The organism is Leclercia sp. 1548, assembly GCF_050435045.1.
In the GTDB taxonomy this organism is placed as follows: domain Bacteria; phylum Pseudomonadota; class Gammaproteobacteria; order Enterobacterales; family Enterobacteriaceae; genus Enterobacter; species Enterobacter adecarboxylatus.
The window spans coordinates 57672-113785 of record NZ_JBNDJP010000001.1; the positions used below are offsets into that span (position 1 = coordinate 57672).

At 56.5% G+C, this 56114-nt stretch carries 60 protein-coding genes and 1 pseudogene (2 of these 61 cut by a window edge); 18 read left to right on the forward strand and 43 right to left on the reverse strand.

Features of this window, described 5'->3' with window-relative positions:
• Positions 1–1329, forward strand: the 3' portion of a protein-coding gene (locus ABIE02_RS00245) for a PLP-dependent aminotransferase family protein (RefSeq protein ID WP_336994618.1). 141 nt of this gene lie to the left of the window's left edge; only the last 1329 of its 1470 coding nucleotides appear in the window; its start codon lies off the left edge, out of view; the stop codon is at positions 1327–1329.
• A gap of 204 nt (positions 1330–1533) precedes the next feature.
• Here the strand turns inward: ABIE02_RS00245 and dapF are convergent, their stop codons facing one another.
• From dapF to ABIE02_RS00285, 8 genes are all read right to left on the reverse strand, one after another.
• Positions 1534–2394, reverse strand: coding sequence for a diaminopimelate epimerase (gene dapF / locus ABIE02_RS00250; RefSeq protein ID WP_117386537.1), 861 nt, complete (start codon positions 2392–2394; stop codon positions 1534–1536).
• A 175-nt stretch (positions 2395–2569) separates the two neighbouring features.
• Entirely contained in the window at positions 2570–3205 is a 636-nt protein-coding gene (gene grxB, locus ABIE02_RS00255) for a glutaredoxin 2 (RefSeq protein ID WP_117386538.1), read from the reverse strand.
• A 102-nt stretch (positions 3206–3307) separates the two neighbouring features.
• Entirely contained in the window at positions 3308–3718 is a 411-nt protein-coding gene (locus ABIE02_RS00260) for a DUF6691 family protein (RefSeq protein WP_144837883.1), read from the reverse strand.
• Between the two features lie 9 nt (positions 3719–3727).
• Positions 3728–4159, reverse strand: a complete 432-nt coding sequence (locus tag ABIE02_RS00265) for a YeeE/YedE family protein (RefSeq protein WP_164540335.1) — start codon at positions 4157–4159, stop codon at positions 3728–3730.
• Positions 4149–4487, reverse strand: a complete 339-nt coding sequence (locus ABIE02_RS00270) for an ArsR/SmtB family transcription factor (protein ID WP_077227549.1) — start codon at positions 4485–4487, stop codon at positions 4149–4151. Before ABIE02_RS00270 ends, ABIE02_RS00265 begins: the two co-directional genes overlap by 11 nt.
• Positions 4488–4610: 123 nt before the next feature.
• Entirely contained in the window at positions 4611–4877 is a 267-nt protein-coding gene (locus tag ABIE02_RS00275) for a hypothetical protein (protein WP_117386541.1), read from the reverse strand.
• Positions 4878–4907: 30 nt separating this feature from the next.
• Complete coding sequence (locus tag ABIE02_RS00280) at positions 4908–5243, reverse strand: hypothetical protein (RefSeq protein WP_059307953.1); 336 nt, start codon at positions 5241–5243, stop codon at positions 4908–4910.
• 86 nt (positions 5244–5329) lie between these two features.
• Complete coding sequence (locus ABIE02_RS00285) at positions 5330–6085, reverse strand: DeoR/GlpR family DNA-binding transcription regulator (RefSeq protein WP_103792394.1); 756 nt, start codon at positions 6083–6085, stop codon at positions 5330–5332.
• 87 nt (positions 6086–6172) lie between these two features.
• Between ABIE02_RS00285 and ABIE02_RS00290 the strand changes: the two genes are divergently transcribed.
• Positions 6173–6757, forward strand: a complete 585-nt coding sequence (locus tag ABIE02_RS00290; RefSeq protein WP_144837882.1) for an NUDIX domain-containing protein — start codon at positions 6173–6175, stop codon at positions 6755–6757.
• Between the two features lie 87 nt (positions 6758–6844).
• The gene (tam, locus tag ABIE02_RS00295; protein ID WP_148569123.1) at positions 6845–7603 is read left to right on the forward strand and encodes a trans-aconitate 2-methyltransferase; all 759 of its coding nucleotides are present in this window, start codon (positions 6845–6847) and stop codon (positions 7601–7603) included.
• Here the strand turns inward: tam and ABIE02_RS00300 are convergent, their stop codons facing one another.
• From ABIE02_RS00300 to sad, 13 genes are all read right to left on the reverse strand, one after another.
• Complete coding sequence (locus ABIE02_RS00300) at positions 7604–8794, reverse strand: cytochrome c biogenesis protein/redoxin (RefSeq protein WP_032618077.1); 1191 nt, start codon at positions 8792–8794, stop codon at positions 7604–7606.
• A 198-nt stretch (positions 8795–8992) separates the two neighbouring features.
• Positions 8993–10294, reverse strand: coding sequence for an ATP-binding protein (locus ABIE02_RS00305; protein ID WP_336994619.1), 1302 nt, complete (start codon positions 10292–10294; stop codon positions 8993–8995).
• Positions 10291–11031 carry a response regulator gene (locus tag ABIE02_RS00310; RefSeq protein ID WP_032618075.1) on the reverse strand — a complete coding sequence of 247 codons (741 nt, stop codon included), beginning with the start codon at positions 11029–11031 and terminating at the stop codon, positions 10291–10293. Before ABIE02_RS00310 ends, ABIE02_RS00305 begins: the two co-directional genes overlap by 4 nt.
• 47 nt (positions 11032–11078) lie before the next feature.
• Positions 11079–12074, reverse strand: a complete 996-nt coding sequence (locus ABIE02_RS00315) for an alpha/beta hydrolase (RefSeq protein ID WP_270736039.1) — start codon at positions 12072–12074, stop codon at positions 11079–11081.
• A 286-nt stretch (positions 12075–12360) separates the two neighbouring features.
• Positions 12361–13275, reverse strand: coding sequence for a bestrophin family protein (locus tag ABIE02_RS00320; RefSeq protein ID WP_230431472.1), 915 nt, complete (start codon positions 13273–13275; stop codon positions 12361–12363).
• A gap of 239 nt (positions 13276–13514) precedes the next feature.
• On the reverse strand, positions 13515–14966 hold the full coding sequence (locus ABIE02_RS00325; RefSeq protein WP_130588878.1) for a tagaturonate reductase: 1452 nt from the start codon (positions 14964–14966) through the stop codon (positions 13515–13517).
• Between the two features lie 118 nt (positions 14967–15084).
• Complete coding sequence (locus ABIE02_RS00330) at positions 15085–15609, reverse strand: GNAT family N-acetyltransferase (protein ID WP_336994620.1); 525 nt, start codon at positions 15607–15609, stop codon at positions 15085–15087.
• A gap of 66 nt (positions 15610–15675) precedes the next feature.
• Positions 15676–16659 (reverse strand): sensor domain-containing diguanylate cyclase, encoded by a 984-nt coding sequence (locus ABIE02_RS00335; protein ID WP_032618070.1) that lies wholly within the window; start codon positions 16657–16659, stop codon positions 15676–15678.
• A gap of 52 nt (positions 16660–16711) precedes the next feature.
• The gene (locus ABIE02_RS00340) at positions 16712–17704 is read right to left on the reverse strand and encodes a sensor domain-containing diguanylate cyclase (protein ID WP_103792403.1); all 993 of its coding nucleotides are present in this window, start codon (positions 17702–17704) and stop codon (positions 16712–16714) included.
• A 181-nt stretch (positions 17705–17885) separates the two neighbouring features.
• Positions 17886–19337 (reverse strand): GGDEF domain-containing protein, encoded by a 1452-nt coding sequence (locus ABIE02_RS00345; RefSeq protein ID WP_164540324.1) that lies wholly within the window; start codon positions 19335–19337, stop codon positions 17886–17888.
• Positions 19338–19500: 163 nt separating this feature from the next.
• Entirely contained in the window at positions 19501–20427 is a 927-nt protein-coding gene (gene glsB / locus ABIE02_RS00350; RefSeq protein WP_059307964.1) for a glutaminase B, read from the reverse strand.
• A 63-nt stretch (positions 20428–20490) separates the two neighbouring features.
• Positions 20491–22068 carry a methyl-accepting chemotaxis protein gene (locus ABIE02_RS00355; RefSeq protein ID WP_032618130.1) on the reverse strand — a complete coding sequence of 526 codons (1578 nt, stop codon included), beginning with the start codon at positions 22066–22068 and terminating at the stop codon, positions 20491–20493.
• A gap of 165 nt (positions 22069–22233) precedes the next feature.
• Entirely contained in the window at positions 22234–23616 is a 1383-nt protein-coding gene (sad, locus tag ABIE02_RS00360; RefSeq protein WP_032618065.1) for a succinate-semialdehyde dehydrogenase, read from the reverse strand.
• 99 nt (positions 23617–23715) lie between these two features.
• On the opposite strand from sad, the gene ptrR reads away from it, so the two are divergent.
• Positions 23716–24594, forward strand: coding sequence for a putrescine utilization regulator PtrR (gene ptrR / locus ABIE02_RS00365; protein WP_032618064.1), 879 nt, complete (start codon positions 23716–23718; stop codon positions 24592–24594).
• Here ptrR and ABIE02_RS00370 read toward each other — a convergent pair.
• Positions 24548–25030 carry a GNAT family N-acetyltransferase gene (locus ABIE02_RS00370; RefSeq protein ID WP_032618063.1) on the reverse strand — a complete coding sequence of 161 codons (483 nt, stop codon included), beginning with the start codon at positions 25028–25030 and terminating at the stop codon, positions 24548–24550. The two genes, ptrR and ABIE02_RS00370, sit on opposite strands and share 47 nt — an antisense overlap.
• 150 nt (positions 25031–25180) lie before the next feature.
• Here ABIE02_RS00370 and ABIE02_RS00375 point away from each other — a divergent pair.
• A pseudogene (locus tag ABIE02_RS00375) lies at positions 25181–26125 on the forward strand (L-lactate dehydrogenase).
• 3 nt (positions 26126–26128) lie between these two features.
• On the opposite strand, the gene ABIE02_RS00380 reads toward ABIE02_RS00375, so the two are convergent.
• The 3 genes from ABIE02_RS00380 to dtnK are packed head-to-tail and all read right to left on the reverse strand — an operon-like array spanning position 26129 to position 29091.
• Positions 26129–26890: a DeoR/GlpR family DNA-binding transcription regulator gene (locus ABIE02_RS00380; protein WP_077227534.1), complete on the reverse strand. Its 762-nt coding sequence runs from the start codon at positions 26888–26890 to the stop codon at positions 26129–26131.
• A gap of 1 nt (position 26891) precedes the next feature.
• Positions 26892–27878 carry a D-threonate 4-phosphate dehydrogenase gene (locus ABIE02_RS00385; RefSeq protein ID WP_151584469.1) on the reverse strand — a complete coding sequence of 329 codons (987 nt, stop codon included), beginning with the start codon at positions 27876–27878 and terminating at the stop codon, positions 26892–26894.
• Positions 27871–29091 carry a D-threonate kinase gene (dtnK, locus tag ABIE02_RS00390; protein WP_336994621.1) on the reverse strand — a complete coding sequence of 407 codons (1221 nt, stop codon included), beginning with the start codon at positions 29089–29091 and terminating at the stop codon, positions 27871–27873. The genes ABIE02_RS00385 and dtnK overlap by 8 nt, the downstream gene beginning before the upstream one ends.
• A 172-nt stretch (positions 29092–29263) precedes the next feature.
• Here dtnK and ABIE02_RS00395 point away from each other — a divergent pair, with 172 nt between their 5' ends.
• The 7 genes from ABIE02_RS00395 to ABIE02_RS00425 all read left to right on the forward strand — a co-directional run bounded on the left by ABIE02_RS00395 (position 29264) and on the right by ABIE02_RS00425 (position 35773).
• Positions 29264–30409 carry an iron-containing alcohol dehydrogenase gene (locus ABIE02_RS00395; RefSeq protein WP_279869511.1) on the forward strand — a complete coding sequence of 382 codons (1146 nt, stop codon included), beginning with the start codon at positions 29264–29266 and terminating at the stop codon, positions 30407–30409.
• A 17-nt stretch (positions 30410–30426) separates the two neighbouring features.
• Entirely contained in the window at positions 30427–31311 is an 885-nt protein-coding gene (locus ABIE02_RS00400; RefSeq protein ID WP_144837856.1) for a dihydrodipicolinate synthase family protein, read from the forward strand.
• 78 nt (positions 31312–31389) lie between these two features.
• The gene (locus ABIE02_RS00405) at positions 31390–32802 is read left to right on the forward strand and encodes a sodium:solute symporter family protein (protein ID WP_032618054.1); all 1413 of its coding nucleotides are present in this window, start codon (positions 31390–31392) and stop codon (positions 32800–32802) included.
• A gap of 1 nt (position 32803) precedes the next feature.
• Positions 32804–33973, forward strand: coding sequence for a sialidase family protein (locus ABIE02_RS00410; RefSeq protein WP_336994622.1), 1170 nt, complete (start codon positions 32804–32806; stop codon positions 33971–33973).
• Positions 33970–34440 carry a YhcH/YjgK/YiaL family protein gene (locus ABIE02_RS00415; RefSeq protein WP_336994623.1) on the forward strand — a complete coding sequence of 157 codons (471 nt, stop codon included), beginning with the start codon at positions 33970–33972 and terminating at the stop codon, positions 34438–34440. Before ABIE02_RS00410 ends, ABIE02_RS00415 begins: the two co-directional genes overlap by 4 nt.
• 1 nt (position 34441) lies before the next feature.
• Positions 34442–35119: an SDR family NAD(P)-dependent oxidoreductase gene (locus ABIE02_RS00420; protein ID WP_336994624.1), complete on the forward strand. Its 678-nt coding sequence runs from the start codon at positions 34442–34444 to the stop codon at positions 35117–35119.
• A 117-nt stretch (positions 35120–35236) separates the two neighbouring features.
• Positions 35237–35773 (forward strand): DUF924 family protein, encoded by a 537-nt coding sequence (locus ABIE02_RS00425; protein WP_336994625.1) that lies wholly within the window; start codon positions 35237–35239, stop codon positions 35771–35773.
• Here the strand turns inward: ABIE02_RS00425 and ABIE02_RS00430 are convergent.
• Both ABIE02_RS00430 and ABIE02_RS00435 read right to left on the reverse strand, forming a co-directional pair.
• The gene (locus ABIE02_RS00430; RefSeq protein WP_336994626.1) at positions 35770–36567 is read right to left on the reverse strand and encodes a PhzF family phenazine biosynthesis protein; all 798 of its coding nucleotides are present in this window, start codon (positions 36565–36567) and stop codon (positions 35770–35772) included. The genes ABIE02_RS00425 and ABIE02_RS00430 overlap by 4 nt on opposite strands.
• Before the next feature lie 17 nt (positions 36568–36584).
• Entirely contained in the window at positions 36585–37373 is a 789-nt protein-coding gene (locus tag ABIE02_RS00435) for a PhzF family phenazine biosynthesis protein (RefSeq protein WP_077227526.1), read from the reverse strand.
• Between the two features lie 177 nt (positions 37374–37550).
• On the opposite strand from ABIE02_RS00435, the gene ABIE02_RS00440 reads away from it, so the two are divergent.
• Positions 37551–38747, forward strand: coding sequence for a sugar transporter (locus ABIE02_RS00440; protein WP_032618047.1), 1197 nt, complete (start codon positions 37551–37553; stop codon positions 38745–38747).
• 39 nt (positions 38748–38786) lie between these two features.
• Here the strand turns inward: ABIE02_RS00440 and ABIE02_RS00445 are convergent, their stop codons facing one another.
• A complete protein-coding gene (locus tag ABIE02_RS00445; RefSeq protein WP_059307979.1) occupies positions 38787–39452 on the reverse strand; it encodes a MarC family NAAT transporter in 666 nt (221 codons plus the stop codon).
• Positions 39453–39708: 256 nt separating this feature from the next.
• Here ABIE02_RS00445 and marR point away from each other — a divergent pair, with 256 nt between their 5' ends.
• The 3 genes from marR to marB all read left to right on the forward strand — a co-directional run bounded on the left by marR (position 39709) and on the right by marB (position 40900).
• The gene (gene marR / locus ABIE02_RS00450) at positions 39709–40143 is read left to right on the forward strand and encodes a multiple antibiotic resistance transcriptional regulator MarR (protein WP_032618045.1); all 435 of its coding nucleotides are present in this window, start codon (positions 39709–39711) and stop codon (positions 40141–40143) included.
• Between the two features lie 18 nt (positions 40144–40161).
• A complete protein-coding gene (gene marA, locus ABIE02_RS00455) occupies positions 40162–40545 on the forward strand; it encodes an MDR efflux pump AcrAB transcriptional activator MarA (protein ID WP_072250842.1) in 384 nt (127 codons plus the stop codon).
• A 139-nt stretch (positions 40546–40684) separates the two neighbouring features.
• Complete coding sequence (gene marB, locus ABIE02_RS00460) at positions 40685–40900, forward strand: multiple antibiotic resistance protein MarB (RefSeq protein WP_059307980.1); 216 nt, start codon at positions 40685–40687, stop codon at positions 40898–40900.
• Between the two features lie 32 nt (positions 40901–40932).
• Here marB and eamA read toward each other — a convergent pair whose 3' ends face one another.
• Positions 40933–41832, reverse strand: coding sequence for an O-acetylserine/cysteine exporter (gene eamA, locus ABIE02_RS00465; RefSeq protein WP_059307981.1), 900 nt, complete (start codon positions 41830–41832; stop codon positions 40933–40935).
• Between the two features lie 193 nt (positions 41833–42025).
• Between eamA and ydeE the strand changes: the two genes are divergently transcribed.
• Positions 42026–43219: an efflux MFS transporter YdeE gene (gene ydeE / locus ABIE02_RS00470; protein WP_032618040.1), complete on the forward strand. Its 1194-nt coding sequence runs from the start codon at positions 42026–42028 to the stop codon at positions 43217–43219.
• A 69-nt stretch (positions 43220–43288) separates the two neighbouring features.
• Here the strand turns inward: ydeE and ABIE02_RS00475 are convergent, their stop codons facing one another.
• From ABIE02_RS00475 to ABIE02_RS00530, 12 genes are all read right to left on the reverse strand, one after another.
• Positions 43289–43768, reverse strand: coding sequence for an Hcp family type VI secretion system effector (locus ABIE02_RS00475; protein ID WP_059307982.1), 480 nt, complete (start codon positions 43766–43768; stop codon positions 43289–43291).
• A gap of 16 nt (positions 43769–43784) precedes the next feature.
• Entirely contained in the window at positions 43785–43979 is a 195-nt protein-coding gene (locus ABIE02_RS00480; protein WP_077227555.1) for a hypothetical protein, read from the reverse strand.
• Positions 43980–43982: 3 nt separating this feature from the next.
• Positions 43983–44699, reverse strand: coding sequence for a hypothetical protein (locus tag ABIE02_RS00485; protein WP_130588892.1), 717 nt, complete (start codon positions 44697–44699; stop codon positions 43983–43985).
• Between the two features lie 145 nt (positions 44700–44844).
• Entirely contained in the window at positions 44845–45486 is a 642-nt protein-coding gene (zinT, locus tag ABIE02_RS00490) for a metal-binding protein ZinT (RefSeq protein WP_032618128.1), read from the reverse strand.
• A 68-nt stretch (positions 45487–45554) separates the two neighbouring features.
• Positions 45555–46253 carry an urea ABC transporter ATP-binding subunit UrtE gene (urtE, locus tag ABIE02_RS00495; RefSeq protein ID WP_077227523.1) on the reverse strand — a complete coding sequence of 233 codons (699 nt, stop codon included), beginning with the start codon at positions 46251–46253 and terminating at the stop codon, positions 45555–45557.
• A gap of 9 nt (positions 46254–46262) precedes the next feature.
• Positions 46263–47054, reverse strand: a complete 792-nt coding sequence (urtD, locus tag ABIE02_RS00500; RefSeq protein WP_077227522.1) for an urea ABC transporter ATP-binding protein UrtD — start codon at positions 47052–47054, stop codon at positions 46263–46265.
• Entirely contained in the window at positions 47054–48127 is a 1074-nt protein-coding gene (gene urtC, locus ABIE02_RS00505) for an urea ABC transporter permease subunit UrtC (protein WP_077227521.1), read from the reverse strand. Before urtC ends, urtD begins: the two co-directional genes overlap by 1 nt.
• Complete coding sequence (gene urtB / locus ABIE02_RS00510) at positions 48127–49701, reverse strand: urea ABC transporter permease subunit UrtB (protein WP_059307986.1); 1575 nt, start codon at positions 49699–49701, stop codon at positions 48127–48129. The genes urtC and urtB overlap by 1 nt, the downstream gene beginning before the upstream one ends.
• A gap of 24 nt (positions 49702–49725) precedes the next feature.
• Positions 49726–50997, reverse strand: a complete 1272-nt coding sequence (gene urtA, locus ABIE02_RS00515; protein ID WP_077227520.1) for an urea ABC transporter substrate-binding protein — start codon at positions 50995–50997, stop codon at positions 49726–49728.
• A gap of 202 nt (positions 50998–51199) precedes the next feature.
• Positions 51200–52303, reverse strand: a complete 1104-nt coding sequence (locus ABIE02_RS00520; RefSeq protein WP_163603368.1) for a cobalamin-independent methionine synthase II family protein — start codon at positions 52301–52303, stop codon at positions 51200–51202.
• 298 nt (positions 52304–52601) lie between these two features.
• Positions 52602–52922 carry a hypothetical protein gene (locus ABIE02_RS00525; RefSeq protein ID WP_336994627.1) on the reverse strand — a complete coding sequence of 107 codons (321 nt, stop codon included), beginning with the start codon at positions 52920–52922 and terminating at the stop codon, positions 52602–52604.
• A gap of 63 nt (positions 52923–52985) precedes the next feature.
• The gene (locus tag ABIE02_RS00530) at positions 52986–53432 is read right to left on the reverse strand and encodes a GNAT family N-acetyltransferase (protein WP_336994628.1); all 447 of its coding nucleotides are present in this window, start codon (positions 53430–53432) and stop codon (positions 52986–52988) included.
• 241 nt (positions 53433–53673) lie between these two features.
• On the opposite strand from ABIE02_RS00530, the gene ABIE02_RS00535 reads away from it, so the two are divergent.
• The gene (locus ABIE02_RS00535; RefSeq protein ID WP_032618031.1) at positions 53674–53964 is read left to right on the forward strand and encodes a Bor family protein; all 291 of its coding nucleotides are present in this window, start codon (positions 53674–53676) and stop codon (positions 53962–53964) included.
• A 1389-nt stretch (positions 53965–55353) separates the two neighbouring features.
• On the opposite strand, the gene ABIE02_RS00540 is transcribed toward ABIE02_RS00535, so the two are convergent.
• Both ABIE02_RS00540 and ABIE02_RS00545 read right to left on the reverse strand, forming a co-directional pair.
• Positions 55354–55902, reverse strand: a complete 549-nt coding sequence (locus tag ABIE02_RS00540; RefSeq protein WP_336994629.1) for a VOC family protein — start codon at positions 55900–55902, stop codon at positions 55354–55356.
• 173 nt (positions 55903–56075) lie between these two features.
• On the reverse strand, positions 56076–56114 hold the end of the coding sequence (locus tag ABIE02_RS00545; RefSeq protein ID WP_032618028.1) for an MFS transporter. It continues 1158 nt past the right edge of the window; the window shows 39 of its 1197 coding nt (coding positions 1159–1197); the start codon falls outside the window, past its right edge; its stop codon occupies positions 56076–56078.

The window sequence follows — 56114 nt, forward strand, 5'->3', positions numbered from 1 at the left end:
CTGGCTGAGATGATGTCAATTTCCCGCAATTCTGTTATCGCTGCTTTTGATCGCCTGATGGCTGAGGGTTATCTGGAAACGCGTAAAGGTGCCGGAACTTTCGTATCAACAAACGCTCCTGAAGGGCCGCTGAATGGAACCAGGCCTCTGACACATGTAACTCAGTCTCAGTCTATCGACGGCCAAATTAATCCTGACATTGCGGCGTTACGTCCGCTGTGGAGTGAAAGCCATAAAGAGGCTAGCACTCACCGCCTCTTTACTGTAGGCGTTGGATGTATCGACCTCTTTCCCCATGAACTTTGGGGGCGGCTGCTTGCCCGTATCTGGAGACAATCCAGACGTGAACTTGGGCTGCATACCCACGTTGCCGGCTATGCGCCACTCCGGCGCGCTGTTAGTAAGTATATTCAGGCAACCCGTGGGGTTAACTGTGATGAAGGCCAGGTGATAATTGTTAATGGTATCCAGCAGGCGCTTAATATCACCGCGCAAGCGTTGCTCTCGCCAGGGAACGAGGTGTGGCTGGATGATCCTGGTTATAACGGTGCCAGAGGTGCTTTCAGCTCAGTTGGCGCGATTGTCAGACCGGTGCGGGTGGACGACAACGGGATGGATATACACGACGGTATACTGCAATATCCCGATGCTAAACTGGTCTACACGGCCCCGTCCCATCAGTTTCCTCTGGGGGGGACGCTTTGCCTGTCACGCAGGTTGGCACTACTGGAATGGACTCAGGCAAATCAGGCGTGGATTTTCGAAGATGATTATAACAGTGAGTTTCGCTATGCCACCCGCTCACTACAGGCGTTACAGGGACTCGATAAGCACCAGCGGGTCATCTATACAGGTAGCTTTTCTAAGATGATGTATCCGGAATTTCGTATGGGCTTTCTGGTGGTACCACCTGCCTTATGCGAACAATTTATGGTTACCCGATATTTTTCCGATCTCTGCAACGGCTATCTGGAGCAGGCGGTTTTAGCGCATTTCATTGAAGAGGGGCACTATGCCAGCCATGTCAGACGTATCCGCAAAGCCTGTTTTGAGCGAAAAGCCTCGCTCACGGCAGCGATTCAGGAGTACTTAGGGGAAAAGATGACTGTTCATCCGTCTGACTCTGGCATTCATCTGGTTTGCTGGTTGCATAACGGTCTTCAGGGTAAAGAGGTGGAAGCAAAAGCCGCCCAGCTCGGAATGGGGATACAATCATTTGTACGTTATTGCCAGCGCCCTCTTCCCCGGGAAGGTATCCTGCTTGGTTTTGCTAATCATCCGCCAGAGGTTCTGCGAGAAGGCATTCGCCGACTAGCCGCTGCTCTCTGACAGTTCCTCGGAAAGTTCAGGGATTTCAGTGCAGGATTTATACATTGGTCAGCATCGATTTCTGCACCTCGTAACGGCCATTACAACCTCCGCACGCACATTGAGTTTTCCTGCCATTACGTCAGCATACTGCTCTTGCTGGCGTAATGGCAGTTAATACTAAAACGACCGGCAATCCGTAGCAGACTGCCAGTCTGCAAAGATTTAAAATCTGCAGGAATCATCCCCACCAGTAAAGCAGTCTTCGTCCAGCGTCAGACGGCCAATTTTTTGCACCGGGCCGCTCATGCTGACCTGAAAATCCTCACCGAAGGTTATTTGCAACTGCCCACCCGGCATATTTACGCTGACACGGTTATCGACCCGGTCTAATTTGCGCATTACGCTTGCCGCGGCACAGCTACTGCTACCGGATGCCATAGTAAAACCGGCTCCCCGTTCCCAGATACCAATCCGCAGCGTATTGCGATCCACGACCTCCACCAGCTGGACATTGGTGCGTTTGGGGAACACAGGATGATTTTCAATTTGCGGCCCCAAACGGTGCACCAGCGCCAGATCGAGCTTATCCACCAGCACAACACAGTGTGGATTGCCCATTGAGACCAACGATACCCGCAGTGTTTCATCAGCCAGCTTAAGTGGATAATTCAGTACTTCGGGCTGTTCAATCAATGCAGGCAATGCCGCCGGACTAAAATTCGCCCTCCCCATCTCCACCGTGATTTGATGAGGATCTTCATGGACCCTACAATGTACGTCCCCGCCCGCGGTGCGCACCAGAAACGGCTCGTGTCCGACTCGGCCGATATCATAAAGATAACGTGCATAGATACGCAGACCGTTACCGCTTTTCTCGGCTTCTGAACCGTCCGGATTGATGATTCGCAATGTGGGATGATGTTGATCTCCACTATCAATAAGCAGACCGTCAGATCCGAACCCATAGTGGCGATGGCATATGATGCGAATTTGCTCGATGCTTAGCTGCTCTGCGACAGAACGCTCACACACCAGATAATCATTACCGAGTCCGTGATATTTATGGAATAACAAAGGTGTCATGGTCAGGATTCTAAATTTGATTATTTAACAAACACATTACCGTATTTTTCACCCCACAGAACCAAAAAGTGAACGACGGGTACAGGCTGAATCCAGGATATACGACGAAAGCCGCACAACCGAAAATCGGACAACCATTTTTTCGAACGATTAAGGGGGCCAGGCCCCCTGAGCGTTACAGTGCTTTATCGGTAAACAGCGGTACATCACATGACATGGAGACATGCTCCAGATAACCGCGTAATGCTGGTGAGTACGGGAAATCTTTCACAATCGTCAGCGAATTCAGGATCGGGAAGAGATAAAAATCCGTGATGCTGACAGGATTTTTGGCGCGTAAATAAGTCTCAATTTTACCCAATGCATCCGACAGCGTATCGATATAGGTCTGGCTATTGGACATTAACGTATCCAGATCGCCAAACGCGTTAATCTCGCGCTGGGTGTAGGCATCGCGCGCGGCTGGCGTAGAGAGTTCTTTAAAATCGGCCCGGGTAAAACGCGGGATCGCCAGGTTGAATACGGTGCGCGTATTCTCTTTACACCAGGCGTCAATCGCCGGATCGCACTCACCTGTTATAACTGGCGAGCCGTCAAGCTGGTCAACATAGTGAACGATATCCATGCTTTCCGGCATATAAACGCCCTCTTCTTTTTGCAGGATCGGCACGACCTTCTTACCCACCATACGGGTTGGCGTTTCGATATCGCCCTCCATAATCACGCCCAACTCGAAAGGCACTTTTTTCAGGCCAAAGATCATTCTCGCGCGGATACAGAACGGGCAATGCTCATACACATATAATTTCATAGCGCTCTCTTTTCAAAATAAGTGGATGACTCTACACAGCATCTGGCAAATGGGGTCAAGGTTTCCAGACTAAATTTGGTAGGTTGAAGTCAGCCGCAAGGTTTATGATGGCCGAACCCTGTTGACCAGCCACATCCCCACCAGCATAGCCAAAATAAACAGCAGCCCTTTCCCGACTCCAGCGCCCAACAACACCAGTGCCGGCCCAGGGCAAATGCCCGCCAGCCCCCATCCCAGACCAAACAGAATGGCACCCACCACCAGCGTGCGGTCTATGGCGTTGTTCGCCGGTAACATAATGGGCACGCCACAAAACGCCCTTTTTTTGCCTTTGACCAACGCAAAACCGACTATCCCCACCGCAATCGCCCCGATCATGACAAAGGCAAGCGAGGGATCCCAGGGCTGGGAGAGATCCAGAAAACCCAGCACCTTTTCAGGGTTTGCCATGCCGCTAATCAGCAACCCCACGCCAAAAATCAGGCCGCAAAGAAATGCAAAAATGACTAACATCCTTCCTCCTTAACCCAGCCAGAAACCGATCAGCGTGGCGGTAACAATGCCCACAGCCATAAAGGTGAGCGTGGCGACGAGCGATCGCTTAGAAAAGCGCGACAGCCCACAGACGCCATGCCCGCTGGTACACCCGGACCCCAGACGTGTTCCTGCACCCACCAGCAAACCGGCAAGGATAATGACCGGCCAGGAGGTCTGAACGGTTATCTCCGGCAAGGGATAAAACAGGGAGAACAGCAGCGGCGAACCGATCAGGCCCGCTAAAAAAGCCATTCGCCACCCTTCTGTTCGGGTCTTTTTCGTTAGCATCCCCGCCACAATGCCGCTGATACCGGCAATGCGCCCACAAAAGTGGATCAGCAGTATGGCGGCAAGTCCGATTAACAACCCGCCCCCGAGACTGCTCAGCGGCGTAAAGTGAGAGAGATCAATCGTCATGGTCCACTCCTGTCTGAGGACAATAGAGGTCATATAAGGTATTGAGCAGCGTGAAGATCCGTGGATCCTCAATGCGGTAGAAAATCTGTTTGCCCGTGCGCCGGGTCTCCACCAGCTTTAAGCGTCGCAATACGCCGAGTTGCTGAGACAGCGTAGGCTGATGGATGCCCACCGCCGCTTCAAGTTGCGCGACGTTCGCCTCCCCCTGACTTAACTGACACATCAACAACAGCCTGTCAGCATTGGACAGACCGCGCAAAATCTCCGAGGCACCCAGCGCTGCCTGCTTCATTGCATCCTGAATATCGGTATCCACCCTCACGGACATTGTTATACACCCATCAATATATGATTTTATATAATGTATTATAGTATATTGTTTACCGGGCACGATGCAAAAAAAACCGGCAAGGATACTAAGCCCCCTGCCGGTTGGTTGGTTCAGTGTGAATTAGAACGGATAGCGGATACCGCCCTGGACGCTGGCATCGTTCTCCACATCGCCTGTAACGAAGTACAGCCCCGTATTCAGGGAGAAATTATTACCGATGGTCGTGTTATTACCCGCGCCGAGGATACCCGTTGAGATGTTATGACCGTCGGTATTGTGCTCATCCGCCGCTTTGATGGCGGTATTATCGCTAAACCCGGTCTGATAACGGGCATCGACCCACGGATACAACTCGACGTTCTTAAGGACGGTTTCACCCGTCAGCATGGCGTTGGCACCGGTACGCAGCTGGATGGGCTACAGTTTTAGCTCAGGTACCAGAGCTTTTTTATCCGACATACAGGTTTGCCATGCCTTGCCCGGCTGGCCATTATCCAGTACCGAGGAGGTGCGATACTCCACCGTGCGGGTGTGTTGCTCGGGCACCACATACTCCACCGTTGTCCAGCGGGTATCAGTATCCTGCCCCTCGGCGGTGAGTTCGATGGTCTGGTTTTTCACGATTTCGGCGCACTCGCTCGCCGCGGCCTCGACTTTACGAAACTTCTTCTCTTCAGGGGATGTGCCTTCGTTGGACATACACCCGGTAAACAGCAAACAGGCGAGAGATAACAGGCTGATTTTTTGCAGCATCACGCAGTCCTTTTGTTAAACACGCATTCATTGAAGCGTAGCTTATGCGGCGGTGCTCTTCCTGCGGGTGGTTCAATCAACGTCGTTTATGCTGTCACTACCGAAATGCCCTGCCGACTCACCGCCTCCACCCAGCGGCTGTCCGTATCCGGTTCAACCACCACGGTATTGATCAGCGAAAGCTCACCGATCATAAAAGACGATGCGGTGTTGATTTTCTCGGGGGACGCCAGCACAACTGTTTCTGCAGCTCTGCCGGAAAATGCACGTTTGATGCACGCCTCTTCATAATCGCCAGTGGTTAGCCCGGCGTCCGGGTGAATGCCGGTCACCCCCATAAAAAACAGATCGGCATGGATTTGCGCAATGCCTTCAATGGCTGCGGCACCCACCGTGACCACCGAGTGACGGAATAAGCGCCCGCCGATCAGGATCACGTCTACCTGAGGATAATCCACCAGCGCCAGGGCAATACCAGGGCTATGAGTGACCGCCGTAAACGCCAGATCGCCAGGAAGGCAGCGCACCAGCTCGGTTGTGGTCGTCCCGCCGTCGATAATCACCACCTGGCCGGGCGAGATCAGTTCCGCCCCCCTCTTCGCCACCCGCTTTTTCGCCTCAATGCCCAGACTGCTGCGTTCGGCAAAGCTGGACACCGCCTGCGATGCCGGCAATGCGCCGCCGTGTACCCGCTGTAAACGCCCGTCGGCCGCCAGTTCGCGTAAATCCCGGCGAATGGTATCTTCCGACACCCCAAACTCCAGGCTCAGGGTTTTCGACAGCACCTGGCCTTCAGAACTCAGTTTTTCGAGGATCAGCTGTTTGCGTTGACGAGTGAGCATAGATCGATTCCTGAAGTTGCATGTTTGATCTTGATATTGCACGAATGTGCGGTTTATGATGCCCACTCTACGTAAACAGGAGGCACCATGCAATCAGAACGTGCAGAAGTACGCATTTATGACAGCATAACGTTGTCAGATGACTGGTATACGCTCAAAAAATACACCTTCGATGTGCGCCGTCGTAACGGAGAGTGGCAGCGCCAGAACCGCGAAGCCTACGACCGGGGGAATGGCGCGACCATTTTGCTCTATAACCGCGAGAAACGGACGGTGATCCTGACCCGCCAGTTCCGCTTTCCGGTCTATATCAATGGTCACGACGGCTATCTGATTGAAACCGCCGCCGGTCTGCTTGATAACATGGCGCCGGAAAAGCGCATCAAGGCCGAAGCGGAAGAAGAGACCGGATATCAGATCGACCACGTGGAGAAGGTCTTCGAAGCCTTTATGAGCCCTGGCTCGGTCACTGAGAAACTCTACTTTTACATCGCGGAGTATCTTCCAGACGATCGCACCGGTGAAGGCGGTGGTATTGAGGCCGAAGGTGAAGATATCGAAGTGCTGGAGTGGCCCATTGAACAGGCGTTGCAGGCGATCGATGACGGCCTGATTGTCGATGGCAAAACCATTATGCTGCTGTACCACGTTGCCCTGAAGAAGATCCTCTAGCCGAATCGCGCCGACAGAAACGGATTTCTGTCACCCGGCAAACCTCATCATCTACACTTCTGGAAAGAACAAACCGGAGAACTCTGCATGACCGACTGGAACCCCGCCCTCTATTTGCACTATAACGCCGAACGTACACGCCCCGCCGTCGAGCTACTCTCCCGCGTTGCGCTGAATGAGGTTACTGATGTAGTCGACCTGGGCTGCGGGCCGGGTAACAGCACGGCGCTGTTGCAGCAGCGATGGCCCACTGCTCGTATTACCGGCGTCGATACTTCACCTGCAATGCTGGCAGAAGCCAGGGCCGCACTGCCTGGCTGCCAGTTTATAGAGGCCGATATTCGCCACTTTCGCCCGGAGCAGGCCCTGAGCGTGATTTACGCCAACGCCTCGTTGCAGTGGGTGGAGAACCACTACGAACTGCTGCCCCATCTGGTCTCGCTGCTGAAGCTTCACGGCGTGCTCGCCATCCAGATGCCGGATAATGATCTGGAGCCAACGCACGTGCTGATGCGGGAGGTAGCCTTTGAACAGGGTTATCCCGATCGCGGGCGTGAAGCCCTGGCTGGCGTCCATGCCTATTACGATATCCTGACCGAGGCAGGATGCGAGGTGGACATCTGGCGTACAACCTATTACCACCAGATGAATTCGCATCAGGCCATTATCGACTGGGTGAGCGCCACCGGCCTGCGACCCTGGCTGCAGGATCTGAACGAGAGCGAGCAACAGCGTTATTTACATCGCTATCATCAGCTACTGGAGGAGCAGTATCCGCTGCAGGAGAACGGGCAGATACTGCTGGCGTTTCCGCGACTGTTTATCGTCGCCAGACGCGAACCCTGATTACGCCTTCGCCTCTTTCAACAGCTGCTGGATCACCTGCTCCTGCTTGTCATTATTCCCTTCCCCGAAAGAGGCGTAGCGAAGCTGCCCTTTGGCATCAAAGAAGTAGTGCGCAGGCCAGTAACGATTGCCGAAGGCCGTCCAGATCTTGTAATTGTTGTCGGTGACCACCCGATACGGCAGTTGCCATTTGTTGATGGCCTGCTGCACCGATGCCAGGGGTTTTTCCCACGGATACTCCGGGGTATGCACGCCGATCACCACCAGCCCCTGGGCCTGATATTTGTTGGCCCATTCCCGAACGTGCGGCAGAGTGTGCTGACAGTTAATGCAATCCCAGGTCCAGAAGTCGATCAGCACCACTTTGCCTTTTAACGATGCCGGGGTGACCGGGTCACCGTTCAGCCATCCGGTGCCGCCCTCCAGCGAGGGCATGGCGCTGGTGGTCACCGGTTGCGCGATTGGCTGGAGGGTCGGCTGAGGATGACTGTCCGGGGCCAGCTGCAGCACGGTTTTCTCCAGACGATCGGCGACGCCGTTTGCCCCCTGAAAGACGCTGTTCAAGCCGAACGCAGTAAAGGCGACCGACATCAGCATCACGACCCCCGCCGCTTTTCGCAACCCATCCATCATCGCCGATTTTGCTTTCAACCGCCCTATCAACGCCTGACCGCTGAAGCCGAGCAGCGCGAGCATTACCGCACACCCGCTGCCGTACGCTGCCAGCAGACTCCCGGTGGCAATCGGGTTATGCCCGGCGATACTCAGACTGAGAATGGCCCCTAGCACAGGTCCGGCACAGGGCGACCACAGCAGCCCGACCGCCAGCCCGGCAAGCAGCGCCGAGGCGGTTCCACGGGTACGAGTGCTGCGAGTATTGATGGCATTGCCAAGGCGTAACGCGGGACCGGCAATACGCTGAGCAAAAGACGGGAAGATCAGGGCCAGCGCGGCCAGGCTCAACAACGCCAGCGCAAGCCAGCGCCCCACAAGGGTCGCGCTGACCACCCAGTCGCTGGCAACGGTGATCAGGCTGGCGACCAGGGTAAACATCATCACCATCCCGAACAGCATGGCGACGAGCTGATGTTTCTGGCCGCGAAAGCCAGCAAACAACAGCGGAATAACGGGAAGCGTACAGGGGCTGAGCAGGCTGACCATGCCCCCTAAAAATGCGATCACGAGAAACATAACACACCTCATTAAAGCGGTTGACTGCGACGATTGCAGTGACGCTATTACAAGGCAGAAATGTGTTTAGCATGTGTGGAGGATTGGCCGTTTTGTCAGATGGTGTATTTGCCTTGCGGGAGGATACAGTACGGTACAAAGGGTGCGGTCTGGCTGCCGCGCACAATGACACTCTCCCTCACAAAAGAGGGAGAAAAGTCAGACCACCGGTAGCGTAATCCGGGCGCAAAGCCCGCCCTCAGGCCGGTTCGTCAGCTGCAATTGGCCGTCAAGCTGGGCGGTGAGTTGGGCAGCAATGGCCAGCCCCAGCCCTGTACCGCCGGTTTCCCGGTTGCGGGAGGATTCCACCCGGTAAAACGGCTGCAATACTGCGGCCAGCTCATCCTCCGGTATACCCGGACCGTTATCTTCCACGGTGATGAGCACCCGTTCATCGCGCTCCGTCAGCGTCACCTCTGCGGTATCACCAAATTTCAGGGCGTTATCCAGCAGATTGGTCAGGATGCGATGCAGCGCCTGAGGCCGGGTAGCAAAAGGAACGGCGGTGCGGGTTGCAGCAAAGTGCACGTTTTTACCAGTATCGGCATAATCGCAGACCAGCGTATCAATGAAGTTATAGAGATCGACGTTGCGCACCGGCTCAGGCGACACCCCGGACGAGCGCGCATAATCGATCCCCTCGCGCACCAGACGGGTCATGCTGTCCAGATCCTGGGTCAGTTTATCGCGCAGCTCAGGCTGGTCAGCCATCTCCACCCGCAGCCGCATCCGGGTAATGGGCGTCTGTAAATCATGGGAGATAGCGGCCAGGATCTGCGCCCTCTCCTTTAAAGAGGTCTGGATCCGCGCCTGCATGGCATTAAACGCCCGCGCAGCGTGACGCACCTCCAGCGGGCCTTGCTCGGTGAGGGTCAGCGGATTCGGGCTGGTGGGTTCGAGGGTATCGACCGCCCGGGTAAAGCGGGTGAAAGGACGCACCACCTGACGCACCGCCAGCCAGGCGCAGATCACCACCAGCAGCAGCTGGATGATAAACACCACCGGCAGCCAGCGGGCCACTGGGGGCATACGGGGAGTGAGATCCAGCGTCAGTGGCGAGCCGTCGTGCAGCGTCAGGTGCGCCTGAATATGCGACACAGGCCCCGGTACGGCGGTAAAACGCAGCGGATACTGGGTCGCCAGCGTATCCGTTAACGTTCTTACCGCATCCCGGGAGCGGGCATCCGCGGGCGGAGCGCCCGGCTCCCCCGGCCCGAGTACATAGTGATAGTTATCCCGGTCAAGGCGCGGAAGCCACTGCGCCCGCTCACTGGCAGGCAGGCGGTCCAGAATCGCCACGCTGGTGGAAACATCGTCCTGGAGATTTCCCAGCATCACGTTACGTACGCTGCTCATCCGCTCGGCCATCACCAGGGTCAGACTCAGACCATTGGCAAGCAGCAATCCCAGCAGGACGATCAGCAGCAAACGATAATGCAGCGAACGCGGCCAGAGCCTCACTCTTTCGCCTCCAGAATGCTCACCGGCATCGAAAAGACATAACCTTCACTACGTACTGTTTTTATATACAGTGGTGTGCGCGCATCCTCATTCAGACGCTGTCGCACGCGGCTGACCAGCAGATCAATTGAGCGTTCGAACAGTTCCGCATCCCGGCCCTGAGTGAAGTTGAGCAGCTGATCGCGGGTTAACACCCGTTGAGGATGATCGACAAACACCCGCAGCAGACGGTACTCCGCGCCACTCAGCGCCACGATGGTGCCGGTGGGATCCAGCAGATGACGGGCGCTGGTATCAAGCTGCCAGTCGCCAAAGGCGATGATCCGCCCGGCTTCGGTGACCTGCAAATTCGGCGGCAGCGTGCGAAAGCGGCGCATAATCGCTTTGATCCGCGCCAGCAATTCACGCGCCACAAAGGGTTTAACCACATAATCGTCTGCCCCCATCTCAAGGCCCAGGATGCGGTCCATGTCGTCGTGGCGCGCGGTCAACATCAAAATCGGCAGATCTTTATGTTGCCCGCTGCGCAACTGGCGGCACAGGGTCAGCCCGTCGTCGCCGGGCATCATGATATCCAGCACCACCAGGTCTACCGCCTGTTTATCGAGCACGGCGCGCATCTCTTTGCCATTAGCGGCGCCGGTAGCGCGATAGCCCGACTTCAGCAGATAATCGACGATCAGCTCGCGAATATCCCGGTCGTCATCAACGACAAGAATGTGATCGGTTGTCTCCACCCCAAGCTCCTGTTTATCAGCAATGCGCCAAAAATAGCATAGATTGCTTACAACTTATCCGCATCCACTACCGCCTTGACGAAATCCTGCGGATCTTCCTGCGCCGGATTGTGACCGATGTTGCCGGTAAAGGTGCGATGCTGATATTTGCCCGTGAATTTCGCGGCATAGGCCTCAGGAGCCGGATGCGGCGCGCCGTTATTGTCGCCTTCAATGGTGATGGTCGGCACGCTGATGGTGGGAGACGTCGCCAGCCGTTGCTCATCGCTGTCGTAGCGGCTTTCCCCTTTCTCCAGCCCCAGACGCCAGCGGTAGTTACTGATGGTGACCGCCACATGATCCGGGTTGTCCAGGGCTTTGGCGCTGACGTTAAAGGTCGCATCGCTGAATTTCCATCCGGGTGACGCCAGGGTCCAGATTAATTTTGCAAAATCATGGGTATTGGCGGCATAGCCCTTCTCTCCGCGCTCGGTCGCGAAATAGAACTGATACCACCACTGCAACTCGGCCTGAGGTGGCAACGGTTTTTCCCCTGCCTTCTGATTACCAATCAGATACCCGCTCACCGAAACCAGCGATTTCACGCGCTCTGGCCACAGGGCCGCCACGATGTCCGCCGTTCTGGCTCCCCAGTCATAACCGGCGAAGACCGCACGTTTGATGTTAAGCGCATCCATCAGGTTAACGACGTCTTTCGCCATGGCTGCTGGCTGGCCATTGCGTGGCGTGGATGCCGACCGAAAATGCGTAGTACCGAACCCACGGTTGTACGGCACAATCACCCGGTAGCCTTTTGCCGCCAGCGCCGGGGCAACCTGCGCGTAGCTTTGAATGTCGTACGGCCAGCCGTGAAGCAGGATCACCGGTTCGCCATTTTTCGGCCCGATATCGACATAGCCAATATTCAAATCACCGGCATCAATCTGCCGGATCTGTTTGAAGGCAGCAGCATAGTCTGTGCCCGCTGCTTCGGCCTGACAGGCAGAAACGGTGGCGAAAGAGAGGGTCAGCGCGAGGGTTGAGTAAGCCAGTTTGTTCATCATGGTGATATCTCCGGGTTATGAATTTCACCTGCTTATCTCACCACCCTGATGTATGGCGAATATGTGCAAAGTGGCCCGTTTTGCAAGCCGCTGTATCCTGTTCCGGTTCAGATACACTGCGATACAAATCCGCAGAAGCCGGTCAACAAGCCGATCAATCCAGAGGGATAATGCTGTTCAGAGAGGGGAAATAGAACGGGAGAGATTCTGGCAACCCCGCAGAATTGAATGGCCAGAAAACAAGAAAAATGAGCATCAGGCGAAATGCGCCTGATGCATGCCACGCTTAGGTCAACTGGTAATACTTGTCCGGCAATTTACGCGTCGGGATTTCCTGCTCATCGTTCATTTGCAGCAAATCAATCTCCATCGCATTGCAGATGGCATCCAGCGGCAAATCGTTATTCTCGACGCCGAACGGCTCTTCCAGCTCTTCCGCCAGGGTATCCAGCGAAATAAAGGTGTAGGAGATTAACACCGATACGAACGGGGTCATGTAGTGCAGATCGCTGACCAGCGCGAACGGCAGCATGATGCAGAACAGGTAAACCGTGCGGTGCAGGATCAGGGTGTAGGCAAATGGCACCGGGGTGTTGGCGATGCGTTCGCAGCCAGCCAATACGATTGACATGTCATTCAGACGAATATTCAGGCTGTGGAACAGGATGTCTGACAGCTCCCCTTTCCGGCGTCTTACCGCCAGCCATTCGCCCATGATCAGCAGAATGCGGTTGGCAGGCGAACTGGAATCCATTGTCACGCGCAGGTTTTCCGCTGAAAGATAGGCCGAAAGCTGGTCAGCCTGTGGCTGTCGGCGCAGGGTCATACGCAGACAGTGGGCAAACGCAATTTGCAGACGAACAAACTCACCCAGCGCGGGATCGTCCGGCAGCGTGTTTTTGACTTCGCGGAACAGAGATCGCGATGCAATCATCAATTGCCCCCACAGCTGTCGCGCCTCGACATAACGTGCGTAGCAGGCGTTATTGCGAAAACCGAGGAAGATAGCGATGGCAACCCCGAGAATACTGAACGGCGCCACCGTAAGATGGATGCCTAGCGAGGAGTACCAGGGCAACATCAGGATCACGACAATCGAGAGCAAAAAGTTGAGAAACAGGCGGGAAAAGATTTTGGTCAACACGGAGCCGTGCCAGACAAAAATCAGGCGCAACCAGTGCTGTTGAGGTCGAACAATCATAGTCAGCTTCATCGGGAAAAAAGAGCGGTGACTATTAAACGTGATCGCTATCACAGTTGCAAGTATGTTAAATAATGCAGACGTTTTTGTGAGGCCGAGGACAGACTGCACGGAGGTAAGACCGGCTATTACAGGATCAATGTATAGTATGTTGTAACTATTACGGATGAGGGATAAGAAAAGTCGTTTGGCCGGGTAAGCGCAGCGCCACCCGGCACAAACAGGGATAACCTAACGGATTAGCAGAGCGGTTTTACGGCTTCGCGCATCCCTTTCTGCAGGATCGCATCCAGGTCCTGCGCCACCTGCTCCACCAGACCATTTACCTGCGTCAGATCCTGCTCCCAGTGCTCGCTGACGCTCAGTACCGCCGTCACCAGTTCACGGGTGGTGATCTGCTGGTCATGATGCTGGGTCCACAGCTGCTGGAAGCGGGTCAGCCAGTGCGCATCGTCCTGCACCGGATAGCTTTCACCGTGACGTTCACCACGATAGAAGGCAATCAGCGCCGCCAGGGCAAACGTCAGACGCGCCGGGAGCTGGCCGCTGGCCTGCTGCCCTGCCAGAAGCTGCGGCAGAATACGGGTGCGGTACTTGGTCATGCCGTTGAGCGCAATCGACAGCAGCTGATGTTTGATATACGGGTTGCGGAAACGGCCCGTTACCGCACTGGCGAAGGAGGCCAGCTCATCACGCGGCAGGTCCAGCACCGGGATAATCTCTTCATGAATGGCTTTTTCAACAAAGGCGCAGATTTCCGTGTCGTTCATCGCCTCGCCTACGGTATCCAGCCCGGCCTGAAACGCCACCGGCACCAGAGCGGTATGTGCGCCGTTTAGGATCGCCACCTTGCGCTCTTTGTACGGCTTGATGTCATCCACAATCAGCACGTTCAGCGACAGCTTGTCGAGACGCAGCTCTTGCGCCAGCGATTTTGGCCCCTGGATCACAAACAGATAGAAGTGTTCAGCGGTATCGAGGAAGGCATCGTGATAGCCGAGAGAGGCTTCGAGCTGGGCGACTTCGTCACGTGGATAACCGGTCACGATACGGTCAACCAGCGTAGAGCAGAAGGTATTGGCATCGTTCAGCCACTGGGTAAAGGCCGCTGGCAGCGCCCACTCCTGGGCATAGCGCAGCACCAGTTCACGCAGGGCATCGCCGTTATAGTCAATCAATTCACAAGGTACGATCACCCAGCCTTTATCGGCGGCGCCGTTGAAATGGCTAAAACGCTCGAACAGCAGACGGGTCAGTTTCGCCGGATAGCTCACCGCTGGCGCATCCTCAAACTTATCCCCGGCGTGATAGCTGATCCCCGCTTCCGTGGTGTTGGAGAAGACAAAGCGCATGTCCGGGTTGTGGGCCAGTTTCAGGAATTCGTCATACTGGTCGTAAACGCTGATTTCACGGTTCACCGAGCGGATCAGGCGCGCGTCGCTGACTGCTTCGCCCTGCTCATTCAGGCCACGGATGATGGTGGTATAGAGGCCGTCCTGGGTACTGAGTGAAGGGGGGAAATCGCTTTTGATTGGGCGGACAATCGCAATACCGGCGTTCAGGTCGGTGTGCTCATTGAGCAGGTCGATCTGCCAGTCGATAAATGCGCGCAGGAAGTTGCCCTCACCAAACTGGATGATACGTTCAGGGTAGAGAGCACCGGGAAAATCACGACGGTTCAGTGTGTTCACAATGGGGTCCTTGTAATGATTAGTCATACAGCCTGATAAGATTGGTACGATAACTTATCAAAACTTTACGACCACGAACCCCTGTTTTGATCAAATCCGGTGTGAATTGTGACAGGATTTATAAGAATTTGTAGAACACCGAGGTGGCCGTCAGCTCACCGTCCGGCATCAGGGCATAGCGCGGGATCTCCCCCACTTTCTGCCAGCCCGCCCGCTGATAGAAGGTTTCCGCACCGCTTCCGGTTGCCGTGTCCAGCACCAGCACCGTCTTGCCTTTATCGCGGGCCACATTTTCCAGGGCCTGCATTAATCGCCCGGCGTCACCGCAGCGCCGCGCATTCTGGTGAACCAGCAGTTTGGCGACATCCGCCCGGTGCGGCTGGTTATCGGGTTGATCGGTGATGAGTTGCACGGTGCCGGTGAGTTCGCCCTGCGCATCGGTCGAGACCAGCACGGTACGTTCCTCGCGCCCGACGCTATCGGCCACGCCGCGCCAGAACGCGCTGGCCTGCTCATGGTTGTAGGGCAACATAAAGCTCACCGACGCGCCGCCGGTCACGCAGCTATGCAGGATGTCAGCTAACTGAGGAAGGTGTGCAAGGATATCGTCACGCGAAAAAATCTGTATAGCGGGTGATGCCATGATTATTCTCCTTTTTATCAATGGCATCACCATGCACTTTACATTTTTTTAACACAAGGGCGTTGTTCAGAGGATTTTCTTATCTCCGCCGCCGGTACCGCGCTGCTGCTTCATGGAGTACATCATCTCATCGGCGGTTCTCAACCAGCTGCCCAGATCGTCGCGGTGGTGGTTGAACTCGCTCACCCCCCATGAGAAAGAGAGTGCCCACGGATGTTCGGCATGCTCATTCCATACCGCGGCCTGCTCGGTGAGATATTGCATGGCGATCCATGCGCCCTTCTCGTCACTGTTGGCGAAGAGGATTGCAAACTCATCCCCGCCGTAGCGCGCCAGCACGTCGGCTTCGCGGAAGGTAGAGCTCAACAGACCGGCCATCGCCTTCAGGGCGATATTGCCATCGGCCCGACCGTATCGGGCGTTAATCTGCTTAAAGCGATCCAGATCCAGCCAGGCGAGGGTCAGCGGCTCGGCTCTGCGGCGCGCGGCACTGATGGCATAGGTGGCCAGGTGATGAAAACCCCGGCGGTTATACAGCCCGGTCAGGTCGTCGACGATGCTGGAACAGATCGCTGCGAACTCGGCTTCCACCAACGCCGCCAGATCGGCCAGGGCCTCAACGTCGGAAGGGGTAAACTGCCGTGGCTGATGATCGATAATGCACAGGGACCCTACCGCGGCGCCGCCAGGCAGATGCAAAGGGTGACCGGCATAAAAACGGATCGGATTGTCATCGGTCGCCAGCGGGTTATCCGCAAAACGGGTATCGTCCAGGGTATCGGGCACCACCAGCGGCATATTGTTGAGCACGGTATGGCCGCAAAAAGAGAGATTTCGCGGCAGATTGGTGGCATCGGCACCCTCTGCGGATTTAACCACCACCACATGCTCGTCCACCAGATTGATCATCGCCACCGGCACCGCAAACAGGCGTTTTGCCAGACGGGTCAGTCGGTCATAATTCGGGTGGTTCTCGATCTCCAGCAGCCCGGATTCGCGCAAGGCGCTGAGACGCTCCACTTCATTGTTGGGTCGTGAGGGTGATTTCATGAGATGCTCCGCACGTCAGGCTTTTTAAAAGCTTAGTGCATCCTGACGCCGCTTAGTGGGCAAAGATGCGGTTTTTACCTTCGCGTTTCGCTTGATACAGGGCATTGTCAGCCGCCTGTAACCAGTCCGTTACGTTTCCCATCTCGCGGGTGGCACTGGCAATGCCAATACTCATCGTACATGGGATCTTTTCTTCCGCGACGTCATCGATCACCGCAGCGGCATCCATAATGCGGGTTGCGACAACGTGCGCTTCGTCAAGCGTAGTATTGGGAAGCAGAATTACAAATTCATCTCCGCCCAGCCGGGCCGGGGTATCGCTCTGACGCGTAGCGATATGCAGAATTTGTGACACTGTCACCAGAAGCATATCCCCCACTTTATGGCCGTAGCGATCGTTCACCTCTTTAAAGTTGTCGATATCGATAAACATCAACGCCGAATCGCTGCAGGTTTGTCGCAGCTTATGCAGCTCATGATCGATACGCTTCTCCAGCAGACGTCGGTTGGCGATGTCGAGAAGCGGGTCCATCATCGCGATGCGTTCCAGCTCGCGTGATTTAAAGCGCAGCCGCATGGCGATACTGTTGGTGAGAACGCTCAGCGCCACGGTATAAATGCCAATCAGCGGCAGCGTGGCGTACATTGTACGCTGTGACACCTGCGGGAACAGCGCCATCCCCTGGGTCAGCCAGGTGGCCATAAAGACCGCCAGCATCACCGCACCGGCTTTTCTCATCAGCGGGAATCCCCCCGCCGCCAGCCGGTCGGCCAGTAAGATAGTGGCAATCGCGACAGAAGGCAGCGGGTTGGCCGCCATCATGGCGATCCAGAAACCGCCTGCCCCGGCATCCAGCACCAGGTTTTGATGTTCTGCACGTAAGGGCGCGGCAGATCGACGCGCGCGCCAGTAGGCGATGGTCGGCCAGATAAAGGCATTAGCCGCCAGCAGCCCCATAAGCCAGGGGGAACGTTGTTGTTCCACCAGGACGGAAAGAATGGGGAAAAAGCAGAGAAATGTTCCAAGCACCCGCATCAGAAACATGCGTTTGATAAACCGACTGCCAGGCACGCGAGGGGATTTACTGAGTCTGTCAGTTCCGTTCATCACACGATTTTTCCGATATAATCACCCCTTTATATTATTGACGATGAAAATGCGTATCAAGGCATTTATCAGTTTCGTGAATATATGGTAGGGGCTCTCGCCCCGCACGGGCAAACGATTACAGCTCTTGTGTCGCCTCTGTTTTTTGTCTGGCAGTGGTTATCTCTGTCATTCGGGCGCTGGTGCGATTTCGGCCTGCTTTTTTCGAACGATACAGATAATCATCCGCTTCGCTCATCAGGCGATTAAAATCGTCCGTGAGCTTCCACGACTCCGATTTTCCACTGCCCAGACCAATACTGACGGTCAAAAACAGCGACTGGCCACGCCAGTTGAACGGATGCTGTTCAATAGTGGTACGGATCCGTTCCGCCAGGGCGTAGCCCTGCTGCGCCGACGCGTTATTCACCACGACGGCAAACTCTTCGCCGCCCATTCGCGCCACCCGCCCCGCGGTCCCTACCGTCTCCTGCACTTTGCGGGCAAAGGCCGCAAGCACGGTATCACCGCACTCATGGCCGAAGTTGTCATTGATGCTTTTGAAATAGTCGATATCCAGCAGCATGACGGTCAGCTGCGGGCTTTTACGCGTTCCCTCATCACTCTTCAGCGCCTCATACAGCCCGGAACGGGAGTAAACCTGGGTTAAAAAATCGTAATCGGCACGCAGGGAGATCTGGCGCATCAGCGAGTTGATCGCCGCCATGCTGACCGACACCATTACCGGGCAGATTGCCATGGTGGCGATTCCCAGACGGGCGGAGAACATCATGGGAGTGGTCAGCGGCGTGGTCGCCACGATGGTAATGATGGAGTTGGCGACGAGGGTGATCTCCACCGCGCCGGTGACAAACGTCAGCAGGCAGGTAGCAGGCAGCGAATAGCGCACCGCGCACCAGATGAGCGCTGGCATCGGAAACGCCAGGGCACCGGCCCCGCCAATCACCACTGAGGCCACGACAGAGATCACCAGCGCCACCACCGGCATCAGCTGCTCGGCACGGACAGCCCAGTTAAAGGTGGGCCAGGTAATCGTCAGCAGACAGGGAACAATTAACACCCCGGTAGAGAACTGTTCGCTAAACCAGTCGGCGATCAGCGGCCAGAAGGTGCGATTAGATACCGCGCCTGACGCCACCGCCCCGACGATGGCACACAGCAGTGCGGCCAGCAGACAATAGTTAAACAGCCGCAGGGCATTGACCGGATCCGGGGTGCGGTTTTTCAGCCGCCTGTCGCGCTGCACCAGCAGGGCAACGGTGACAATAAACACCATATTCGACAGGTTAATGCCCAGCGAACTAACGCCCCATTGCGTCGTCATGAGGTCGTACAGCAGCATGGCAATATACGAAATCGCATAATAGTGCAGCCGGTTGAGGTAAGCGTAACGGGCAAATACCCCTGCCATTACGCCATTCAGCGGCCAGAACATCGACAGGGATTCCACCAGACGTAGCTGCGCGCCAATAAAATAGAACAGCGTGGTCAGGGCAAATATTCCCGCAGCATTACGCAGGGGGCTTTGCGAATGAAATAACGCAAAAGTGCCGCTGGAAGAAGATGACATGCAATATCAATCCATAGGGTTGCTTTTAACAAGGTTTTATCACCCGCGCGGGGGATTGTTAAAAGTTTGGGATTAATTTATATCACATTAGGGGTATGGCGATCACCACTCCGTTAAGGGGGGCTAATCAGTTCGCCGGTCAGCCCCCCGGCTCAGGATCCGGTCAATAGACGGAACGGCCGAGCTTTTGCGTCAGGCGCTCCAGCACCGCGACGCCCGCCAGGGAGTTACCCGTCTCGTCAAGCTCCGGGCTCCAGACCGCAATCGCCATCTCGTGCGGCACAATCGCCACCACCCCGCCGCCGACGCCGGATTTAGCAGGCAGTCCCACCCGCCAGGCAAACTCACCGGCGTTCTGGTACATACCGCTGGTCGCCATCAGGGCATTCACCTGCCGGGCCTGCATCGAGGTGACGACAGGCTCAGACAGATGCGGCGCATAGCCCTGGGCCGCCAGAAACAGAAAGGTGTCAGCCAGCTCCACGCAGTTCATCTTCAGCGCGCAGTAGTGGAAATAGTTTTGCAGGACGGTCGGCACATCGTTATGGAAATTGCCGAACGACTTCATCAGCCAGGCTATCGCCGCATTACGCGCCGAGTGTTCGAACTCAGACCGGGCGACGGCGGCGTCATAGGCAATATCACTTACCCCGGAGAGCTGGCGCACAATCTCCAGCATCCGCTGACGGGGAGCGCTAAGACGACTTTGCAGCATATCGCACACCACCAGCGCCCCGGCGTTGATAAACGGATTGCGCGGTTTGCCCTGTTCGATCTCCAGCTGTAGCAGGGAGTTAAACGGCTGACCCGAGGGATCTTTGCCGACCCGCTGCCAGATCTCATCCTCGTCATACTGACGCATGGCCGCCACCAGGCTGAGCACTTTTGAGATCGACTGAATGGAAAAACGCTCGGTGGCATCACCGGCCTGGAAGCGCTGGCCATCGACGGTACGGATGGCGATCCCGAGCTTATTGCCATTGACAGAGGCCAGCGCCGGGATGTAATCGGCCACCTTGCCCTGGCCCAGTAAAGGACGGACTTGCGCCAGAATGGCGTCCAGGATCTGATTATTAATATTGGCAGCCATCGGTTGCTCCTTGCTCACAGGCCAAAAACGGCCTGCGAGTATATCAGAGGCTTATGGATGACGTCAGGCAGGAAGTCGGAACCGTGATACCGCCTGTAGCAGCAGGCCGGACTCATCATGCAGCCGTTGGGAGGCCACGGATGCCGTGTTTACCAGTTCATCGGTCTGGTGCGCCACCTGGTTCAGGGCCTGTAGCTGGCCGGTCATGCGATGAATGCTATCGCCCTGGCTGAGCGTGGCGACGGAGATTTCATTGAGTAAACTACACAGATTGCCCACCAGGCCGATGACCTGCTGCAGGTTATCCTCCAGCCGGGTCACCGCTTTCGAGCCATCTTCGATGCCCTGCAACGAGTGATTAATCAGCTGCTGGATGGTTTGCGTCGAGTGGCTGCTTTTGCGCGCCAGCAGGCCCACTTCCCGCGCCACCACGGCAAAGCCGCGTCCCTGATTCCCGGCATGTGCCGCTTCGATGGCGGCGTTCAGCGCCAGAATATTGGTCTGAAACGCCACGTTATCAATGATCGCCACAATGCCGCGCATTTCGGCAGAACGCTCCACAATCGCCGCCATCGAGGCGTTTACCGTCTCCATCATCCGATCGCCGCCTGCCGCCATCGCCCGCGCCTCATCAGCCCGCGAACTGGCCAGTCTGGCATAGCCGCTGTTGCCCTCAACGTGGGTTTCCAGGTCGGCAATGTGCGCGGTGACCTCTTTCAGCTCCTGCGCCTGCCGTGCTGACTGGTGATACAGCTTCTGATTTCCCTGCGCCAGCGAGCCGATATTGCTCACCATTGAGGTAGTCGCCTCGCTCACCTGGGTCACCAGCTGCTGCAGGCCCTGTTGCAGGGTATCAACACTGTCACCAAGCTGCGCCATTTCGCGGTTAAACCGCTTAACGCCCGGCGGCGGCGAGGAGAGATCCCCCGCCGCCAGCAAATTGATATGGGCGATAAGGCGGCGCAGCGGCACAATCACCCAGCGAGACATGGCAAACCACACCGCCACCGCGATCGCCAGCAGAACCACCGGCGCCAGTAAGAACAGGAATTGCAGGCTGGAGAGGCTGGCCGTCAGCGATTGACGCCCTTCGGCGACACGCTGGGCGCTTGCCTGCTGGTAGCGTGCATAGTTGTCATTAAAATCTGCCTGAAAAGCCTGGGCGGGTACGGCAAAGAAGGCGTCAATCGACTGGCTGTTAACCAGCCCGTCAGCCTGTTCGCGGATGGCATCAAAGAACAGTTGATAGCTGTTCAGCAGCGCCTCATCCCGCGGCGGCTGCATCGCCTGCCACGCCTGCCACGCCTGTTGAGAGTCACGTAACGCCTGCTGCGCCTCATCCATCAGGCTGTGCCAGCTTCCGTCCGAGCCGGTCTCTTTATCCTGCATAAAGTAAACACCTGCGCGGTTAAGCAGATCGCTCGCCGCCAGCAGCGAGATCCGCGCTTGATCGACCTTCGCCTGCTGCATGTAGGCCATCTGATTGCGCTGTTCATTGTGCTGGGCATCGCGCAGCGAGACGGAAAGTAAAACGGAAGAGGAAATTTGCAGGGCGGAAAATAGCCCGATGATGCAGAAAATCCCCGCCAGCAAACCAAACTGACGGGGAATAAAGCGGCGAATAATTTTAGTTAAGTTCATAATGTCATTCATTAACAATGCCTTAGACGTGGGCGAGTCTACGCAGTGAAAATGACAGAACTATTTCAGAATAATGACAGCGGGGCGGAACGCCCGGCGGCGCTGCATATGAGCCTGTGGGTCAGGCCAGGCGCAGCGTCACCCGGCAAACACGCGTGCAATCCATCACACCCGGTCTTTCCATACCGTCTGCACATTACAAAACTCATGCAGGCCAAAGTGGGACAGCTCCCGGCCAAAGCCGCTCTTTTTCACCCCGCCAAAGGCCACGCGGGCATCGCTGGCGCTGTAGCCGTTGATAAACACCCCGCCGCACTCAAGCTGGCGGGCAAAGCGTTCCGCCATCGCGGTATTCGCGGTAAAGACGGTGGCTGACAGCCCAAAGTCGCTGTCGTTGGCAAGCTGCAGGGCATGATCGGCATCGGTTGCCACGGTGATGGCGGCAACCGGGCCAAACAGCTCCTGACGAAACGCCGTCATCGTCGGGGTGACGTTACCCAGCACCGTGGCGGCATAGTAGTTACCTGCCCCGGCGATCTTCTCCCCGCCCAGCAGCAGAGTGGCACCCTCTGCAAGCGTGGCCTGCACCTGCTGATGCAGCTCATCACGCAGATCGAAACGCGCCATCGGGCCAAGATAATTTTCCTCATTGTCGGGCGCACCCATTTTCAGCGCCGCGGTGGCGTCAACAAAACGACGGGTGAATTCGTCAGCGATTCCCGCTTCGACGATAAAGCGTTTTGCCGCCGCGCAGACCTGCCCGGTGTTCTGATAGCGCCCGGTTACCGCCGCTTTCACCGCCAGATCCAGATCGGCGTCGTTAAGCACGATAAAGGGATCGGAACCGCCCAGTTCGAGCACGCATTTTTTCAGCGCAGCACCGGCCTGAGCGCCAATCGCTGCCCCGGCGCGCAGGCTGCCCGTGACGGTCACCGCCGCAATACGCGAATCGGCAATCATCTGGCTCACCCCGTCATTGGTGGCATTCAGTTGGCTAAATACGCCCTGCGGGAATTGCGCGTCGTTAAAAATTGCCTCAATCAGGTTGGCAGCCCCCAGCACGTTCGGGGCGTGTTTCAGCAGATAGCTGTTGCCTGCCAGGATGATGGGTACCGCGCCACGCAGCACCTGCCACAGCGGGAAGTTCCACGGCATCACCGCCAGCACCGGCCCCAGAGGACGATACTCAATCACCGCGTCCGTTACCTGCGTCGCCTCGGTATTCAACATTGCCGGGCCATGTTCGGCATACCAGTCGCAGAGACCGGCAGATTTCGCCACCTCCCCGCGCGCCTGGGCGATGGGTTTGCCCATCTCCCGGGCGATCATCTGCGCCATCTCTTCGCCACGGTTGCGCAGCGCAGCACCGAGATCACGCAGTTTTTGCGCCCGCGCTGCCACCGGCACGTTGCGCCACTGGCGAAACGCGGCGTCGGTCTGTGCGAGGGCAAGTTCAATCTCGCTGTCGGTCGCCCACGGCCAGACGGCCAGGGTTTCACCGTTAGCCGGGTTGATGGACAAGGCATGGGTGGCTGAAGGTGTAGTCATGATCGGCTCCGTGTAATAACAGTTGCTTCAGTGTGGCCCACTCTGCTATTTCTTAAAACTGAATAATAGTGACCACCTTATTCACGATACGAGAACGATATGGATCTGACCCAGCTGGAAATGTTTAACGCTGTCGCCCAGACCGGCAGCATCACTCAGGCCGCGCAGAAAGTGCATCGCGTGCCCTCCAACCTCACTACCCGCATCAAACAGCTGGAGGCCGACCTCGGCGTGGAGCTGTTTATCCGCGAGAACCAGCGGCTGCGCCTCTCCCCCGCAGGGCACAATTTTTTGCGCTACAGTCGGCAAATCCTCGCCCTGGTGGATGAAGCCCGCATGGTGGTGGCGGGCGATGAACCCCAGGGGCTGTTCACCCTTGGGTCGCTGGAGAGCACCGCGGCAGTACGCATCCCGGCCTCGCTGGCGCGCTTTAACCAGCGCTATCCGCGGATCCAGTTTGCGCTGGCAACCGGCCCTTCAGGGACGATGATCGACGGCGTACAGGAAGGCACCTTAAGTGCCGCCTTCGTTGACGGGCCGTTAAACCACCCGGAGCTTGAAGGGATGCCGGTTTATCGGGAAGAGATGATGCTGGTCGTTCCGGCCGGGCATACGAAGGTAGAGCGGGCAACGGACGTCAGCGGGCGCGATATCTATGCTTTTCGCGCCAACTGCTCCTATCGCCGCCACTTCGAAAGCTGGTTTCATGCGGACCGCGCCACGCCGGGGCGCATTCATGAGATGGAGTCTTATCACGGCATGCTGGCCTGCGTGATCGCCGGGGCCGGAATTGCGCTGATGCCGCGCTCGATGCTGGAAAGTATGCCCGGACATCAACAGGTGGAAGCCTGGCCGCTGGCCGAAAACTGGCGCTGGCTCACCACCTGGCTGGTGTGGCGTCGGGGGGCGATGACCCGCCAGCTGGAGGCCTTTATAGCGCTGCTAAACGAAGATCAGCCACCAGCGGTTTCTCCATAAACAGGCTCAGGGGATCTTCCACGTAGGGAGGAAATGCCGCGCAGGTCTGATACCCGCAGCGCTCATATAGCCGTACCGCCGCAGGCTGGCTGATGCCGGTCTCCAGGCGCAGGGTATGACAGCTGCGGCTGAAGGCTTCATCTTCCAGCGCCGCCAGCAGTTTTTCGCCGAGCCGCTGCCCGCGATGAGCCGGGTCAATATAGACACGTTTCATCTCCCCGCTGCCGTCAGCGTTCAGCACCACGGCCCCGCAGCCGACGGCGTTAAGCTGGCGATCGCGGATCACCATCATGATCAGGGTGTGCGCGGGGAGCCCAGTCAGATCCAGCAGGTGATTGCTTTCCGCCGGATAGAGCGCGCTCTGATAACGGTCGAGTTCAGCAATCAGGGCGATGATATCGGGATGGGCGGGCGATTCTGAGGTAATCGAATACATAGCAGGCTCCTTTTGTCGTTTTTCTCCACCATAGCGCCAGGCGGCGGGCGAACAGGCATATTTTTAACTTATAGCTGCCGCCAGCCATTGCACCCCCTGCGGCTGCGGCGTAAGTTTGAGCGCAGTCACGGTGAAATCTCAGGAAATACAATGAATACCAAAGCCCGCAAAGTGATGATTATCGGGGCCGGAAACGTCGGCACCTCGGCCGCCTATGCCCTGCTGAACCAGAATATCTGCGAAGAGCTGCTGCTGGTGGATATCAACCAGCCGCGCAGTGAAGGCCACGCCTGGGATCTGTCGGATGCCGCGGCCTATATGCCCGGCATGATGACCATCTCCACCCGCGAGGCAAGCGACTGTGCTGATGTGGATATCGCGGTGATCACCGTCTCCGGCGGCGCCCTCAAACCGGGGCAGACGCGGCTGGATGAGTTGACCGCCACTGCCAGCATTGTGAAAAGCATTGTGCCGGAAATGATGGCGGGCGGTTTCAACGGCATTTTCCTGATTGCGACTAACCCGTGCGACATCATTACCTGACAGGTGTGGCAGCTCTCCGGCCTGCCGCGTCATCAGGTGATTGGCACCGGCGTCTGGCTGGATACCACCCGGCTGCGGCGCACCCTGGCGCAGGCGCTGGATATCGGCGCGCAAAGCATCGACGCCTTTATTCTGGGCGAACATGGAGACACCCAGTTTCCGGTCTGGTCGCATTCGGCGGTATACGGCTCGCCGATTGCCGACGTTTATCAACGCCACACCGGCCAAACGCTGGATTTTGATGAACTGGCGGAGCGGGTGCGTAAGCAGGGCTTTGAGATCTACGCCCGCAAGGGCTGTACGGAATACGGTATCGCCGCGACCATCGCTGAAATCTGCCGCAACATCTTCACCGGCAGCCACCGGGCGCTGGCGATCTCCTGCGTGCTGGAGGGCGAGTACGGGGTGGACGGCGTGGCGATCGGGGTGCCTGCGGTGCTGGCCCAGAGCGGCGTCCAGCAGATTATCGAGCTAAAGCTGGCAGATGACGAACTGCAAAAATTCCGCCATTCGGCGGATGTGATCAAAGCCAATATCGCTCGCCTGCCCTGAGCCTTATGGCGCTAAGGTCAGCGTGGCATCAAGCTGGCTCAGGGTCTGTTGCACCCCCTCGTCCAGACGTTTGTCGGTCACGATATCGGTCAGGGTGTTGAGGTGGGTGACGTTAAACAGCGACCAGGCGCCATATTTCGAGCTGTCGGCCAGCAGGACCCGGCGTCGGGCGTTGGCAATCAAATCCCGCTTCAGGGCGGCTTTCTCTTCGGTCGGCGACGTAATGCCGCGTTCCAGATCCCAGCCGTTACAGCTGACAAAGGCGATATCCGGCCAGACGTTCTGCAACAGGCGGCGACCATGCTCGCCAATGCAGGACTGGCTGGAGTCGTCGATACGCCCGCCAATGATCGTCACCTCGATCTGCTTAAACTCTGACAAAAACAGGGCAATATGCAGATCGCTGGTGATCACGCGCAGCGGCAGATGGGTAAGCTGGCGCGCAAGCTCAATCATGGTGGTGCCCGCATCGAGCACCACGGCGTCACCCGCTTTAACAAACGCGGCTGCCGCGCAGGCGATGGCGTGTTTCTCCGCCAGGCTGCGCTGCATTTTTTCGCTGGTGGTGGGCTGCGAAGGGATGAACCGGTTCAGGGTCACGCCACCGTGGGTGCGGCTGATGACCCCTTCCTGATCGAGCTTAATCAGATCCCGGCGAATGGTCGCGGGCGAGGCATCCGTTGCCGCCACCAGCTGATCCACCGTCACCAGGTTGTGCCCTTTCAGGTAGTTCATTATCTGTTCTAACCGGCTATATCCCTTCATATTATTCCCGTGTGATTTGCATCGCTAACTGGATAGAAACCGTCATGCTCTCAGACTTCGCTTTACCTGTCCACGCAATGTCGAATGCGGTGCCATGGTCGGCAGAAGTACGGATAAACGGCAGCCCGGCGGTGATGTTCACACCGTCGTAAAAACCCAGGAGTTTTAACGGGATATGACCCTGATCGTGGTACATCGCCACCACCATGTCGTACATCCCTTCGTGGCACTGCATAAACACCGTGTCCGGTGGGCATGGCCCTGATACATTCAGCCCCTTCGCCTTCATCGCCTCTACCGCCGGACCGACAATCTTGATCTCTTCGTCGCCAAACAGACCGTTCTCCCCGGCGTGCGGGTTCACCCCGGCCACGGCGATACGCGGGTTCTTATATCCCACGCGCTTAAGGAAGGTGTCTGCAATGCCAATCACGGTTTTTACCCGATCCTGGTTGAGGGTATCAAGGAATTTGCGCAACGCGATGTGGGTGGTGATGTGAATTACCTTCAGCTGGTCGGTATAAAGCACCATCGCGTAATCTTTGCTGTCGGTGAGGTGCGCCAGCAGTTCGGTATGGCCCGGATAGTGATGGCCCGCGAGATGCAGCGCCTCTTTATTGAGCGGAGCGGTGGCAATGGCTTTCACCTCGCCAGCCATTGCCAGCTCGGTAGCACGACGCACACAGCGGTAGGCCAGATCCCCGGCCTGGGCCTGCACCACGCCAGGCTGTAACGCCTCCGGGTCCGCCAGCGGCTCATCCAGCACGTTGATGATGGCCGGGCTGAACCGGGCCTCGCTGACGCGGCCAATCACGCGTAACTCCGCCGGGGCGGTGATGCCTTTCTCCAGCACCCGTTGCAGGGTTCTGGCACAGCCGACCACGACCAGAGGCGCGCCAGACAGCTCGCCTTCGGTCAGGGATTTGATAATGATCTCCGGGCCAATGCCCGCCGGGTCGCCCATGGTTACAGCAATGATATTAGTCACTCATCTTCTCCTCGATAAAATGCAAAACCTCAAGCAGCGTGGATTCAGTACCAAAACCGCCTGCTTTGGTCATGACTGGCCCCTGCCAGCGACAACCCAAAAACCGACCAAACGGCACGCACTGCGCCACTTGTCCGCGAATCGCAAAACCTTGCGCGTTGAGGGCGCTGGCGACTGCCATTGCCACGTCGCCACCGGAGACATACAGTGCCGCCGGGGATGTGTTCTCCAGCACCTGCCGTGTTAACTCCCCGAGAAACGCGCTGATGGTCTCCCCCAGCGCAGCGCGGCTTAAGCCACGCTGCTGACAGAGGGTGTCAATTTGATGCCGGGCCTGGGTATCAGCGCAGGTATGCACCACGCAGTGCTGCCCCGCCGCCAGGGCCGTAACGATCTGCTGCTGATAACCCGCCCGCGCGTCGCTGAACACATCATTAATATCAATCAGTACCGTGCTGACGTTGTGTTGGCTGCGCACCTGCTGGATCTGCTGCTGAGCAATTTCACTCATCGAACCGATCACCGCCAGCAGCTGGCGCGGTCTGGCCAGTCGCCGCGCCAGGGCATCGCACAGCCCTGCCGACCCCACCAGCAGGGGGCGTTCGTTGCAGGCAAATGCCGCATTGATAATCTGATCCAGCTCGTCGTCACTCTGCGCATCGACAATCACCAGTTGCGCATCACTCTGAAGGGCCGCCGCCAACTGCGCCGGGCTGACCACCAGGCTGTTAAGGCGGGTTTGCTCCGCCAGTACCGCCGCGATGTAGGCATGACGCACCGGGGTTTTCGGATCGCTGGCGAATTCGGTTTCAGTGACCGGCACGCCCTTTACCAGGCAGACGCCGTTTTGCGTGGTGCGCCCTGCCGCCGGAAATGCCGGGGCGATGATCGCCTGGCGCTGACCGCTGATGCGCAGCAGCGCCTCAATTTCTGCTCCTGGATTCCCCCGCAGGGTGGAGTCGATTTTCTTCACCAGCCATGTTGCGGCGTCAATCTCGGCAGCGTAGCGCGTCAGCTTTTCAGCGGCCTCTGATGCCCGAAGTGCCCGACTGTCGCTATTAATAACCAGCGCATCGGTGTCGCCGGTGAAGGGGGTCTGAAACGCCACGCTGACTTTTTTGCCGCTTAACGCCAGGCTGACGCCCGCATCGTTAGCGCCGGTAAAGTCATCGGCGATCACCACCACTTCTCTGTTCAGGTTGTTCTCTTTCATCCCCGCTCCGGGTTAGCCTTTCCTGTTAATGATTATATTCAATCATGATTGATTATATGTGAGCAAGATCAAGTTATTCAGTTTGCGAATAAATTATAAATTTAGACACACGATGACTGTGATTGCCTGAGTTGAGCGAAATCAATCACAGACACAGCAACAGGAGAGCAAAGTGTTAACCATTAACAGTACGATTATCAGCGGTGCAGGTGCGATCCCGGCCATCGCGCCCCTGCTGACAGGCAAAACGCGCCTTCTACTGGTCACCGACGGCAATATCGCCCGTCTGGACGCCGCCCGCGCCATCCGCGCCCTGCTGGAAAACGACAACCGCAGCGTCAGCGTGATTGACAACGTGCCGCCGGAGCCGACCCATCATGATGTTCATGCCCTGCTCGCAGAAATTAATGACACCGCCTTTGACCTGGTGGTGGGCGTCGGCGGCGGCAGCGTACTGGATGTGGCGAAGCTGCTCTCGGTGCTGTGCCATCCCGCGTCTCCGGGGCTGGACGCCCTGCTGGCAGGAGAAAAACCGAACGAGCGCCTCGCCTCGCTGCTGATCCCGGCCAGCGCAGGCACCGGCTCCGAAGCCACGCCAAATGCGATCCTCGCCATTCCTGAGCAGAACACCAAAATCGGCATTATCTCCCCGGTACTGCTGCCGGATTACGTGGCGCTGTTACCGGAACTCACCACCAGCATGCCGCCGCACATCGCCTCCTCCACCGGGATCGACGCCCTGTGCCACCTGATCGAGTGCTTTACCGCCACCGTGGCGAATCCGGTGAGCGATAACGCGGCGCTGATTGGCCTGCGCAAGCTGCTGAACAATATCGAAACCGCCTGCGCCGAGCCGCATAACCTGGCGGCGAAGCTGGAGATGCTGTGGGCCTCGTACTACGGCGGCGTGGCGATTGCCCACGCGGGGACGCATCTGGTGCATGCCCTGTCCTATCCGCTGGGGGGCAAATACCACCTGCCGCACGGGGTGGCGAACGCCATTCTGTTAGCGCCCTGCATGCGCGTGGTGCGCCCGGATGCTGTGGAAAAATTTGCGCAGGTGTGGGATCTGGTGCCAGGTGCCGATACCACCCTGTCGGCGGAAGAAAAATCCCACGCGCTGGTGGACTGGTTTGCCGCCCTGGTGCGCCGCCTGAACTTACCGGACAACCTCGAAACGCTGGGCGTTCCGCGCAGTGACATCGCGTCGTTGAGCGATGCCGCGCTGAACGTAAAACGCCTGATGAACAACGCCCCGCGTCAGGTCAGCCACGCCGAGGTGCAGGGCATTTACCAGACCCTGTTCCCCGAAATTTAACATCGAAGGAGTGAGACATGCGTAACAAGATTGAAGGCGTGCTGACGGCGATCGTCACCCCTTTTACTGAGGAAGGTGCCCTGCATCTGCCGGGACTGAAACGCCAGATCCAGCGCCAGCTGGCGGCGGGGAACGGTATTTTCTGCGGCGGGACCAACGGTGAATTCTTTGTGCTGACCGAAGAAGAAAAAGTGGCCGTCGCCCGCACCTGTGTGGAAGAGGTCGCAGGCCGTGCGCCCGTGGTGGCGCATATCGGGGAGATCTCTACCCGCGCCACCATCCGGCTCGGTAAGCAGGTCGAGACGCTGGGGGTCGATGCGGTCTCGGTGATCACCCCGTGGTTTGTGCCCCTCACCCAGGCGGAGCTGATTAGCCACTATACCGCCATCGCCGATGCCCTGACGGTACCGGTCTTCCTTTACAACATTCCGGCGCGTACTGGCAACACCATCGAACCGCACACCGCCCGCGTGCTGGCTTCACATCCGAACATTATCGGCATTAAAGACAGCGCAGGCAGCTATGACAGCCTGAGCGGTTTCCTGCAAGCCGCGCAGGGCATTGACGGGTTCGACGTGTTAAACGGCCCGGACTCCCTGATCCATCAGGGCTTTGTCGAGGGCTGCTCCGCCTGTATTTCCGGGCTGGCGAACGTGGCCCCGGAGGCAATCAACGCTATCTGGACGCGTTTCCGCGCGGGTGATGTTGAGGGTTCGCGACAGGCGCAGGAGAGCGTCACTGACCTGCGCACCCATTTATATAAAATTGCCTTCTCCCCGGCGGCGGTGAAAAAAGCGCTGCAGGTGATGGGCGAAGAGGTGGGTGAAAGCCGCTACGCGGTGGCTTTCGATGCGCAACAGACTGAACAGATCCGCCAGATAGTGACGAAGTCACTGCAGTAACCGGCGTTTGATTTCGTCCATAAGAATACCGGGTACCGCTGGGTGCCCAGGGTTCCTACGCCCTGATGAGAGGCAAAGATGAACAATTTTACCGCTGAAGATACCCTGATCATCGTAGGCATTGTGATTGTCTACATCCTGTTTACCACCTGGCTGACCTTCCGGTTGCGCAGTAAAAACTCCGGCGACTTCATGGAAGGCTCCCGGGCGATGCCGGCGTTTATCGTCGGGATCCTGCTGATGTCCGAATATATCGGCGCAAAATCCACCATTGGTACCGCCCAGGCGGCGTTCGAGGATGGCTTTGCCGCCTCCTGGTCGGTCATTGGCGCGGCCATTGGCTTCCCCCTGTTTGGCCTGCTGCTGGTGAAACGCATTTACAGTACCGGCAAAATCACCATCTCCGGGGCGATTGCCGAGAAGTACGGCACCAGCACCAAAAACATTATCTCGATCATCATGATTTACGCCCTGCTGCTGGTGAACGTCGGTAACTATGTGTCAGGCGCGGCGGCCATCTCCACCGTGTTGAAGGTCAATCTGCCAGTGGCCGCCTTTATTACCGCGATTGTCAGTACCTTCTACTTCGCCTTTGGCGGTATGAAAGGCGTGGCCTGGGTGACCCTACTGCACAGCGCCCTGAAGTACTTCGGGATCCTGATTATCATGGGCTTTGCGCTCTCCAAAACGGGCGGCTTTACGCCGATGATTGAGCAGATGCCTGCCTACTACTGGACCTGGGATGGCAACATCGGTGCCAGCACTATCTTTGCCTGGCTGATTGGCACCATTGGCTCCATCTTCTGTACCCAGTTCGTAATTCAGGCGATTTCGTCCACCAAAGATGTAAAGTCCGCCAAACGCTCCACCTGGGTAGCCTTCTTCTTCTGCCTGCCAATTGCGCTGGCCATTGCGGTGATTGGCGTGGCGGCGAAGTATCTGCACCCGGAGATCGACAGTCTGTACGCTATGCCGATCTTCCTGCAGGACATGAACCCCTGGCTGGCCGGTTTAGTGACAACGTCACTTGTAGCATCGATTTTTGTGAGCGTGAGTACCGTGGCGCTGGCTATCGCCTCGCTGGTGGTGAAAGATTTCTACGTGCCTTACCGCAACCCCACCCCAGAGCAGGAGTTTAAAGCCACCCGCTGGATGTCGCTGCTGATTGGCTTCCTGCCGCTGATTTTCGTCCTGCTGGTGCCGGAGGTGCTGAAGCTCTCCTTCTTCACCCGCGCCATTCGTCTGTCGATTACCGTAGTGGCAGTGATTGCCTTCTATGCGCCGTTCTTTAAGAGCACCCGCGGGGCAAACGCCGGTCTGATTGGGGCCTGCGTCGTGACGTCGCTCTGGTATCTGCTGGGCGACCCGTTTGGTATCAACAATATGTATATTGCGCTGATCACCCCGGCGGTGATTATGGTCCTCGACCGTCTGATCCCGAATAAAGCGGATCGCAAAGTGCCTGCCCCTGTTCAACATAATGGAGTCTGATATGTCTTTAACCGTAACCCGTGACGGGATTGTTCGCCCGCAGCCGCAGGATGCCCGCGTGGAAACGGCAATGTTGCCCTCTTCCTGCCCGCAGAATCACGCCGCGAACCTGCTGCCGCTGCCGGATGGCACCCTGATGTGCGTCTGGTTTGGCGGCACCCAGGAAGGGATCGCTGATATTTCGGTCTGGGGATCACGTCTGGCCCCTGGCAGTCACCAGTGGAGCGACGCGGCGAAGCTGTCGGACGACGCCAGCCGCTCGGAGCAGAACCCGGTGCTGTTCATCGCCCCGGACAACGTGCTGTGGCTGCTGTGGACGGCCCAGCTTTCCGGCAACCAGGATACCGCCATCGTGCGCTGCCGTCAGTCGCAGGATCTGGGTAAAAGCTGGGGCGAAATTACCACCCTGCTGGATAAACCCGGCACCTTTATTCGCCAGCCCATCGTGGTGCTGGAGAACGGCAACTGGCTGCTGCCGGTCTTCTACTGCCGCACCCAACCAGGCGAAAAATGGGTGGGCAACGACGACATCAGCGCAGTGAAAATCTCGCAGGATCAGGGTAAAAGCTGGCGCGACGTCGAGGTACCGGAGAGCCTGGGCTGTGTGCACATGAATATCACCGCGCTGAAGAACGGCCATCTGGTGGCGCTCTTCCGCAGCCGCTGGGCTGATAATATCTATATCAGCCAGTCGCTGGACCACGGCGAAAGCTGGTCAGTGCCGGAACCAACGGATTTACCGAACAATAACTCGTCGATTCAGGTCACGACCCTTGCCAGTGGCGAACTGGCGCTGGTGTTCAACCACATGAGTGCGGCGGGTGCCCTGGAGCGCCGCGCCTCGCTGTATGACGAAATTGACGATGGCGACGGGCGTAAAGAGCCGGAAGTGACCACCGGTCGCGCTGCGTTCTGGGGGGCACCGCGCGCGCCAATGACGGTGGCGATCTCTGCCGACGGCGGCAAAAGCTGGGCCTGGCAGCGTAACCTCGATGAGGGTGACGGCTATTGCATGACCAACAACTCGCTGGAGAAACTCAACCGTGAGTTTTCCTATCCGAGCATCAAACAGGGTGCCGACGGGGCGCTGCATATTGCCTATACCTACTTCCGCCAGGCAATCAAATATGTGCGCGTGTCGCCGGAATGGGTGAAGGAGTCGCAACAGTGATTATCGGCCATCTTAATGCCCTGCCGCTGGCCGGGCTTCCCCCGGCACTGCGGCAGATCCTCGAACGGGCCGACTGCTCTCTGGCGGCACTCGCCGCCCGGGATGATGGACGCTGGCAGCCGCAAGGCTGCCCGTGGTTCTGCCATATTGGCCCGGCACAGACTCAGCCCCAGGCCGAGCGTCATACGGAATATCACGCCTTCTATGCTGATATTCAGGTGGTACTGACCGGCGAGGAGACAATCCGGGCGGGAATGCAGTCTGTCGCCCGGACGGGTGATGAAGAGCGCAAGCCGGATCTGTGGATCGCGCCAGGGGTTGTGCATCCGGTCAGCATGACCTTGCGCAGCGGCGATTTCGCGGTGTTTCTGCCCGGCGAGCCGCATCAGGCGCTCTGTGCGGTGGAGGCACCCATGACCGTGCGCAAGGCGGTGTTCAAGGTGCCGCACGCCCTGCTGGAGGTGTGATATGCGTCATGCGATAGTCACCGGAGCCAGTTCAGGCATTGGCGAAGCCATCGTCACCCGTCTGCTGGCTGAGGGCTGGCAGGTGACGGGCTTAAGCCGACGTGGAATGGACTGCGGGCATCCAAGCTTCACCAGCCTGCGGGTCGATTTAAGTGACAGCGTCACGTTTAGCGCAGCACTTGATACCCTGCCGGTGCCGCAGGCCATCGTCCATGCCGCCGGAATGATGGCCGCCGCCCCGCTCGGCGAGCTGGATCCGGCGGTCAGTGGCCGTCTTTGGGGGCTGCATATTTACGCGGCCGAAATCCTGTTTAACCACTTTGCCCCGCACATGGTTGCAGGTGGCCGGTTGGTTGCTATCGGCAGCCGTACTTCACGGGGTGCCGCCGGTCGTTCGCAGTATGTCGCCACTAAAGCCGCGCTGGTGGGCATGGTGCGAAGCTGGGCCGCCGAACTGGCGCCGCGTGGGATCACCGCCAATGTGGTGGCCCCTGGGGCGACTCAGACCCCGATGCTGAATGCGCCGGGGCGGGAAACCTCACCACCAAAAGTGCCGCCAATGGGGAGGCTCATCGCCCCGGAAGAGGTGGCGGCGATGGTGAGCTATCTGCTCAGCGCCGAGGCCGCGCCCATCACCGGGCAGGAGCTGGTGCTGTGCGGAGGGGCGTCGCTGGGGTAACGAGTGCGGTCTGTTTGCCGGGGGGTGGTCACGCCTTACCCGGCCGCCTATTCGGGTTGCCGTTTTGCCTTTACCTTGCCAGGGTTTAATCACCCTAACCTAACGCCGGAACCCGCCATGGAATACATGCCTCTGCTTGAATTCTGGTTTCACGACCAGCATCGCCCCCTCTGGTTTTCCCGCAATGATGATTTCGACGCCCAGTGCAAACATCGTTTCTATCCCTTGTGGCAGGCCGCCTGCCAGGGGGAGCTGTTTCACTTGCGGGACAGGCCGCAAGGACGGCTGGCGGAGATCGTGTTGCTCGATCAACTCTCGCGCAACCTGAACCGCAACGACGCACGCGCCTGGCAGCAGGATGGCATGGCGCTGATCCTCTCCCAGGAGTTAGTGTATCAACCGATGTGGAATGACCTTAACAGCAACGAAAAAGGGGTCTCGCTGATGCCGATGATGCATGCGGAGTCGCGGGTGATTCATCAGGAGGCAGAGCGGCTGTTCACCGCCCTGAACGAGCCGGGCTTTCTGAATGCGGAAATTAAACACCGGGCGATAATCGAACGCTTTGGCCGCTACCCGCACCGTAACAGCCTGCTGGGGAGAGACTCCACCCCCGACGAGGTGGAGTGGCTGAAGCACAACAAAGGCTTTTAATGACTGCGCAGGTAGACAGTCCCCTTCAGATAGAGCGCCGCCTGGCCGCCAATCAATACCCGGTCGCCTTTCAGCTCACAGCGCAGCTCGCCGCCGCGGGGAGAGACCTGCCGCGCCTGCAACGCCGTTTTGCCCAGCTTTTCGCTCCAGTAGGGGATCAACATACTGTGCGCCGAACCGGTAACCGGATCTTCCGCAACCCCTTCACCCGGGCAGAAAAAGCGGCTGACAAAATCATGCTCATCCCCTGGCGCGGTCACGCAGACCATTTTCCCCAGCGGCATCATCGCGTCGATGTTGGGGGTTAATGCCTCGACCTGCTGCTGGTTTTCCAGCACCACCATATAGTCGCGCCCTGCCCGCACCTCCTGCGCACCGTTAATCCCGAGGGTGCTGAACAGCAATGCTGGAGGGTTTTCCACCGCCTCGCAGCCCCATGCCGGGAAGTTAAGCGTCAGCCAGTCGCCGCTGCGGGTCACCTTCAAATCGCCCACGAACCGGGTGGAGAAGATAATCTCGGTATGTGGATAGTCCAGATACTCAAAAATCACATGTGCGCTGGCAAGCGTGGCGTGCCCGCACAGGTTAATTTCGTACTGGGTGGTAAACCAACGCAGTTCGAACCCGGTGTCGATGCGCACGAAAAACGCCGTTTCGGACTGATTATGCTGCTGCGCCATCTTTAACAGTACGTCATCCGGCAACCATTCTTCGAGAGGACAGACGGCAGCAGGATTCCCACCAAACGCGCGGTCGCTAAAGGCATCGACCAGATAAAATGCAATTTCTTTCATTGGGTTAACCCTTATTGTTAGCGTAAAAACAGATGACCTTTCATATACAGCGATGCCCTACCGCTCATGCGTACCCGGTCGCCTTTCAGTTCGCAACGTAGCTCCCCGCCACGCGCCGAGACCTGCCGGGCGAAGAGCGAAGTTTTAGCCAGCTTTTCGCTCCAGTAAGGAATAAGCATCGTGTGCGCCGAGCCGGTGACCGGATCCTCCCATAACGCTACGCCCGGGGAGAAAAAGCGGCTGACGAAATCGTACTCCCCCTCGCCGCGGGCGGTAATCGACACTTTGTGCTCGCCGGGCGTCATGGCGTTGATATCCGGTTTTACCGCCTCAACCTGCTGGCGATTTTCCAGCACCAGCAGCCAGGCACGCCCCTTGCGGGCCTCGACATAGGTCTGGATCCCCAGCGCCCTCAGCATCTCTGGCGGGGGCGTTTGCGGCTCGGTGGGACATGCCGGAAAATCGAGGGTTAACCAGTCGCCGTCACGGGTGACGGTAAGCCTGCCGGAGGCCGTCTCAAAATGAATATGGGGATCGGGATACCCCATCTCGTTAAACAGGACCCAGGCGGTCGCAAGCGTTGCGTGGCCACAGAGGTTGACCTCACCCTGGGTTGTAAACCAGCGCAGCTCAATGCCTGCTTTATCGCGCACGAAAAAGGCCGTTTCCGACTGGTTGTGTTGCTGAGTCATCCTGAGCAGCGTTTCGTCCGGTAGCCACGCAGGCAAAGGGCAAACCGCGGCCGGGTTACCGCTAAACGCGGCATCGCTGAAGGCATCAACCAGATAAAACGCAATCTCCTGCATCCTTTTGTCCACTGTTAACATAATGTTGCGTTCTATATTCATGGAAAAACAGGCATTTCACCAGTATTAATCCATCGGCCATATTGAGATCTGCGTCACAAAACGTTTGTAATTCCGCCAGCGATGGATTTATGATCGTCCGCTCTTTATTTACCTCAATCCCTCCCGGACATCTCAATGACAACCAACACAGTTTCCCGCAGGGTCGCGTGGCTACGGGTGGTTACGCTCGCGATTGCCGCGTTTATCTTCAATACCACTGAATTTGTCCCCGTTGGCCTGCTCTCAGATATCGCCAGCAGCTTCGGCATGGAAACCGCACAGGTGGGGATCATGCTCACCATCTATGCCTGGGTGGTGGCGTCGCTCTCCTTGCCGTTTATGTTGCTCACCAGCCAGGTGGAGCGACGCAAACTGTTGATCGGGCTGTTCGTGCTCTTTATCGCCAGCCATGTCCTGTCGTTCCTGGCATGGAACTTTACGGTGCTGGTGATTAGCCGGATCGGCATTGCATTTGCGCACGCCATTTTCTGGTCGATTACAGCCTCGCTGGCGATCCGCCTGGCTCCGGCCGGCAAGCGCGCCCAGGCGTTGAGTCTGCTGGCCACCGGTACGGCGCTGGCGATGGTGCTCGGGCTGCCGCTGGGCCGTATCGTCGGGCAGCTTTTCGGCTGGCGTACCACCTTTTTCATTATTGGCCTTGGGGCGCTGTTCACCCTGCTGTGCCTGATTAAGCTGTTACCGAAACTGCCGAGCGAACACTCTGGCTCGCTGAAAAGCCTGCCGCTGCTGATGCGCCGTCCGGCGCTGATGAGCCTTTACCTGCTGACGGTTGTGGTGGTCACTGCTCACTACACCGCCTACAGCTACATCGAGCCGTTTGTGCAGACCGTAGCCGGATTCAGCGCGAGCTTTGCCACGGTATTGCTGTTGCTGCTGGGCGGCGCGGGCATTATCGGCAGCCTGCTGTTTGGCAAGCTCGGCAACCGTCACGCCTCGCTGCTGGTGAGCAGCGCCATTGGCCTGCTGCTGGGATGCCTGCTCCTGCTGTTGCCCGCCGCCGGTAGCGAAACCCATCTCGCGCTGCTGAGTGTCGTCTGGGGTGTGGCGATCATGATTATTGGCCTTGGGATGCAGGTGAAAGTGCTGGCGCTGGCACCGGATGCCACGGACGTGGCGATGGCCCTCTTCTCCGGGATTTTCAATCTGGGGATTGGCGCAGGTGCGCTGGTGGGCAATCAGGTGATCCTGCATCTGTCGATGGCGTCGATCGGCTATCTGGGAGCCATCCCGGCGCTGGCGGCGTTGATCTGGTCAGTATTGATCTTCAGGAAGTGGCCCGTCGCCCTGGAAGAGCAGCCGCAGCACGGCTAATGCGGTGACCGGGTGGCAGAGCGCCACCCGGCCCGGGAATCAGTGGTAGTTTTGAATAATTTCCAGCACGCCGTTGATAATAAACTGCACGCCCATGCAGACCAGCAGGAAGCCCATCAGACGGGAGATCGCTTCGATACCGTCCGTGCCCACCCAGCGCATAATCGCGCCCGAGCTACGCAGACAGCCCCACAGGATCACGCCGATGAGGGCGAAAATCAGCGGCGGCGCAATCATCACCACCCAGTCCGGGAAGTCAGTGCCACTGCGCACCGTCGAGGCGGAGCTGATGATCATCGCAATCGTACCCGGCCCAGCGGTACTGGGCATCGCCAGCGGTACGAAGGCGATGTTCGGGGCCGGTTTGCTGTGTTTATCGTCCAGTGCATCCTGCATATCAGCAGCATCTGGCGATTTCGGTGCCGGGAACAGCATTCTGAAACCGATAAACGCCACGATCAGTCCCCCGGCGATACGCAGACCAGGAATGGAAATCCCGAAGGTGTTCATCACCAGCTGTCCGGCGTAATAGGCCACCATCATGATCGCGAAGACATAAACGGAGGCCATAAGCGACTGTTGATTACGCTGTTCGCGATTCATGTCGCCCGCAAGGCCCAGGAAAAGCGCAACGGTGGTTAACGGGTTTGCCAGCGGCAGCAACACCACCAGCCCAAGCCCAATTGCTCGAAGTAAATCAACCATGTTATGGATTCGTCCTTAGCAAAATGTAACCCGGCAAGTATAGGGTTAAAACCACCCTAACCTCCATGCTCACCGCGTAAGTAATATTTACGCACCGAAATCAATTCATGCCCGTTATACGACGCAACAAACCTGGGTGAAACTTTGATATGAATCGTTTTAGCAAATCGTGTCATAAGCAAATGCATTCAGTTGACTTATAGTTGCCTGAGCAATAATATCTGCCGTGATTAAACTACTTGCCAGGGCAACCATTGTGAAAAGCACCAGTGACCTCTTCAACGAAATCATTCCGCTGGGTCGGCTTATCTATATGGTTAACCAGAAGAAAGACCGCCTGCTCAATGACTATCTGTCACCGCTGGATATCACCGCAACCCAGTTTAAAGTGCTCTGTTCTGTGCGCTGCGAAGTGTGTATTACGCCGGTTGAGCTGAAGAAAATCTTATCTGTCGACCTCGGCGCGCTGACGCGAATGATGGATCGACTGGTCTGCAAGGGGTGGATTGAACGCCGCCCAAATCCGAATGACAAACGCGGCGTACTGGTGCAACTCACCAGCGACGGCGCGGAAATGTGTGAACAATGTCATCAATTAGTAGGACAAAAACTGCACCAGGAACTAACAAAAAACTTAACGGCGGATGAAGTGGCAACTCTTGAGCATTTGCTTAAGAAAATCCTGCCGTAAACAGAAAGAGGTATGACGATGTCCAGACGCAATACTGACGCCATCACTATTCATAGCATTTTGGGCTGGATCGAAGATAACCTGGAGTCACCGCTCTCGCTTGAGAAAGTGTCTGAGCGTTCAGGTTACTCAAAATGGCACCTGCAACGGATGTTCAAAAAAGAGACCGGCCACTCATTAGGCCAGTACATCCGCAGCCGCAAATTAACGGAAATCGCGCAGAAACTGAAAGAAAGTAACGAGCCGATCCTGTATCTGGCTGAGCGTTACGGGTTTGAATCGCAGCAGACCCTGACCCGCACGTTCAAGAACTACTTTGATGTTCCACCGCATAAATATCGCATCACCAATATGCGCGGGGAATCCCGGTATCTGCTTCCGATCAATCACTGTAACTGCTAATCGCCTGTATTAAGAGCCTGGCCCACCTGGCAACAATTTGAACATGGACAGCGCGCAACAACCGGAGTGCACTGCCCATGTACAAAATGGCAAATAAAACACCCTGGTGGGACAGGCTTTAAGACGTATCGAGGAAATTATGAAACTATTCGCTTCCGCCGCCCTCACCGCCCTGGTGCTGGTCTCCGGCCAGAGTTTTGCGGAGCAAACTCCACGTGTTCCGCAGCAGAACAACCGCGACACGATGATCCTGCCAACGGCTAACGGCCAGTCGCCCCATGACTTTAACCATATGGGCGCAGGCAGCGACAAATCCGACGAGTTAGGCGTCCCTTATTACAATCAGGGCGCCTGATACGTTTTGCCCCGCCCGTGCGGGGCTTTTTTTTAGCCTCTGACCCGCGTCGCCCGACGCAAGCGCAAGCCGAAGACGTTGATATATAGCCCGGCCATCACCAGCAGCGCACCCACCAGTTGTAATGCCCCCAGTTTTTCATCCAGCAAGAGCGCCGCACTGGCGATCCCCACCACGGGTACTAACAGCGACAGCGGTGCCACCCGCCAGGTTTCGTAGCGCCCAAGCAGCGCGCCCCAGATGCCGTAGCCGACGATGGTGGCGACAAAGGCCAGATAGATCAGCGACAAAATGGTGGTCAGGTCGAGGGTGACCAGGCTGTGCAACATCACCGTGGGGCCATCCAGCAGATACGACGCCACCATAAAGGGCACAATCGGGATCAGGGCGCTCCACACCACCAGCGACATCACTGCCGGACGAGTCTCAAGCTGCATGATCTTTTTGTTGAAGATATTGCCGCTGGCCCAGCAGAACGCCGCCGCCAGGGTCAGTAAAAAGCCCAGCAGCGCCACGTGTTGACCATTGAGGCTGGCTTCCGCCAGCACCAACACGCCCACTACGGCAAGGGCGATCCCCACCAGCTGTTTGCCCTGTAAACGCTCGCCAAACACCAGTGCCCCGAGAATGATGGTAAAGAACGCCTGAGCCTGCAGCACCAGCGAGGCCAGACCGGCGGGCATGCCGAAGTTAATGGCGCAAAACAGGAAGGCAAACTGACCGAAGCTGATGGTCAGGCCATAGCCCAGTAGCAGGCGAAACGGAATTTTCGGCCGGGCAACAAAGAACAGCGCCGGAAAAGCCACCAGCAGAAAGCGTAAACCGGCCAGCATCAGTGGAGGCATGTTGTGCAACCCGACTTTGATCACCACAAAATTCAGCCCCCAAACCACTACCACCAGCAATGCCAGCAGCCCGTCTTTGCGTGTCATACCCTGCCCCTGTTTATTAAATTTTTGTAAACACTCTTCAAGGTAACGAAAAAAAACGTCGAGGAACAGATCATTAATTCTGGCAGTCAGGCGAAGCACTTAGGGATAAATTTGGAGGTATACAAGCCTCTTATGCCGTGATAATCCTGATAAGACATAACAAAAACTTTACATGCAATTGTCGGGCAGGAAAATGAAACCATCACTCAGGCGCTCAACCGCAGCGCTGCTGGCGTCGTCGTTGTTACTCACCATTGGGCGCGGCGCCACGTTGCCGTTTATGACTATTTATCTCACTCGCGTCTACAACATGAGCGTCGAGAATATCGGTTATGCCCTGACGGTAGCGCTGACTATCGGGGTGGTTTTCAGCCTGGGTTTTGGCATCCTGGCGGATAAATTCGATAAAAACCGCTACATGCTGATCGCCATTACGGCGGTTGCGCTGGGCTTCCTGGCGATCCCGCTGGTGGATAACGTGGTGCTGGTCGTACTGGCCTTCTCGTTAATCAACTGCGCCTATTCGATCTTCTCTACGGTGCTGAAAGCCTGGTTCGCCGATGTGCTGAACCCGGCCGAAAAAGCCCGGGTCTTCTCGCTCAACTACAGTTTCCTCAACATTGGCTGGACCATCGGGCCGCCGTTGAGCACCCTGCTGGTAATGTACAGCCTGCAGCTGCCGTTCTGGGTGGCGGCCTTCTGCGCCGCGCTGCCGCTGGTACTGATCCAACGCTATGTGCAGAAAGGCGTGGCGGCCGATAGCGAACATGTGCCTGTGCCCTGGCAGCCGTCGGTGCTGCTGCGCGACCGGGCGCTGTTCTGGTATACCCTTTCCGGGCTGCTGGCCTCCTACGTGGGCGGCTCGTTCGCCAGCTGCATTTCTCAGTATGTGCTGGCGGCAGATTATGACAGCGATTTTGCCCAGAACGTGGTGGCCGTGGTGCTGCCGGTCAATGCCGCTATGGTGGTTTCATTGCAGTACATCATTGGCCGCAAGCTGTCGGCGCGTAACATCCGTCCGCTCATGACGCTGGGCACCCTGTTTTTCGTCCTCGGCCTGGCCGGGTTCATGGTCTCCGGGGAGAATCTGATCTACTGGGGGCTTGCCGCGGCGGTCTTTACCATCGGTGAGATTATCTATGCGCCAGGCGAGTATATGCTGATCGATAACATCGCCCCGCCGGGAATGAAAGCCAGCTACTTCTCCGCCCAGGCGCTCGGCTGGCTGGGTGCGGCGTTTAACCCGATGATCACCGGGCTGATCCTGACCCATCTCCCGCACTGGTCACTGTTTGTGATTATGATGGTCGCCATTGTGCTGGCGTGGATGATGATTTTGCGTGGCATGCGGGTGAAGGCGTGGGTTGAATTACCTCGTGTCGCCTGAAAGCAGTGCCCGGCAGCGCTAAGCTTGCCGGGCACTGCCGATAAGCAAAGAAGATGAATGTTCATCTTTTTACGCAATTACATAATTGTTCCAGCTATCTTCGTACAAAATATTACCTTCAGTATACTTCCATATTATTGTTTCATAACGTAATTCAATATCTTCAAGATGTGTGCTGGTCACTCCGCCAGGGTGCAAATTTGGTGCAATGGCAGTAATTTTAACGTTCTGCATGACAATATTGAAATACTCCACTTCAATCCCTGCATCGTTGGTTTGATACATCTTCAGCGTTGCTTTTTTTAATATTCGGCCTTCGCAAAGTGCTCGAAACAGCAATGGCGTGGTTCTATCGAACTCTTTTTGAATCTTTAAAGGCGTATGAAGTCTGGTTGCCGTCAGTTTGCCCGTATTAGGATCCGTAGGTAACCAAACATGGTGGCTAACTGAACGCAACTCGATAGAGCCAAGCCGGGCGGGCATAACACAGGAGCCTACAATGGGTGAACCATTCTCATCCACTAACCATAAATGCGCTGGGTTAGACATACTTTTATCCTCTATATTATTTTTTAAATTTAAACCAAAGAAAAACGTGGAAACAAACATGAAACATAATAAATAACCCTATCATCTTGATTGCGAATCCAGGGAAGTAAGAGACAGCGAAAATAGCAAATGCAATAATAGACAAACAAATCCCCCACCCCCATAAAAGCAAGAGGAACTCCTCTTTCAACCATTTCTTTAAAAACTCCATCATTTATCTCATCAGTCTAATAATTAAATCAACAAGTTCATCATCAGATATAAGCATGGGGTTTAAATAAGGACTTCGGGAAATTAAAGGCTCAATCAAGAAATACATCATTTCAAGATTACGTTCATACAGCGCCTGATAATAATAAGCATTAAACTTCTTAAGATTCTCAGCGCAGTTTGAGGCTTCATGAACTAAACCATAAACGCTGAGCGATATTGCTGAAGCAGTCACACTTCTTTTTAAAATAAGCGTTCGAGCCTGGCTTAAACGCTCATGTATAATGGCATGAAAACTATAGCTTTGGCATACGGCGATTGCCACAGAAGTGATAAGCAGTCGGTTAGTGGTCCCCGTTGTGGATAGATAAACACCGGCACTTACAAGTTTGCGAAGGATATTCTGAACACGCCCTTCTGTTTTGTTTTTAAAATGAACCTCAATATACAGACGAATCATTTCAAAAATGATATCACGGTCTTTATATAATTGAATAAGACCAGAAACAAACCTTATATCATCATGTTTAAGTTTCGCACAAACATCTTGATAATTATCCGTAAAACATGAAGTATAATACGATGCACGAGTAACACCATTTCCAATCTGCTTAAGAGTTGAAGTGACGTTGTTCTTTACACCTGCCAGCGCTTTATCCAACTTAAGCGCGAGGATCTTCTCAGCCTGTAATGAAGTAATAATTGAATCACTAAAATACATACTCCCTCCATCAGTAAATCATTTTATTTAAATTTAGATGATGGGATATAAGCACACGTGAATTGAAGAAAATATTAATGAATTCCTAAAGATATTGAAGCCGGGTAAGGCATAGCCTCTACCCGGCTTACAGGCAGCGCCAACATTAATGGTGCAGCATCTCCTCCACCACCTGCTTGTTATACATTTCGTTTGGATAATAGGTCGGCCAGTTATCCATCTCTTTTAATAACGCCTCGTGGGAGGTGTTGCCCATAAAGATATGGAAATGCGCAGACTGGCGTGGGCCGATGGTGTGGTCGCTGAACTGGACGAACTTCGGCGCTTTGCTGCTGGCGTCTTTACATTCGAACAGGTAACGGACGCCCTTCTTGCCGGAAGCATAGGTCAGGATTTTGTAGCCGTTAGAGACGTATTCACAGCGGCTGACGTTTTTCCCGGTATGGAACTCCATCACGTTGTTCTCGATGCCGATGGTCTCCACGTCGGTGGCGTAGCCGGTGCGGTAATAGGCCTTCACCTCGTCAAAGGTTTTGCTGTTGTCTTTCTCGGCTTTCTTTTTAAACACCGGGTCGAGATCGCCGCTCAGCAGAAACGGATAGACCGACTGCCAGACGCCGTCCCAGTTGGACAGCGGCCGGTCTTTTACATCTTTATCGTCAAATACGCCGTTAGCAGCTTTTTGTTCCGCCTCGGTCATCTGGTGGCCGTGGGAATGGGCGTACAGCTGGCCGCTCACCAGCATCGCCCCCAGAGTCATTGCAATTTTACCAATATGTCCTGCCAAGATAACGTCCTCACTCCATTTTAAAGAGTGATGGATGTTATAATATAACATACCGCAAAACAAGCCTCCTAAATCGCCACCAGGCCGCGAACGCCCTCCTGTGCCATGTTCTCGCCGCGCCCGCGCTGAATGATGCTGCCCCGGGACATCAGCAGATAGCTGTCCGCCAGCTCGGCGGCAAAATCGTAAAACTGCTCCACCAGCAGGATCGCCATATCACCCCGGTTCGCGAGCTGGCGGATCACCTGACCAATCTCCTTAATCACCGACGGCTGGATCCCCTCCGTCGGTTCATCAAGAATCAACAGCTGGGGACGACTGGCCAGCGCCCGGCCAATTGCAAGCTGCTGCTGTTGTCCGCCCGAGAGATCGCCGCCCCGGCGTTGCTTCATCTCCTGAAGAACCGGAAACAGCTGCCAGATCTCCTCCGGTACCTGTTTCGCCTCGCGCGCCGGGAAGCGCGATAAGCCAAGCAGCAAATTCTCCTCTACCGTCAGGCGGGGAAAGATATCCCGTCCCTGCGGCACATAGGCCACCCCGGCCTGCACCCGCTGATGCGGTTTTGCGTGGGTGATGGCTTTACCCTGCCAGAGGATCTCGCCGTTACGCGCCGGGATCAGCCCCATCAGGCATTTCAGCAGCGTGGTCTTGCCCACCCCGTTGCGCCCCAGCAGACAGGTGACCTCCCCGGTCAACGCTTCAAAGCTGACCCCGCGCAGGATGTGGCTCCCGCCGTAATACTGATTCAGTTCGTTAACCTGTAGCATCCGCGCTCCTTAGCGTCCGAGATAGACTTCAATCACCTGCTCGTTGGCCTGCACGTCGCGCAGCGAGCCCTCTGCCAGCACCCGGCCCTGATGCAGGACGGTGACGTGATCGGCGATGGTTTCGACAAAGCCCATGTCATGCTCCACCACCATCAGCGAGTGTTTGCCCGCCAGGGTGCGAAACAGCTCGGCGGTGTACTCGGTTTCGGCGTCGGTCATTCCGGCGGCCGGTTCATCCAGCAGCAACAGATGCGGCTCCTGCACCAGCAGCATGCCGATCTCAAGAAACTGCTTCTGTCCGTGGGAGAGCAGGCCCGCCCGGCGATGACGCTCGGCACCGAGGCGAAGCAGGCTCAGCATCTCGTGGATCCTGTCTTCCTGCTCGCTGTTCAGCCGGGCGCGCAGGCTGGCCCACACGGATTTATCCCCTTTCATCGCCAGCTCAAGGTTTTCCCACACCGTCAAAGCTTCAAACACCGTCGGCTTCTGAAACTTGCGACCAATACCCTGGCGGGCAATGGCGATCGGATCGAGGGTGGTGAGATCCGTTGACTGGTCGTACAGCGCTCGCCCGCTCTGGGGACGTGTTTTCCCGGTGATAACATCCATCAGCGTGGTTTTGCCCGCGCCGTTCGGGCCAATCACGCAGCGCAGCTCGCCGACGCCAATATTGAGCGACAGATCGGTAAGCGCTTTAAAGCCGTCAAAGCTGACGTTGATGTTCTCCAGCTGCAACACCGGGTCGGTCCGATCGCGATAGCGATCCCCGGGCAACTGACGGGTAAAGAGTTGATCGCTCATTACTGGTCTCCCTTGCGAAACAGACCCATTACGCCGCGGGGTAAAAACAGCGTGACGGCAATAAAGATCAGCCCAAGAAACAGCTGCCAGTACTCCGGCATCGCCACGGTGAACACGCTTTTTGCGCCGTTGACCAGCGCGGCGCCTATCACCGGGCCGATCAGCGTGCCGCGGCCACCCAGCGCCACCCAGATTGCTGCTTCGATGGAGTTGGTCGGCGACATCTCGCCGGGGTTGATGATCCCGACCTGCGGAACGTACAGCGCACCCGCCAGCCCGCACAACACCGCCGAGAGCGTCCAGACCAGCAGTTTAAAACCACGTGGATCGTAGCCGCAGAAGGTGAGCCGGTTTTCCGCGTCGCGCACTGCCGTCAGGATGCGGCCAAACTTACTTTTTGCCAGGGCGTATCCCACCGCCAGCGACGCCGCCAGCAACAGTACGGTGGCCAGAAACAGGGCTATGCGCGTGGAGGTGGCGGTAACCGAAAAGCCCAGCAGCGTGGTGAAGCCGGTAAAGCCGTTGTTGCCGCCGAAGCCGGTCTCATTGCGGAAGAACAGCAGCATCCCGGCAAAGGTCAGCGCCTGGGTCATGATCGAAAAGTAGACCCCTTTAATTTTTGAGCGGAAGGCAAACCAGCCGAACAGCAGCGCCAGCAGCCCGGGGACCAGCACAATCAGCACCAGCGCCCAGGCAAAATGCTGTGTGCCCCACCAGAACCAGGGCAATTCGCTCCAGGAGAGAAAGGACATAAAGGCCGGGAGGCCGTCGCCCGCGGCCTGGCGCATCAGGTACATCCCCATCGCGTAGCCGCCGAGGGCGAAAAACAGGCCGTGGCCCAGCGACAGCATGCCGGCGTAACCCCACACCAGATCCAGCGCCACGGCAACAATGGCATAGCAGAGGATTTTGCCGACCAGCGTCAGCATCCAGGTGGAGACCGCCAGCGGATGCGTCGCAGGCAGCAGCGCAAGAAACGGCAGTACCAGCAGTGCGGCGAGGATCAGGCCGAGCAGTATCGGTACGCTGCGTGGCGCTTTCCGCGCCAGGGTTAAGGTCAGTGGCTGGCTCATCAGTCGATTACCCTCCCTTTCAGTGCAAACAACCCCTGCGGACGCTTCTGAATAAACAGGATAATCGCCACCAGGATCACGATTTTGCCGAGAACGGCACCCATCTGCGGTTCGAGGATCTTATTGAAAATCCCCAGCCCGAAGGCCGCCGCCACGCTGCCAGCCAGTTGCCCGACACCGCCGAGAACCACCACCAGGAAGGAGTCGATGATATAGCCCTGGCCCAGCTCCGGCCCGACGTTGCCCAGCTGCGACAGCGCCACCCCGCCAAGCCCGGCAATGCCGGATCCCAGCCCAAAGGCCAGCATATCAACGCGCCCGGTAGGCACCCCGCAGCAGGCCGCCATGCTGCGGTTTTGCGTTACCGCCCGCACGTTCAGCCCCAGCCGGGTTTTGTTGAGGATAAGCCAGGTGAAAAACAGCACCAGCAGCACAAAGCCCAACACCACCAGCCGGTTCCACGGCAGGATCAGGCTGGCGTAGACCTGCACGCCGCCGGAGAGCCACGCCGGGTTCGCGACTTCGAGGTTTTGCGCGCCAAAAATCATGCGAACCAGCTGGATCAGCATCAGGCTGATCCCCCAGGTGGCGAGCAGGGTTTCCAGGGGACGACCGTACAGGTGGCGGATCACGGTGCGCTCCAGCGCCATCCCCACCGCAGCGGTGAGTCCGAACGCCACCGGCAGCGCCACCAGCGGATAGAAGGCGAGCCACTGCGGCGTAAACTGCGCCATCGCCTGCTGCACCATCCAGGTAGCGTAGGCGCCGAGCATCAGCATTTCCCCATGCGCCATATTGATCACCCCCAGCAAGCCGTAGGTGATCGCCAGCCCGAGGGCGGCCAGCAGCAGAATGGAGCCGAGGGACAGCCCCATAAATGCCTGACCGAGCAGATCGCTGATGGTCTGACGGTGCTGGATCTGACGCAGGCTTGCGGCGGCGGCCTCACGCACCCCAGCATCCGGCTCGGTCTGCGCCTGGGTATAAGGCAGCAGCCGGGCCTGCACTTCCGGGTCGCTCGATTCGCCCAGCAGCGTGACCGCCTGCTGGCGTACCGCTGGCTGGGTGCTGGTCAGTTGCAGGCTGGCAACGGCGAGGGCCAGTACCTGACGCACCGCCTCGTCGCGTTCGCTTGCGAGTTGACGCTGCAAAAAAGGGAGCATCTGCGGTTGCGGGTCGCGCTGGAGCTGCCGGGCAGCGGCCAGCCTTTCGGTGACACTGTCACCTGTCAGCTGATGAGTGGCGAGCGCCGTGGCGGCCAGTACCCGCAGGCGGTTGGTAAGCCGCACGGCTTTGGTGGCCCCTTGCGGTTGCGCGGCCTCACCGAGCGCAGTTAACTCGCCGCTTTCGCGGGTAAAGGCGTGTTTATTGGTATCGACAAAGACATTTTCCTGCTGCAATGCGCGCAGCAGCGCCAGCCGGGCTGGCTCGGGCGCGGCGGCCCACTGCTCCAGCATGGCTGCCTGCTGGCTGCGGCTGGCAGCGACAAAGTTATCGGCGTCCGTTGCCTGCGCCATCCCTGGCAGCAGTCCGGCAAGCCATACGAGAGCGAAGATCATGCGCATGACGTTCATGGCTTTACCTCTTTCGGATCAGGATCAGTTACTGGCCGTTTTGATCGGGGTGTCGGGCTTTTTATCATTCCCGGCGATAAACGGACTCCACGGCTGGGCACGCACTGGCGCTTCGGTCTGCCACACCACGTTGAACTGGCCGTTGCCTTCGATTTCGCCAATCATCACGGGCTTATGCAGGTGGTGGTTGGTAGCATCCATGGTCAGGGTGAAGCCCGATGGCGCTTTAAAGGACTGACCCGCCATCGCGGCGCGCACTTTATCCACGTCGGTCGTGCCAGCTTTTTCCACCGCCTGTGCCCACATGTGGATCCCCACGTAGGTGGCTTCCATCGGATCGTTGGTCACCACCGTTCCGGCGTTTGGCAGCTTCTGCGCTTTGGCCCAGTTTTTATAGGCTGCGACGAAGGCCTGGTTGGCCGGGTTATCCACCGATTCGAAGTAGTTCCACGCTGCCAGATTGCCCACCAGCGGTTTGGTATCGATGCCGCGCAACTCCTCTTCCCCGACCGAGAAAGCAACGACCGGCACGTCGGTGGCTTTTACGCCCTGGTTAGCCAGTTCTTTATAGAACGGAACGTTGGAGTCACCGTTGATGGTGGAGACCACCGCGGTTTTGCCTCCGGCAGAGAATTTCTTGATGCTGGCGACGATGGTCTGGTAATCGCTGTGGCCGAACGGGGTGTAGACCTCTTCGATGTCTTTATCCTGAACGCCTTTGGAATGCAGGAAAGCGCGCAGAATTTTGTTGGTGGTGCGCGGGTAAACGTAGTCTGTGCCCAGCAGGAAGAAGCGCTTCGCCGCCCCGCCATCTTCGCTCATCAGGTATTCCACCGCCGGAATAGCCTGCTGGTTAGGTGCGGCGCCGGTGTAGAAGACGTTCGGCGACATCTCTTCGCCCTCGTACTGCACCGGGTAGAACAGCAGGCCGTTCAGCTCCTCGAATACCGGCAGGACCGATTTGCGGGAGACCGAGGTCCAGCAGCCGAAGACTGCGGCCACCTTATCCTGGCTTAACAGCTGACGGGCCTTCTCGGCAAACAGCGGCCAGTTAGAGGCGGGATCCACCACCACCGGCTCCAGTTTTTTGCCCAGCACGCCGCCTTTGGCGTTGATCTCGTCGATGGTCATCAGCGCCACGTCTTTCAGCGGCGTTTCAGAAATGGCCATCGTGCCGGAGAGCGAATGCATGATGCCAATCTTGATGGTGTCGGCTGCCTGCACGCTGAAACTCATCCCCATGGCCACCACAGAGGCCGATAAAGCAAACGCTTTTAACAAGGTACGACGATGCATGATTTTCACTCCTGAAAGAAAGCTGTGCGAAATCGTCCGTTACGGCGTGGACGCAGAAAAAGCAATCAGGATTAGAGAGAGCAAAAAGGATGCCAGAACGAAAAATCAGTGAGATCAGGGGGCTGGAGAGGGTTTTAAAGGCAGGAACGGATCAGAATGGCACAGCGTTGCACTTTATTAATGCAACGCTGTGGATAAGCAATTACCAGACTTCGCTGGCGATTTGAGTGACCAGGCGAACCTTGTCCCACTGCTGGGCTTCGGTCAGGGCGTTGCCCTCTTCGGTAGAGGCAAAGCCGCACTGCGGGCTGAGGCAGATCTGGCTTTTCGCTACATATTTTGCCGCCTCTTCGAGACGCGCTTTCACCCCTTCCGGGTTCTCCAGCTCGCCGCTTTTAGTGGTGATCAGCCCCAACACCACCTGTTGTTTGCCTGGACGCACAAAACGTAACGGGGCAAAGTCGCCACTGCGATCGTTGTCGTACTCCAGGAAGAAGGCATCGACATTGACGGTGCCAAACAGGATTTCAGCTACCGGTTCGTATCCCCCCTCGGAGATCCAGGTCGAGCGGAAATTACCGCGACAGACATGCAGACCGATGGTCAGATCCTCCGGCTTGCCTTCCAGCGCCTTGTTCAGCACCCGGGCATAAGTACGCGCCAGCTGGTCCGGGTCATCGCCACGCTCGCGGATCTGGCGGCGCTGATCGTCGGAGCAGAGGTAGGCCCAGACGGTGTCGTCCAGCTGCAGGTTGCGACAGCCCGCCGCATAGAAAGCGTGAATGGCATCGCGCCAGGTTTGCGCCAGGTCGTCAAAATAGACATCCAGATCCGGGTAGACGGTGGCGTCGATATCTTTGCGGCCGCCACGGAAATGCAGCACGCTCGGGCTGGGGATGGTCATCTTTGGCTGGGCGTTGCCACTGACGCTCTGCAGATAGCGGAAGTCCTCCAGCATCGGATGGCTGCCGAACCCCAGCTTGCCCGTAACGCGCACTCCGTGGGCTTTGGTCTGCACGCCGTTGAACTGAATGCCCTGGTTCGAGTCGTAACGCTCCACACCCTGCAGGCCGTCGAAGAAATCAAAATGCCACCAGGCACGACGGAACTCGCCATCGGTAACCACTTGCAGGCCGCAGGCGCACTGCTGCTCTACCACATGGCGAATCGCGTCATCTTCTACCGCTCGCAGCTGCTGCGCGTCGATCTCACCGCTGGCGAATTTTACTCGCGCCTCTTTGATGGCGTCGGGACGTAAGAAACTGCCTACCACATCGGCACGGTTCGGGGCGTGTTGTCGCTGCATGCTTATCTCCTTTAACTGCCGCCAGGTAATTGCCGACAGTGATAATTCATTATTTGAACATTTAGACTTCTGGATGGCTATATGTCCAAAAGATGTCACAGCAGCCGCCTTCCGGCAAACGAGAAAAATTCATGGGTGTTGAAAAAAATTCATGTTGGTCAGCATGGCAAAAAAAAACCGCCAGAGACTGGCGGTAAATGCTTGCATGGATAGATTTGTATTTTGAAATCTACGGACCCGGCATTCCATACCGGGCTGCGGATCCTGACCAGGTTAGCATGCGCAAGATAAATGAAGGTTAAACGGTGTTTGTGCTGTTTGAAGATGAGCGATAGCGCGCAACAAGCCAGACGGCAGTACAGGCCACAACCGGCACCAACCAGTCGAGCAGGCTCGCCACATTCCACACCTGCCAGTCAAATCCGCCCCACCACGGCATGTTGGCGCGCTTACCCTGGCCGAACATCGCGATCCAGCGGTATTCAGCCTGCGTCTGTTCCCGGGCGATACACCACAGCGAACCCAATGCTCCGCCGATGCCCCATCTGCCCCATCGCAGGCCGCAGAGGCACTGGATCGTCATTGCAGCTAACGCATGCAGTAAAGGGGAAAAATCCATTATCGTGTCCTGTCCATTAATGTTTCTTGTCCGGCAGTGGTCTGGATGTTGAAAGAGCAATCTTCATTTATTCCCTGACTGAGCGGGATCGTTGACGCTCGTTTTATTCCAGCTGATCGCCATACCTTCGCAGGCAGGTGAAACATATTGAAAGCCGAACTTTTCATAGAGTGCAGGGACATCCGCCACCAGAGAAATATAGGTGCCGTCCCAGGCATTCTTGCTCAGCCAGTCCATGATGTGTTCCATGATGGCTCTGCCTAAGCCCTTGCCCTGAAAATTCGGATCGACCGCGATATCCACAACCTCAAAATTCAGTGCGCCATCGCCAACCACTCTTCCCATCCCTACGGGTATCCCCTTGTGAAGGATATGCACCGCGTAGCAGCTCGCGGGGAGTCCTTTTTTTGCGGCGTCCAGATTTCGGGGTGAAAGTCCGGCGAGGGTGCGCAAACGGCAAAAATCTTCAGCTGAAGGAGGGGTTTCGATAAATGTGAAATCTTCCAACATCCGGGGCGCTCTAAAAATTCAAAAAGGTAACGTTTAAATAACATTTTAGAATGCTATCTACAATATGCTTTTTTGGTGAGTCAGATGATCACAGAATGATAAGCCCGGATTATGACGAACAACTACCGGGTATTTTGTTGGTTATAGTTTGCTTATTATACCGCCCCGCTACTGGTCTAATATGTCGCGTTCTTCAATCGTGTCATCATTTTTATGAATCATACAAACAATAAGGTCATTTATGAAAAAGTTAATTATGGTAGCGCTGATTGCGGGTGCGGTTTCCGGCTGTGCGCAGCAATCCTTTTCGGTAAACAAAGGGACTGCATTCGAGCCACAGAAAGTCACAACACACCATTTCTTTGTTAGCGGAATTGGGCAATCCAAACAAATCGATGCAGCGCAGGTGTGCGGTAGCGCAGACAAAGTCGTTCGCACTGAAGTACAGCAGACTTTTGTGAATGGCCTGCTGGGCGTTCTTACTTTTGGTATTTATACGCCGCGTGAAGCGCGCGTTTATTGCGCCAAATAAAGACGCAGTCAGCAGGATTTAATCCTGCTGACATTCTTACCCTGTCTGAATATTCTTCATTACGCTTATCCTTATGCTGGCAAAATAATCACCTTCACTCCTTCTGAACTTTCCCTGGGTGTCTGGGAAGAGAAAATCGATATCTCGACCGATTCTGTTTCCAGCCTGAAAAACTCCTACGTCTAACCCGCGATTACCGGCATCGGTTCAATCACCGATTGTGAACAAGCGCAATTATCCTTCAAATATTGATACCCGCCGGACTCATTGTGACGCCAGGGCCAGCATGCGGTGTGCTATAAAGAGAGACTCCCAGGAAAACCGGGCCACGAGATGTTGAATACATTAAGATGGAGAAATTAAATAATGCGCGGGATACGAAACCTCAGTCTGGTCTGTTGTATGGGGTTAACCGGTTGTGTAGTCGCCGATATGGACTCAACAAATTACACCTCCTTCCCCTATATTCAGACGTTCCAGAAACCAGAGACCATGGGACACACCAATGTTCAGAAACGCCGAAACGATCTCTACGAGTGTGGCGTTAATAAAAAATTGTCGCTTAATTCATGGGATGAAAAATTTCGTCGTAACGCCCTGCAACCTGGCGAGACAATAGACCAGCTCATTACCAGAACGAATAAAGTAGAGGACTGTATGAAGTCAAAAGGATACGTCCTGCTGGATTTCGGAGAATGCGGACCACTTAAGAAGCCAAGCGGATTGTGTAATTGACGCCGCGTCATTTTCAGCTCTGACGCAGGGTAAAAAGGCCACCCAATGGCAGCCTAAGAACACTATTGTGATGGCATTGTAGTGCCGGGTGCCTCCCGGTGACTCTGTGCCAGACCACAGAACCGCGTTCAAAAAACCCGACTGCTTTTGCCTGGCCGCCCCACCGCTTAGGGGGATTCACTACCCAGGCACTCTACGTGGGCCGGATTCTAAAAGATACATTTAATTTACCCTTTTATTAATAATATAAAATTCCACCGCCATTCGTTCTGCTGACGCCCTGCGCAGCGTGTCAGCACCGGTACGCCCTGCTGAGCGGTCAGGCCTTACTGATCGCTATACCGCACCCACGGTATCGCAACTAACCCGCGCACTTTACGTATATGCGGAAAATTGAATTAGCATGGAGTAATTATTTGAAGGGTTAATATTCTCTTCAGGTTATTGCGCAAGATATTAATGAAAAACATCCGTTAAGTGAAAAATCTATGATTGCTGGAGTGGCAACGATGTCAAAGCCTCTCCCTTTGATGATGTCGTTGCCAGCAAATTACTTATCGATAAGGATTCATCTTATCTGTGGTTTCAATATTGAAGCAGCATCAGCATCCAGCTTTCAAACCGCTACACATAAACAGGTGTGGCTCCGTTAAATCAGCCCTTCGGTATCCAACGACGTTCTGTAGCCCCTTCATCGTAGTGAACACCGGCTGGAAGGGATATTAATTCAATTAATACGCCAAACGGCGTCATGCCAAACCACGTCTGGTTACCTTCACCCTCTTCCTGGGCGAAACAGTCTGACGGCCCATCAAACATCTTTGCTCCGTGTAAACGCATGTCGGCAGCCGTCTTATGGATATCATCTGTATAAAGCGAGAAATGATTAATTCCCGGCTGGCCAGGACTGGCGGGATGGTCCTGAACAGCGGGAGAGGTCTGAAAGAGTTCAACGTTGCAGCCGTTAGCCAGACGTAACATGGCTAATCCTGTGAGGTTCATTTCCGCGGGGAAACCATTCAGAGGGGACATTTTATCACCTCTGATGGTCTGATCCGGATTGTCAGATGCCACCAAACGATAAAGGACTGAGGCACCCAGCGCCTGACAGAAAAATGCTTCAGCTTGACCAAGATCGGTAACCGTAATGCCAATGTGTTCTATACCGCGAATCATTAAAATCCTCCATTCGATGCTATTCATGAGATTGATATCTCAGATGTTTAAGCATGGCAGAAATGTCGTATTTGTCACAAAAAGCGGGTTACACGTTTTTTACAGATGAAGCAATATCCTCTGATAAATGCCACAAACAGACGTGAGTGCTGCGAAATAACGCCTTCAGGTTTAATGCATAGAAGGCGTTTTATTGCCTGTTAAGCCGATTCCGTCGGAAATCCTTTCTGCCTGGCCGC

Excerpts from the sequence above, each read along its gene's own strand:
- ABIE02_RS00370 (WP_032618063.1), bottom strand. The coding sequence starts at position 25,030 with ATGTATTCGATTACCTCAGAATCGCCCGCCCATCCCGATATCATCGCC.
- ABIE02_RS00430 (WP_336994626.1), bottom strand. The coding sequence starts at position 36,567 with ATGAAAGAAATTGCATTTTATCTGGTCGATGCCTTTAGCGACCGCGCG.
- glsB (WP_059307964.1), bottom strand. The coding sequence starts at position 20,427 with ATGGCTGCCAATATTAATAATCAGATCCTGGACGCCATTCTGGCGCAA.
- ABIE02_RS00340 (WP_103792403.1), bottom strand. The coding sequence starts at position 17,704 with ATGTTTCTGATGCGGGTGCTTGGAACATTTCTCTGCTTTTTCCCCATT.
- ABIE02_RS00355 (WP_032618130.1), bottom strand. The coding sequence starts at position 22,068 with ATGAACTTAACTAAAATTATTCGCCGCTTTATTCCCCGTCAGTTTGGT.
- ABIE02_RS00435 (WP_077227526.1), bottom strand. The coding sequence starts at position 37,373 with ATGCAGGAGATTGCGTTTTATCTGGTTGATGCCTTCAGCGATGCCGCG.
- ABIE02_RS00320 (WP_230431472.1), bottom strand. The coding sequence starts at position 13,275 with ATGATTGTTCGACCTCAACAGCACTGGTTGCGCCTGATTTTTGTCTGG.
- ABIE02_RS00530 (WP_336994628.1), bottom strand. The coding sequence starts at position 53,432 with ATGTTGGAAGATTTCACATTTATCGAAACCCCTCCTTCAGCTGAAGAT.
- ABIE02_RS00285 (WP_103792394.1), bottom strand. The coding sequence starts at position 6,085 with ATGCTCACTCGTCAACGCAAACAGCTGATCCTCGAAAAACTGAGTTCT.
- ABIE02_RS00410 (WP_336994622.1), top strand. The coding sequence starts at position 32,804 with ATGTCTTTAACCGTAACCCGTGACGGGATTGTTCGCCCGCAGCCGCAG.
- ABIE02_RS00475 (WP_059307982.1), bottom strand. The coding sequence starts at position 43,768 with ATGTCTAACCCAGCGCATTTATGGTTAGTGGATGAGAATGGTTCACCC.
- ABIE02_RS00260 (WP_144837883.1), bottom strand. The coding sequence starts at position 3,718 with ATGTTAGTCATTTTTGCATTTCTTTGCGGCCTGATTTTTGGCGTGGGG.
- ABIE02_RS00480 (WP_077227555.1), bottom strand. The coding sequence starts at position 43,979 with ATGGAGTTTTTAAAGAAATGGTTGAAAGAGGAGTTCCTCTTGCTTTTA.
- ABIE02_RS00445 (WP_059307979.1), bottom strand. The coding sequence starts at position 39,452 with ATGGTTGATTTACTTCGAGCAATTGGGCTTGGGCTGGTGGTGTTGCTG.
- ABIE02_RS00315 (WP_270736039.1), bottom strand. The coding sequence starts at position 12,074 with ATGATGAACAAACTGGCTTACTCAACCCTCGCGCTGACCCTCTCTTTC.
- ABIE02_RS00425 (WP_336994625.1), top strand. The coding sequence starts at position 35,237 with ATGGAATACATGCCTCTGCTTGAATTCTGGTTTCACGACCAGCATCGC.
- ABIE02_RS00400 (WP_144837856.1), top strand. The coding sequence starts at position 30,427 with ATGCGTAACAAGATTGAAGGCGTGCTGACGGCGATCGTCACCCCTTTT.
- marA (WP_072250842.1), top strand. The coding sequence starts at position 40,162 with ATGTCCAGACGCAATACTGACGCCATCACTATTCATAGCATTTTGGGC.
- urtC (WP_077227521.1), bottom strand. The coding sequence starts at position 48,127 with ATGAGCCAGCCACTGACCTTAACCCTGGCGCGGAAAGCGCCACGCAGC.
- ABIE02_RS00275 (WP_117386541.1), bottom strand. The coding sequence starts at position 4,877 with ATGCTGACGGGTGAAACCGTCCTTAAGAACGTCGAGTTGTATCCGTGG.
- tam (WP_148569123.1), top strand. The coding sequence starts at position 6,845 with ATGACCGACTGGAACCCCGCCCTCTATTTGCACTATAACGCCGAACGT.
- ABIE02_RS00290 (WP_144837882.1), top strand. The coding sequence starts at position 6,173 with ATGCAATCAGAACGTGCAGAAGTACGCATTTATGACAGCATAACGTTG.
- urtE (WP_077227523.1), bottom strand. The coding sequence starts at position 46,253 with ATGCTACAGGTTAACGAACTGAATCAGTATTACGGCGGGAGCCACATC.
- ABIE02_RS00520 (WP_163603368.1), bottom strand. The coding sequence starts at position 52,303 with ATGCAGCGACAACACGCCCCGAACCGTGCCGATGTGGTAGGCAGTTTC.
- urtD (WP_077227522.1), bottom strand. The coding sequence starts at position 47,054 with ATGAGCGATCAACTCTTTACCCGTCAGTTGCCCGGGGATCGCTATCGC.
- ABIE02_RS00280 (WP_059307953.1), bottom strand. The coding sequence starts at position 5,243 with ATGCTGCAAAAAATCAGCCTGTTATCTCTCGCCTGTTTGCTGTTTACC.
- ydeE (WP_032618040.1), top strand. The coding sequence starts at position 42,026 with ATGAAACCATCACTCAGGCGCTCAACCGCAGCGCTGCTGGCGTCGTCG.
- ABIE02_RS00420 (WP_336994624.1), top strand. The coding sequence starts at position 34,442 with ATGCGTCATGCGATAGTCACCGGAGCCAGTTCAGGCATTGGCGAAGCC.
- urtA (WP_077227520.1), bottom strand. The coding sequence starts at position 50,997 with ATGCATCGTCGTACCTTGTTAAAAGCGTTTGCTTTATCGGCCTCTGTG.
- ABIE02_RS00485 (WP_130588892.1), bottom strand. The coding sequence starts at position 44,699 with ATGTATTTTAGTGATTCAATTATTACTTCATTACAGGCTGAGAAGATC.
- ABIE02_RS00345 (WP_164540324.1), bottom strand. The coding sequence starts at position 19,337 with ATGTCATCTTCTTCCAGCGGCACTTTTGCGTTATTTCATTCGCAAAGC.
- marB (WP_059307980.1), top strand. The coding sequence starts at position 40,685 with ATGAAACTATTCGCTTCCGCCGCCCTCACCGCCCTGGTGCTGGTCTCC.
- ABIE02_RS00440 (WP_032618047.1), top strand. The coding sequence starts at position 37,551 with ATGACAACCAACACAGTTTCCCGCAGGGTCGCGTGGCTACGGGTGGTT.
- ptrR (WP_032618064.1), top strand. The coding sequence starts at position 23,716 with ATGGATCTGACCCAGCTGGAAATGTTTAACGCTGTCGCCCAGACCGGC.
- ABIE02_RS00270 (WP_077227549.1), bottom strand. The coding sequence starts at position 4,487 with ATGTCCGTGAGGGTGGATACCGATATTCAGGATGCAATGAAGCAGGCA.
- grxB (WP_117386538.1), bottom strand. The coding sequence starts at position 3,205 with ATGAAATTATATGTGTATGAGCATTGCCCGTTCTGTATCCGCGCGAGA.
- ABIE02_RS00335 (WP_032618070.1), bottom strand. The coding sequence starts at position 16,659 with ATGAAATCACCCTCACGACCCAACAATGAAGTGGAGCGTCTCAGCGCC.
- dtnK (WP_336994621.1), bottom strand. The coding sequence starts at position 29,091 with ATGAAAGAGAACAACCTGAACAGAGAAGTGGTGGTGATCGCCGATGAC.
- urtB (WP_059307986.1), bottom strand. The coding sequence starts at position 49,701 with ATGAACGTCATGCGCATGATCTTCGCTCTCGTATGGCTTGCCGGACTG.
- ABIE02_RS00525 (WP_336994627.1), bottom strand. The coding sequence starts at position 52,922 with ATGGATTTTTCCCCTTTACTGCATGCGTTAGCTGCAATGACGATCCAG.
- dapF (WP_117386537.1), bottom strand. The coding sequence starts at position 2,394 with ATGACACCTTTGTTATTCCATAAATATCACGGACTCGGTAATGATTAT.
- sad (WP_032618065.1), bottom strand. The coding sequence starts at position 23,616 with ATGACTACACCTTCAGCCACCCATGCCTTGTCCATCAACCCGGCTAAC.
- ABIE02_RS00330 (WP_336994620.1), bottom strand. The coding sequence starts at position 15,609 with ATGGCATCACCCGCTATACAGATTTTTTCGCGTGACGATATCCTTGCA.
- ABIE02_RS00300 (WP_032618077.1), bottom strand. The coding sequence starts at position 8,794 with ATGTTTCTCGTGATCGCATTTTTAGGGGGCATGGTCAGCCTGCTCAGC.
- eamA (WP_059307981.1), bottom strand. The coding sequence starts at position 41,832 with ATGACACGCAAAGACGGGCTGCTGGCATTGCTGGTGGTAGTGGTTTGG.
- ABIE02_RS00540 (WP_336994629.1), bottom strand. The coding sequence starts at position 55,902 with ATGAATAGCATCGAATGGAGGATTTTAATGATTCGCGGTATAGAACAC.
- ABIE02_RS00535 (WP_032618031.1), top strand. The coding sequence starts at position 53,674 with ATGAAAAAGTTAATTATGGTAGCGCTGATTGCGGGTGCGGTTTCCGGC.
- ABIE02_RS00405 (WP_032618054.1), top strand. The coding sequence starts at position 31,390 with ATGAACAATTTTACCGCTGAAGATACCCTGATCATCGTAGGCATTGTG.
- ABIE02_RS00265 (WP_164540335.1), bottom strand. The coding sequence starts at position 4,159 with ATGACGATTGATCTCTCTCACTTTACGCCGCTGAGCAGTCTCGGGGGC.
- ABIE02_RS00380 (WP_077227534.1), bottom strand. The coding sequence starts at position 26,890 with ATGAAGGGATATAGCCGGTTAGAACAGATAATGAACTACCTGAAAGGG.